The sequence below is a fragment of the Actinomycetospora succinea genome (assembly GCF_004363095.1).
GTDB lineage: Bacteria > Actinomycetota > Actinomycetes > Mycobacteriales > Pseudonocardiaceae > Actinomycetospora > Actinomycetospora succinea.
On the sequence record NZ_SNYO01000017.1, the window covers coordinates 1 to 57,671 of the forward strand.

The window sequence follows — 57,671 nt, forward strand, 5'->3', positions numbered from 1 at the left end:
CAGCTCCACAGCACTCCCGAGAGGTCCTCCCCTCAAGATCATTCAGACCGTGTCGTCACACGCGCTCAACCAACGTGTCCGGTCAGTACACCTAGAACGGCCAGCCGAAGGCCGGCCAGCCGAAGGCCGAGTCGATCGCCACCGCCACGAACAGGCCCGTCAGGTAGGTGTTCGAGAGATGGAACAGGCGCATGGACTGCACGACCTCGTCGCGCTTCACCGCGGCGTCGAGGCGGTGCGCCGCGATCAGGAACCAGATGCCGCCGAGGGCCGCGACGCCGAGGTAGATCCAGGAGGTCGCGGGGATCAGGAGCGCCGACCAGGCCACCATCGCCCACGAGTAGGCGACGATCTGGCGGCTCACCCGACGGGGTGAGGCGACGACCGGGAGCATCGGGATGCCGGCGGCCGCGTAGTCGTCGCGGTAGCGCATCGCGAGCGCCCAGAAGTGCGGCGGCGTCCAGAAGAAGATGATCGCGAAGAGGACCCAGGCGGGCCAGCCCACGGTGCCCGTCACGGCCGCCCAGCCGATCACCACGGGCATGCATCCCGCGGCGCCGCCCCAGACGATGTTCTGGGCGGTCCGGCGCTTGAGCAGCAGCGTGTAGACGAGGATGTAGAAGGCGATCGCGGCGACCGAGAGGCCCGCGGCCACCCAGTTCGCGGTGAACCCGAGCCACACCGCCGACAGGGCGCCCAGCACGAGCCCGAACACCAGGGCGTGCGAGCGGGGGACGGCCTCGCGGGCCAGCGGGCGCTTGCGGGTCCGCGCCATCTTCGCGTCGATGTCGGCGTCGACGACGCAGTTCAGCGCGTGCGCGCTGGCCGCGGCGCCGGCTCCGCCGACGAGGACGGAGAGCACGAGCCACAGGGACGGCACCGACCGCTCGGCGAGCATCATCGCCGGCACCGTGACCACGAGCAGCTGCTCGATGATCCGAGCCTTCGTCAGCGCCAGATAGGCCCGCACGGTGGTGAGCAGGCCGCCCCGCCGCGTCGCGGGGACCGGGCCGACCGCCGTGCTCACTCGGTGGCACCTCGCTGTGGTGGACGTACTTGCTTCGGGCACGACCGGCGTCTCCTACACGCTGTCGTCGGTGAAGTCTGCACCCCCGCGGCCCCGCCCGCTCGCGGGGGGCGTCCTCCGACCGGTGCGGTGTCCGCCACGTCACGACCCGACGACGCCAGGATGATAGGTGGACGGTGTCCGCACCGGGGCGCGAGGGTATCTCCGGGACGGTCCCACGACTGGGAATCGACGCAGGTCCGTACGGACTTGAATCGATCCCGTGGGAGCATCGCCCGCACCCGGACCGACATGCAGGAAGGCACCTCGTGACCGCCACCGATGTGAGCAACACGCAGCCCGCGAGCGAGGACCCCGACGAGATCCAGGCACTGCTGACGCCCCATCGCCCCGACGACTGGTCGGAGCTGGACCAGAAGGCCGTCGACACCATCCGCGTGCTCGCCGCCGACGCCGTGCAGAAGGTCGGCAACGGTCACCCGGGCACCGCGATGTCGCTGGCGCCGCTGGCCTACGAGCTGTTCCAGCACACCATGCGCCACGACCCGTCCGACCCGGGCTGGCAGGGCCGCGACCGCTTCGTCCTGTCCTGCGGGCACTCGAGCCTGACGCTGTACCTGCAGCTGTTCCTCGCCGGCTACGGCCTGGAGATGCGAGACCTCGAGGAGCTGCGCACCTGGGACTCGGCCACGCCGGGGCACCCCGAGTACAGCCACACGCCCGGCGTCGAGATCACCACCGGCCCGCTGGGCCAGGGCCTCGCCTCCGCGGTCGGCATGGCGATGGCGGCCCGCCGTGAGCGCGGCCTCTTCGACCCGGACGCGCCGCAGGGCGAGAGCCCGTTCGACCACTTCGTGTACGTCATCTGCTCCGACGGCGACATCGAGGAGGGCGTGACGGCCGAGGCGAGCTCGATCGCCGGCCGCCAGCAGCTCGGCAACCTCGTCGTGATCTACGACGACAACCACATCTCGATCGAGGACGACACCACCGTCGCCCTCTCCGAGGACGTCGTCGAGCGTTACGACGCCTACGGCTGGCACACCCAGGTGGTGCGCGGCGGCGAGAACGTCGTCGGCATCCGCGAGGCGCTGGCCAACGCGAAGGCCGAGACCGGGCGCCCCAGCTTCATCGCGCTGCGCACGATCATCGGCTATCCCGCGCCGGAGAAGATGAACACCGGTGCCGCGCACGGTGCCGCGCTCGGCGAGCCCGAGGTCCGTTCGGTCAAGGAGATCCTGGGCTTCGACCCGGACAAGCACTTCGCGATCGACGACGACGTGCTCGCCCACGCCCGCTCGGTCGGCCAGCGCGGCAAGGCCGAGCACGAGGCCTGGGACAAGCAGTTCGCCGACTGGGCGGCCGCCAACCCGGAGCGCCGCGCGCTGCTCGAGCGCATGGCGCGCCGGCAGCTGCCCGACGGCTGGCACGACAAGCTCCCGAGCTGGGAGGTCGGCGGGGACCCCGTCGCCACCCGCAAGGCGCTGCAGAAGATCCTCGGCGAGATCGGGCCGGAGCTTCCCGAGCTCTGGGGCGGGTCGGCCGACCTCGCGGAGAGCAACAACACGACGATCAAGGGCGCCGACTCGTTCGGGCCGTCGACGGTCTCCACGAACATGTGGGGCCAGATGAGCCCGTACGGCCGCACGCTGCACTTCGGCGTCCGCGAGCACGCGATGGGCTCGATCCTCAACGGGATCGCGCTGCACGGCGGCACGCGGGTCTACGGCGGCACGTTCCTGATCTTCTCGGACTACATGCGGCCCGCGGTCCGGCTCGCGGCGCTGATGAAGCTGCCGACCACCTACATCTGGACCCACGACTCGATCGGTCTGGGCGAGGACGGCCCGACCCACCAGCCGATCGAGCAGCTCGCCTCGCTGCGCGCGGTGCCGGGCCTGTCGATCGTGCGTCCCGCCGACGCCAACGAGACCTCGGCGGCGGTCCGCGCGGTGCTCGACAACCCGACCGGCCCGGCCGGCCTCGCGCTCACCCGGCAGAACCTGCCGATCCTCGAGGGCACCGACGCCGACGGCGTCGCCCGCGGCGGCTACACGCTCGCCGACGCCAGCACCGGACAGCCGCAGCTGATCCTCATCGCGACCGGCTCCGAGGTGCAGCTGGCCGTCGAGGCCCGGAAGGTCTTCGAGGACGAGGGCGTTCCCACCAGGGTGGTGAGCATGCCCTGCGTCGAGTGGTTCCAGGCGCAGGACCGTTCGTACACCCGCCACGTCATCCCGCCCGAGGTCAAGGCCCGCGTGTCCGTCGAGGCCGCCGTGTCCCTGACCTGGCACCAGTTCGTCGGCGACGACGGCGAGTGCGTCTCGATCGAGCACTTCGGCGCCAGCGCCGACTACAAGACGCTGTTCCAGCAGTTCGGCTTCACGACGCAGCACGTGGTCGAGGCCGGGCGACGCACGCTCGCCCGGGCCGCCGAGCACAACGCCTGATCGCCCGCCTGGCAGCGAGTCCGAGGAGGACCCCCTGATGGCCACCAACACCCCCCTCGCCGACCTCTCCGCGGCCGGCGTCTCCGTCTGGCTGGACGACCTGTCCCGCCAGCGCATCGAATCCGGCAACCTCACCTCGCTGATCGAGGACGATGAGGTCGTCGGCGTCACCAGCAACCCGACGATCTTCGCGAGCGCCTTCGCGGACGCCGACCACTACGCCGAGGACCTCGACGGGCTCGCCGCCCGCGGCGCCTCGGTCGAGGACGCGATCCGCGAGCTCACCACCGAGGACGTGCGCCGCGCCTGCGACGTGTTCCGCGGCGTGTGGCAGCGCACCGGCGGCGTCGACGGGCGCGTGTCGCTCGAGGTCGACCCGGGCAAGGCGCACGACACCGAGGCCACGGTCGCCGAGGCCGCCGACCTCTGGAAGACGGTCGACCGGCCCAACCTGATGATCAAGATCCCGGCGACCCGCGAGGGCATCCCGGCGATCACGCGCACGCTCGCCGAGGGCATCAGCGTCAACGTCACGCTGATCTTCTCGGTGGCGCGCTACCGCGAGGTCATGGAGGCCTACCTCTCCGGCATGGAGCAGGCCCGCGCCAACGGCCACGACCTCACCGGCATGGCCTCGGTCGCCTCGTTCTTCGTCTCGCGCGTCGACTCCGAGGTCGACAAGCGCCTCGACGCCATCGGCACCGACGCCGCGCTGAACCTGCGCGGCACCGCGGCCATCGCCAACGCCCGCCTCGCCTACGCCGCGTTCCTCGAGGTGTTCGGCACCGAGCGGTGGGCGGCGCTCAAGGGCGCCGGCGCCAAGCCGCAGCGCCCGCTCTGGGCCTCGACCGGCGTGAAGAACAAGGCCTACCCGGACACGCTCTACGTGACCGAGCTGGCCGCGCCGAACACGGTGAACACGATGCCCGAGGCCACGCTCAAGGCCTTCGCGGACCACGGCGAGCTCCACGGCGACGCCGTCACCGGCACCGAGGACGCCGCCCGCGAGGTCTTCGCGGGCCTCGCCCACGTCGGCATCGACGTCGACGACGTCTACCAGGTGCTCGAGGACGAGGGCGTCAAGAAGTTCGACGACTCGTGGGCCGAGCTCACCGCGACGGTGTCCGACCAGCTGACCCGCCGCAGCCCGGAGCAGGACAAGTGAGCAGCGGAGCCGAGGTCCGCATCGTCGACCAGACCCTCGCCGACGCGGCGAACGCGCTGGTCGAGAAGCTCGTCGGCGACGCGGCCGCGTCGAAGCTCTCGGCCGGGGACGCCACCCTCTGGGGCCCCGACGCCGAGCCCGAGGCGAGCAAGCGCCTGAGCTGGGTGAGCCTGCACGAGTCGTCCCGCCCGCTCGTCGACGAGCTCGCGGCCCTGCGCCGCGAGCTGCACGACGACGGCGTCGACCGCGTGGTGCTCGCCGGCATGGGCGGCTCGTCGCTCGCGCCCGAGGTCATCTGCGCGACGCGCTCGGGCGGGCCGGTCGGCGGCGAGTTCCCGCTGGTCGTGCTCGACACCACCGACCCGATGCAGGTCTCGGACGCCCTCGCCGGCGACCTGACCCGCACGGTGCTCGTCGTGTCCTCGAAGTCGGGCGGCACGGTCGAGACCGACAGCCAGCGCCGCGTGTTCGCCGAGGTCTTCGAGGCCAACGGCATCGACGCCGCGTCGCGGATGGTCGTCGTCACCGACCCGGGTACCAAGCTCGGCGACTTGGCGCGCGACCAGGGCTACCGCAAGCTGATCGAGGCCGACCCCGGCGTCGGCGGGCGCTACTCGGCGCTCACCGCGTTCGGTCTGGTGCCCTCGGCGCTCACGGGCGTCGACATCGGCGCGCTGCTCGACGAGGCCGCCGCGGCCGCCCCGGAGCTGGCGCGCGACAGCGCCGACAACCCGGCGGTCGTGCTGGCGGCCGCCATGGCCGCAGCCCACAACGCCGGCGCCGAGAAGCTCGTCCTCGCCGACACCGGCTCCGGGCTCGTCGGCTTCGGCAACTGGGCCGAGCAGCTCATCGCGGAGTCCACGGGCAAGCAGGGCACCGGCCTGCTCCCCGTGGTCGTCGAGGGCCCGGACGCGCCGGGCTACGCCGACCACAAGGCGGACGCGACCGCGGTGTCGATCGGGCCGGCGGACTCCGGCGCGCAGGTGTCGGTCACCGGCACACTCGGCGGGCAGTTCCTGCTCTGGGAGCACGCCGTCGCGCTGGCCGGCCGCCTCATCGGCATCAACCCGTTCGACCAGCCCGACGTCGAGTCGGCGAAGCAGGCCACGCGCGACCTGCTCGCCTCGGCGGAGGGCGGCTCGGGGGACGCCGGCGCCGACGACGCGCCGATCGTCACCGACGGGGTCATCGAGATCCGCGCCGCGGGCGACGCCAGCTGGCTCGGGCAGCCGGCCACCGTGATCGACGCGCTGCAGGCGCTCGTGAACGCGGCGCCGGACGCGGGCTACATCGCGGTGCAGGCCTACCTGGACCGGCTGGACGACGCGTCGTTCGCGACGCTGCGCCCGGAGCTCGCCAAGGCGACGGGCCTGCAGACCACGTTCGGCTGGGGCCCGCGGTTCCTGCACTCCACCGGGCAGTACCACAAGGGCGGCCACCAGAACGGCGTGTTCCTGCAGATCACGGGCTCGGTCGCCGACGACCTGGCCATCCCGGGGCAGTCGTTCTCGTTCGGCACGCTCGAGCACGCGCAGGCCCGCGGCGACGCCGGGGTGCTCGCGGCGGCCAAGAACGGCGGCTCGCCGCGCCCGGTGCTGCGGCTGCACCTCGCCGACCGGGCCGCGGGGCTGGTGGCGCTGGCGAACGCGGTGCAGGCGGTGAGTCGGTGACCCGCGCGGGGCACCCACATCCCGACACCCGAGCCGAGACCTGGACCAACCCGCTGCGGGACGCCCGTGACAAGCGGCTCCCGCGGATCGCCGGGCCCTCGGGCCTGGTGCTGTTCGGCGTGACGGGGGACCTCGCGCGCAAGAAGCTGATGCCGGCCATCTACGACCTGGCCAACCGCGGCCTGCTGCCGCCGGGCTTCGCGCTCGTCGGGTTCGCGCGCCGCGACTGGGCCGACCAGGACTTCGCCGAGGTCGTGCACGACGCCGTGCGCGAGCACTCCCGCACCCCGTTCCGCCAGGAGGTGTGGGACCGCCTGTCCGAGGGCCTGCGCTTCGTGCAGGGCACCTTCGACGACGACGACGCGTTCGACCGGCTCGCCGCCTGCGTCGCCGAGCTCGACTCCGAGCGCGGCACCAACGGCAACCACGCGTTCTACCTGTCGATCCCGCCGTCGGCGTTCCCCACCGTGTGCAAGCAGCTCTCGCGCTCGGGGCTCGCCGACGACGAGGGCGACGTGTGGCGCCGCGTCGTCATCGAGAAGCCGTTCGGCCACGACCTGCGCTCGGCGCAGGAGCTCAACGGGATCGTCAACGACGTCTTCCCCGAGGACTCGGTCTTCCGCATCGACCACTACCTCGGCAAGGAGACCGTCCAGAACCTGCTGGCGCTGCGGTTCGCCAACGAGCTGTTCGAGCCGATCTGGAACGCCCACCACGTCGACCACGTGCAGATCACGATGGCCGAGGACATCGGGGTGGGCGGGCGCGCCGGCTACTACGACGGCATCGGCGCGGCCCGCGACGTCATCCAGAACCACCTGCTGCAGCTGCTCGCGCTGACCGCGATGGAGGAGCCGGTCTCCTTCTCGCCGCACGACCTGCGCGAGGAGAAGATCAAGGTCCTGTCGGCCACGACGTTGGCCGAGCCCCTCGACGAGACCACCGCCCGCGGCCAGTACGCCGCCGGGTGGCAGGGCTCCTCGGAGGTCAAGGGCCTGCAGCAGGAGGAGGGCTTCCCGACCGACTCGGTCACCGAGACCTACGCGGCGATCACGTGCTCGGTGAACACCCGCCGGTGGGCTGGCGTGCCGTTCTACCTGCGCACGGGCAAGCGCCTGGGCCGGCGGGTCACCGAGATCGCCGTGGTGTTCAAGCGCGCCCCGCACCTGCCGTTCGACCAGACCATGACCGAGGAGCTCGGCCAGAACGCGCTGGTCGTGCGGGTGCAGCCGGACGAGGGCGTCACCCTGCGGTTCGGCTCGAAGGTGCCGGGCTCGGGCATGGAGGTCCGCGACGTCACGATGGACTTCGGCTACGGCACGGCGTTCACCGAGGCCTCCCCCGAGGCCTACGAGCGCCTGCTGCTCGACGTCCTGCTCGGCGAGCCGTCGCTGTTCCCGACCAACACCGAGGTCGAGCTGTCCTGGCGGATCCTCGACCCGGTGATCGACAAGTGGCACCGCGAGGGGTCGCCCGACAGCTACGCGGCCGGCACGTGGGGCCCGCCGTCGGCCGACACGCTGCTCGAGCGCACCGGGCGGACCTGGAGGAGACCGTGATCGTCGATCTCCCGTCGACGGACACGTCGGCGGTCAACCGCACGATGGTCGACCTGCGCGAGAGCGCGGGCGCGGTGGCGCTCGGGCGCGTCCTGACGCTGATCATCATCACCGAGGACGGTCCCGAGGCCGAGGCCGCCATCCAGGCCGCCAACGACGCGAGCCGCGAGCACCCGTGCCGCGTGCTCGTCCTGGCCCGCGGGGTGCGGCGGGCGGCGTCGCGCCTCGACGCCCAGATCCGTATCGGCGGCGACGCCGGCGCGAGCGAGGTCATCGTGCTGCGCATGTACGGCCCGCTGGCCGACCAGGGCGGGGCCATCGTCGTCCCGCTGCTGCTGCCCGACGCGCCGATCGTGGCGTGGTGGCCGGGCGAGGCGCCCGCCGTGCCGGCGGAGGACCCGGTGGGCGGCGTCGCCGGGCGCCGGATCACCGACGTCTCCGGGGCGAAGTCGCCGTCGAAGGCGCTGGGCAAGCTGCGCCAGCGCTACCACCCGGGCGACACCGACCTCGCGTGGAGCCGCATCACGAGCTGGCGCGCGCTGCTCACCGCGGCGCTCGACCAGCCCCCGCACGAGCGCATCACCGGGGCGACGGTGTCCGGCGCGCCCGACTCCGCGTCCACCGATCTCCTGGCGGGCTGGCTCTCGTCACGCCTGCACTGCCCCGTGGCCCGCAAGAACGAGGACGTCCCGGGCGGGCAGGGCGGCCAGATCGCGGCCGTGCGCCTCGAGCGCGCGAGCGGACCGGTGGAGCTGCGCCGCCTCGACGCCAAGAGCGCCGTCCTCTCGCAGCCCGGTCAGCCCGACCGCCGCGTGGCGCTGTCCCGGCGCACCATCCGCGAGTGCCTCGCCGAGGAGCTGCGCCGCCTCGACCCCGACGACATCTTCGCCGAGGCGCTCGAGGCCTCGCAGAACAAGCCGGCGGGACGCACGCGGTCGTCGGCGAGGAAGGTGACCGCATGAGCACGGTCGAGGTCGTCGTCCACGCCGACGAGGACACCGCCGCCCGCGACGCCGCCGAGCGCCTGCTCACGGCGCTCGCGGCGGCCCAGGCCGCGCGGGGTCTCGCCTCCGTCGTGCTGACCGGCGGCGGGATCGGGATCGCCATGCTGCGCGAGGTCGCCGCCTCCGCACGGCGCGACGCCGTGGACTGGTCGGCGGTCGAGGTGTTCTGGGGCGACGAGCGCTTCGTCCCGGCCGGCGACGCCGAGCGCAACGACGCCCAGGCCCGCGAGGCACTGCTCGACGCGCTGCCGCTCGACCCGGCGCGCGTGCACCCGATGGCCGCCTCCGACGCGCCCGAGGACGCCGGCGGCGGCGACCCGGACCTCGCCGCGGACGTCTACGCGAAGACCCTGTCGTCGGCGGCGGTGCGCCTCGGCGGGGAGGGCGCCATCCCCGCGTTCGACGTGCTGCTCGCGGGCTGCGGCCCCGAGGGCCACGTCCTGTCGGTCTTCCCCGACTCCCCCGCGGTGCACGCCGCCGCGGCCGGCGTGGTGGCCGTGCGCGACTGCCCCAAGCCGCCGCCGACCCGCGTGAGCCTCACGCTGTCGGCGGCCCGCCACGCCCGCGAGATCTGGCTCGTGGCCGCGGGCAGCGGCAAGGCCGAGGCGCTCGCGCGGGCGCAGGGCGGCGCGTCCGAGGTCGACGTCCCCCTGGCGGGGCTGCGCGGGACCGAGCGGACGCTGTGGTTGCTCGACCAGGAGGCTGCCGCGCAGCTCTGACGCGCGGCAGGATCGCCCCCGGGGTGAGAGGGCGCCGATGAACCTGCGGACACGCTGGCGGGCCGGGGAGACGACCTACGGGATCGGGGTCACGATCCCCGGCACCGCCGCGATGCAGCTGCTGGCGCGCGCCGGCTTCGACTGGCTGATGATCGACATGGAGCACGGCCCGATCTCGATCGAGGCGGCCCACGCCATGGTGGCGGCCAGCGCGGGCACCGACGTGGCACCCATCGTCCGGGTGCCCGAGAACCTGCCGTGGCTGGCCAAGCCGGTGCTCGACGCCGGCGCCTCGGGGATCGTGTACCCGCAGGTCCGCACCGGTGCCGACGCGGCCGCCGCGGCGCGGTCCGGGCGCTACCCGCCGGCCGGCGAGCGCCAGTGGGGCCCGTTCTACGCCCCGGCCCGCTTCGGGATGACGATGCCCGAGTACCTGAGCGCCGCCGACGACGAGGTCGTGACGATGGTGCTCGTCGAGCACCCGGAGGCGATCGACCGCATCGACGAGATCGTCGCGGTCCCGGGCGTCGACGCCGCGGTGATCGGCACGCACGACCTCGCGGTCAGCATGGGGTACCGCGGACGCCCCGACCACCCGGAGGTGCAGGCGGCCGTCGCACGGGCCGAGGCCGTCGTCCTCGACAGCCCCGTCGTCCTCGGCGGGAACGCGTTCTCCCCGCCGGAGGCCCGGGCGATGGCCGACCGCGGCTACCAGGTGATCGCGCTGGGCTTCGACTGGGTGCTGCTCCAGCGGGGCGCCGCCGCGGTGCTCGACGGCGTGCGCTGATCGCTCTCCCAGGGGCGCAGGGTCCGCTCGAAGAGGTCCCAGCAGCGGCGGTGGGCGTCGAACCGGGCGAGCCAGGCGCGGACGATCCGGAGGTCCGAGGCGGGCGTGTGCTCGCGCGTCGGGGCGGACGGCCACATCGGGTCGCGGCCGGTCGGGTCGCCGGTGGCGCGGGAGTCGGCGCCGTAGCGCGCGACGAGCAGGAGCCCGGCGACGACGACGACGCCGAGCACGGTGACGGTCAGGACCATCGGGAGCTCCTCGGGGAGAAGTGGCTGGACGTCATCCAGAGTGGCTGCCATTGGCAGGCGCCGCCACGGCCAATCAGGAGCAAGTGGCACCCACAGTGGCAGAAGTGGCAGACTGCGTGGCATGGACGACCACCTCGGTGCCGGGAGCCTCGCCCGCCTGCTCCGCGGCTGGCGCGAGGGCGCCGGTCCGGCGGTGAGCGCGCAGGCCGCCCTCGCCGGCCGGATCGCCACGCTGCTCTCCGACGGGCGCCTCGCGGTGGGGACGCGGGTGCCGAGCGAGCGCGAGCTCGCCGTCGCCCTCGGGGTCGGGCGCGGGACGGTCGCGGCGGCCTACCAGGAGCTGCGCGAGGACGGCTACCTCGTGCGGCGCCGCGGGTCGGGGACGTGGACGGCCTCGCCCGCGACGCCGCCGGCCGGGTCGGGCCCGCCGAACGGGGCCCCGCTCGACGGCACGCTGCACGTCGGCCCCACCGGCTACAGCCCCTTCGCCCCGATGGGCGCGCCGCAGACCCAGGACGGCGGCCGCGCGGTCATCGACCTCGCCCACGCCGCCCCCTGGGCGCCCATGGAGGCCATGAGTGAGGCGGCGGCACGCGCCCTCGCCGAGCTGCCGACGCACCTCACCTCCACCGGCTACGACGTCCTCGGCCTGCCCGCGCTGCGCGAGGCCGTCGCCGCCCGCCTGACCGCGCAGGGCCTGCGGACCTCGGCGGACGAGGTGATGATCACCGCCGGCGCCCAGCACGCCCACTCCCTCGTCACCCGCACGCTGGTGCGCCCCGGCGACCGGGTGCTCATCGAGCAGCCCACCTATCCCGGCGCGATCGACCTGTGCCGGCACGCCTCGGCGCGGGCGGTGCCCGTGGCGATGGTCGAGGACCCGGCGAGCGGGCGTCCGGGCTGGGACCTCGACGCGCTGTCCGCCGCGATGCGGGCCGCGACGCCCACGCTCGGCTACCTCGTCGTCGACCACCAGAACCCGACGGGCGCGGTGATGAGCCCGGAGACCCGCGCCGCGGTCGTCGCCGCCGCCGGCCGCCACGGCGTCGCGCTGGTCGTCGACGACTGCCTGCGCGAGATGTGGCTCGACACCCCCGTGCCCCCGCCGCTGGGTGCCTGGGCCGGGGCGGGCGGCACGCCCGTGATCACCACCGGCGGGCTCTCCAAGACGGTGTGGGGCGGGCTGCGCATCGGCTGGCTGCGCGCCCCGCGGACCCTGCTGCGCCGGATCGCCGCGGCCCGGGCCTCGGACGACATCTCGACGCCGGTCCTCGAGCAGCTGGTGGCGGTCGGTCTCGTGGAGCGCCTCGACGAGCTGGTGGAGGCCAGCCGGCAGACCCTCGCCCACCGCCGTGACCACCTGCGCGGGGCGCTCGCGCGGGCCCTGCCGGAGTGGCGGGTGCCGAACCCCTCGGGCGGCTTCAGCCTCTGGGTCGACCTCGGCGTCCCGCGCTCGAGCGCCCTGGTCGAAGCGGCGGCGCGCTTCGGTGTGCACCTCGCCGCCGGGCCCCGCTTCGCCACCGGCGGGGCGTTCGAGCAGTACCTGCGCCTGCCCTACACCCTCTCCCCCGACGCACTGGACGACGCCGTCGCCCGGCTCGCCGAGGCGTGGGACTCCCTCGGCGTCGACACCCCCACGCTCACGACCGTCGTGTGAGCTCGTTCCGCTCGCTCTGCTCGTTCTCCCAGGGCCGCAGGCTGCGCTCGTAGGCCGACCAGAGCTGCTGGTGGGCGGAGACCCGGCGGGCCAGCTCGCCGAGCAGGACCGCGTCCCCGCGCAGCGTGTGCGGGCGGCGCGTGATCGGCCAGGCCGGGTCGCGACCCGTGGGGTCCTCTCCGGTGCGACTGTCGACGCCGTAGCGCGCCACCGCGAGGAAGCCCACGACCAGGAGCACCCCGAAGAACGTGACCATCTCGATCATCCCCTCGACCCTCGTTGCTGATGGGGACAAGTATCGAAGGCTCCGGCTCTGGACTCCATGGCGTTCTCACGGGGATAGTGGCCAGATGACTGCAGTTTCCGAAGTGCGGGGCGCACCGCGCCTGGAGAACGACAAGCTGCTCGACGAGACCAACCGGCGCATCCTCGCGGAGCTCGAGGAGGACCCCCGCCAGAGCATGTCGGCGCTGGGCCGGCGGGTCGGGATGTCGGCCCCGGCGGTCACCGAGCGGGTCCAGCGCCTCGAGCGCACGGGCGTGATCCGCGGCTACCGCCTGGACATCGACCCGGCGGCGCTCGGCTACCCCATCGCCGCGTGGGTGCGCGTGCGCCCCGCACTGGGCCAGGGGAAGATCTCCGAGCAGCTCGCGGCCCGGCAGCCCGAGGTCGTCGAGTGCCACAAGATCACCGGCGAGGACTGCCTGCTCATGCGCGTCCAGGTCCGCGACGTCGCCGACCTCGACCGCGTCCTCGAGATCTGGCAGGACCACGCGGCCACGGTGACGGCGGTCGTGAAGTCCAGCCCGGTCGAGCTGCGGAACATGCCGACCGACGTCTGAGCGGCCTCAGGCCACGATCACGTCGAGCACCACCGGCGCGGGCGAGGCCAGGGCGTCGGCGAGGGCGGGCTCGAGCTCGTCGGGGTGCTCGACGCGCACGCCCGCGACGCCCTGACCGGCGGCGAGGGCGACGAAGTCCAGCCCCGGCAGCGCGGTGCCGACGGGCTTGGTGATGCCGAAGTGCTCGGCGAACTGGTCGAGGGCGCGGTAGCGGGCGTTGTGCACCACGACGATCGTCAGCGGGACGCCCAGCTGCGCGGCCGACCACAGCGCCTGGATCCCGTACATCGCCGACCCGTCACCGATGAGGGCCACGACCCGCTCGGCACGGGCCAGCGCCATCCCCACCGCCGCCGGCAGCCCGTGGCCCAGGCCCCCGCTCGCGCACGTGTAGAAGCTCCCCGCCCGGTCGAACGGCAGGTGCGCGTGCATCGGCCCGCGCGTGGCCGGCGCCTCCTCGACGACGACGGAGTCCGCGGGCCGGAGGTCGGCGAGGGTCTGCAGCAGCAGCTCCTCGGTGATGACGCCGCCGCCGGCGGCGACGCGTTCGGCCCGTGGTCCGGGCGCCGGCAGCGGGCGCTCCGGTGGCGGCGGCCCGGCGAGCAGGGCCCGCACGCCGTGGCGCACGCCGGTGACGACGGACGTACCGACGGGCGTCCAGGCGGCGTGGGCCGGGTCTTCGGTGAGCTGCACGAGCTCGGTGGCCTCGGGCACGGCCGTGTCGCCGGGGACGGCGCCCTCGGTGTGGAACGGGAAGACCGGCGAGCCGAGCACCAGGACCAGGTCGTGGGCGTCGAGCGCGGCGCGGATGCCGTCGTGCGCGGCGGGCAGGAAGCCGCCGAAGAGCCGGTGGCGCTCGGGGAAGCCGCAGCGCGGGGACATCGGCGCGACGTAAACGCGGGCGGCGTGGCGCTCGGCGAGCGCGACGACGTCGTCGAACGCCCCGTCGCGGTCCACCTCGCCGCCGACGACGAGCGCCGGTGCGCGGGCGGCCGCGAGGCGGGCGGCGAGGTCGCCGAGCACGTCGGGGTCGCCGGCGACCGTCCCCGCCACGGTGTGGGCGGGCACCGGGGTCGCCTCCTGGTCCCAGTCGTCGACGGGCACCGAGATCAGCACCGGGCCGCACGGCGGGGTCGTGGCCACGTGGATCGCCCGCGCCAGTGTCGCGGGCACGTCGAGCGCGCGGGCGGGCTCGCGGCTGTACTTCACGTACGGCTCGGGGAACTCCGCCGGGCGCTCGGCGAACAGGAACGGCTCGCCGACGAGCAGCGAGCGGGCCTGCTGCCCGGCGACGAGCACCAGCGGCGTGCGGTTGCGGAACGCGGTGAACACGTTGCCCAGGCCGTGCCCGACGCCGGCGGCGGAGTGCAGGTTCACCAGCGCCGCCCGCCCGGTCCCCTGCGCGTACCCGTCGGCCGCGCCGACCGCCACCGACTCCTGCAGCCCGAGGACGTAGCGGAAGTCGTCGGGGAAGTCGCGGAACATCGGCAGCTCGGTCGAGCCCGGGTTGCCGAAGATCGTCGTGATGCCGTGGCTGCGCAGCACGGCCAGGGACGCCTCGCGCACGGTCGTCATGGGCGCCACCCCACCACGGCACCCGTCCCGTCGCGAGGGAGCTCCCGCTGCCCGGAAGCGCGAGGATGGCGGCATGGACACGCTGTGGACGGTCGGCCACGGCACGCTCGACGGCCCCGCGGTCGCCCGCCTGGTCGCCGACGCCGGCATCGCGGCCGTCGTCGACGTCCGCCGGTACCCGGGGAGCCGGCGCGACCCGTCGGTGGCGCGCGAGGCCCTGGGACCGGCGCTGACCCGGGTGGGCGTCGCCTACCGCTGGGACGAGCGCCTCGGCGGGCGTCGCAGCCGGCCGAACGACTCCCCCGACACCGCGCTGCGCGACCGCGCCTTCGCGGGCTACGCCGCCCACATGCGCACGCCGGTGTTCACCGACGCCGTCGACGAGCTGCTCGGCGCCCCGGAGCCGACGGCGATCCTGTGCTCGGAGTCGGTGTGGTGGCGCTGCCATCGCCGTCTCGTCGCCGACCACGTCGTGCTCGTCCGCGACACGGCCGTCCGCCACCTCATGCACGACGGCCGGACCCCGGAGCACCACCCCACCGACGGCGTGCGGCACTCCGGGGACCAGCTCGTCTACGACGCCGGACAGGAGCCGCTGCCCGGCACCGGCTGACGATCGCGGCCGAGCCGGCGAAGAGCGCCCCTCGCCGATCTATCCGACCGAAGGTGCCCCTCGCTCGGAACCACGGGCTCGCGCGCGTTCCGGCGAAGGGCGCCCCTCGCCGGTCTATCCGACCGAAGGTGCCCTTCGCTCAGGACGCCGGGCTCAGGGCTCGTCGACGAGGTCGCCGGCCAGGTACTCCTGGTAGGCGGCGAGGTCGAGCAGGCCGTGGCCGCAGTAGTTGAAGAGGATCACGCGGTCCTCGCCCTTGGCCGTCGCGTCGTTGGCCTCCTGGATCACCGACGCGATCGCGTGCCCGGCCTCCGGCGCCGGGACCTTGCCCTCGACGCGCGCGAACAGCACGTTCGCCTCGAACACGGCGCGCTGGCGATGGGCCACCGCCTCCATGCGGCCCTCGTGGACCAGCTTGGAGATGATCGGCGAGTCACCGTGGTAGCGCAGCCCGCCGGCGTGGATGCCCGGCGGCACGAAGTCGTGGCCCAGCGTGTACATGTTCATCAGGGGCGTGAAGCCCGCGGTGTCGCCGAAGTCGTACTCGTAGCGGCCCTGGGTCAGGGTCGGGCACGAGGCCGGCTCGGCGGCGAGCAGGCGCACCGAGGGGTCGGGCAGGAACGGCAGTGCGACGCCGCCGAGGTTCGACCCGCCGCCGCACGGGGCGATGACGACGTCCGGGCGGGTCTCCCCCGCGGTCGCCAGCTGCTGCTGCGCCTCGAGCCCGATGACGGTCTGGTGCAGCAGCACGTGGTTGAGCACCGAGCCCAGCGCGTAGTGCGTGTCGTCGCGGCCGACGGCGTCACGGACGGCGTCGGAGATCGCTGCACCGAGGGAACCGGGGTGACCCGGGTCGTCGATCGGCGAGGGGACGACGGTGCCGCCCCACGTCTCCATGATCACCTTGCGGTACGGCTTCTGCTCGAAGCTCTTGCGCACCATGTAGACCGCGCACTCGAGGTCGTACTGCGCGCAGGCGAACGCCAGCGCCGTGCCCCACTGGCCCGCGCCGGTCTCGGTGGACAGGCGCGTCATGCCCTCCTTGGCGTTGTAGAACGCTTGGGGCACCGCGGAGTTCGGCTTGTGCGAGCCGGCGGGCGACACCGACTCGTCCTTGAAGTAGATCCGCGCGGTGGTGCCCAGCGCCGCCTCGAGACGGCGGGCGCGCACGAGCGGCGTCGGCCTCCAGAGGCGCAGGACGTCGAGGACCTCGCCCGGGATGTCGATCCACGGGTCGGCCGACATCTCCTGGCCGATCAGCTCCTGCGCGAACAGCGGAGCCAGGTCGTCGGGACCGACGGGCTCGCGCGTCCCCGGGTGCAGCGGCGGGTCCAGCGGCGAGGCGAGGTGCGGCGCGACGTTGAACCACGCCGTCGGCAGGGCCGACTGCGGGAGGGAGAAGCGGGTGTCGGTGATTTCGGTGGGGGCCGCCATGCCCGGATGATGGCAGCGCAGGCGACCCGGGGAAAGGTCAGCTCTCGCCGCGCCGGGCGCGCAGCTTCGCCAGCGCCTCGTCGAGCAGCGCCTCGCCGTCGGCGTCGGAGCGGCGCTCCTTCACGTAGGCCAGGTGGGTCTTGTACGGCTCGGTGCGCTTGGCCGGCGGCGGGTTCTTCTCGTCGGTGTTGGCCGGCAGGCCGCAGCGCGGGCAGTCCCACGACGTGGGGATCTCCGCGTCCACCGCGAAGGAGGGGTGGGTCTCGTGCCCGTTGGAGCACCAGAAGGAGACCACGGTGCGGGCCGCGCTCTCCCCGCGCTCGGACTCACCCATGGGGCCCGAACCCACCCGGGTGCCTCGGATCGCGTTGCCAGTCGCCATCGCCGGAGTACCTCCGCGTCCAGGGGCGGCCCGCGCGCTCCAGGCCCGGGCCGCCCGTCAGCCTTCGATCTTGACGAGCAGCCCGGTGCCGACGATGGAGATCAGCCAGATGGCACCCACGAACAGGGTCAGACGGTCGAGGTTCTTCTCGACGACGCTCGACCCGGCGAGGCTCGACTGGACCCCGCCGCCGAACAGCGACGACAGCCCGCCGCCCCGCCCGCGGTGCAGCAGCACCAGCAGCACCAGCAGCACGCTGGACGCGATGAGCAGGATGTCGAGGAACAGTCGCATGTCGGTGTCCGTGACCTCCGGGTGCCGACCCCGCCCGGTGTGAGCGGGGTTCTGGCCGTCCCGACGTGCGGGCTCGGCGCTTGTGGTGCACGATACCCCGCCCCGGTGACGGTCCCGCGACGACCCGGCGGCCGAACGGGGCATCGTGCCCGGTCCGCCTACGGCAGGGGTCCACCCGCCGCGAGCGCGCAGAGCTCCGCGAAGCCCTCGGGGTCGAGGCTGGCCCCGCCGACCAGCGCGCCGTCGACGTCGTCGGAGCGCACGAGGTCCGCGACGTTGTTCGACTTCACCGAGCCGCCGTAGAGGATCCGCATCCCGTCGGCCACCGGCCCGCCGTGCACCTCGCGGACACGCTCGCGCAGGGCGTGGCACACCTCCTGGGCGTCGGACACCCCGGCGGACTTGCCGGTGCCGATCGCCCAGACCGGCTCGTAGGCCACGACGACCTTGGCGACCTCGTCGGCCGACAGGCCCTTGAGCGCGGCGTCGAGCTGGCCGGTGCAGTGCCCGACGTGCTCGCCGGCGTCCCGGACCTCCTCGCCCTCCCCCAGGCACAGGATCGGGGTGAGGCCGTGGCGCAGGGCCGCGCGGACCTTGCGGTTGACCAGCTCGTCGTCCTCGCCGTGGATCGTGCGGCGCTCCGAGTGCCCGACGACCACCCAGGTGCAGCCGAGCTTCGCGAGCATCGCCCCCGACACGTCACCGGTGAACGCCCCGGAGTCCTCCGGCGAGAGGTCCTGGCCGCCGTAGGTGATCGGCATCGAGTCCGCGTCCACGAGCGTCTGCACGCTGCGCAGGTCGGTGAAGGGCGGGAGCACCGCGACGTCGACGACGTCGAAGTACTTGCCGGGCAGCGCGAACGCGAGCTTCTGGGTCACCCCGATGGCCTCGAGGTGGTTGAGGTTCATCTTCCAGTTGCCCGCGATGAGCGGCTTGCGCGCCATCAGGCGCCCTCCTCCAGCACGGCGATGCCGGGCAGGACCTGGCCCTCGAGGAACTCGAGCGAGGCCCCGCCGCCGGTCGAGATGTGGCCGAAGCGGCTCTCGTCGAGGCCCGCCGCGCGGATCGCCGACGCCGAGTCTCCGCCGCCGATGACGCTGAACGCCGGCGAGTCCGCGACCGCCTCGGCGACCCCGGTGGTGCCCGCCGCGAACGGCGCCATCTCGAACACGCCCATCGGGCCGTTCCAGAACACGGTCGCCGCGTCGGTCAGGTGCGAGCCGAACAGCTCGACAGTCTGCGGGCCGACGTCGAGGCCCAGCCAGCCCTCGGGCATGTCCGACACCCCGACGGTGCGCGTCTGGGCGTCCTCGGCGAACTCGGAGGCCACGACGACGTCGGTCGGCAGGACCAGGGTGTCGGCGTAGCGGCTGAGCAGGTCCTTGCAGGTGTCGATCTGGTCGGACTCGAGCTTCGAGCCGCCGACGTCGTGGCCCTGCGCCGCGAGGAACGTGAAGCACATCGCGCCGCCGACCAGCAGCTTGTCGACCTTGGGCAGCAGGTTGGAGAGCACCCCGAGCTTGTCGGAGACCTTCGAGCCGCCGAGGATCACGACGTACGGGCGGGCCGGGTCGCCGACGAGCCGGCGCAGCACCTCGGTCTCGCGGGCGACGAGGTCGCCGGCGTAGGCCGGGAGCTTGCGGGCCACGTCGACCACCGACGCCTGCTCGCGGTGCACCACGCCGAAGCCGTCGGAGACGAACGCCCCGCCGGGCACGAGCGCGGCGAGCTCGGAGGCCAGCTGCTCGCGTTCCTGGGGGCTGCCGGTCTCGCGCGGGTCGCAGCGCACGTTGGCGAGCATCGCGATCTCGCCCTTGTCGATGCGCTCGGTGTTCGCCGACGCCGAGTAGCCGACGACGTCGTCGGCGAGCCGGACCCGCTGGTCGAGCAGCTGCCCGAGGCGCCCGGCGACCGGCGTCAGCGACATCTTCGGGTCGCGGCCCCCCGGCTCGCCGCCCTTCGGGCGTCCGAGGTGGGCGGCGATGACCAGCTTGGCCCCGGCGCCGACGAGCTTGGTGATCGTCGGCAGCGCGGCCTGGATGCGCCCGTCGTCGGTGATGGTGAAGCCGTCGAGGGGGACGTTGAAGTCCGCGCGCAGCAGGACGAAGCGGTCCTGCACCCCGTCGGCGATGAGGTCGTCGAGGGTCTTCATCAGAGCTTGGAGCCCACGAGCGTGGTCAGGTCGACGACGCGGTTCGAGTAGCCCCACTCGTTGTCGTACCAGCCGACGATCTTCACGGTGCGGTTGCCGAGCACCTTCGTCATGCCCGCGTCGAACGTGCAGGACGCCGGCTCGCCGACGATGTCGGTGGAGACGATCGGGTCCTCGGTGTAGACCAGCACGTTCTTCAGCTCGCCGTCGGCGGCCTTCTTGAAGGCGGCGTTGACCTGGTCGACGGTGACGTCGGTGTTCAGCGTCGCGGTGAGGTCGGTGACCGAGCCGTCGATGACCGGCACGCGGTAGGCCAGCCCGTTGAGGCGGCCCTCGAGCTCCGGCAGCGCCAGCGCGGTGGCCTGGGCGGCGCCGGTGGTGGTCGGGATGATGTTGTCCGCGGCGGCGCGGGCCCGGCGCAGGTCCTTGTGCGGGGCGTCGTGGATCCGCTGGTCGCCGGTGTAGGCGTGGATCGTCGACATGAACCCGGTCTCGAGCCCGAACGCGTCGTGCAGCACCTTGATCATCGGCGCGACGCAGTTGGTGGTGCACGAGGCGTTGGACAGGATGCTCTGGCTGCCGTCGTAGGACGAGTCGTTGATGCCCATGACGACCGTGAGGTCCTCGCCCTTGGCCGGGGCGGAGATGACGACCTTCTTCGCGCCCGCCTTGAGGTGCTTCCCGGCCGAGTCGGCGTCGGTGAAGATCCCCGAGGACTCGATCACGACGTCCACGCCGAGGTCGCCCCACGGCAGCGAGGCCGGGTCCTTCTCGGCCAGCGCCTTGATCGACCGGCCGTTGACGACCAGCGCGTCGTCGGACACCTCGATGGTGCCGTCGAAGCGGCCGTGCACCGAGTCGTACTTGAGCAGGTGCCCGAGCGTCTTGTTGTCGGTGATGTCGTTGACCGCGAGCACCTCGATGTCGGCGGTGCCCGCCGCGCGCTGCTTCTCCAGCGCGCGGAACACATTCCGTCCGATACGACCGAACCCGTTGATCCCGATGCGGACCGTCACTGAACCTCGCCCTGCCTCTCGTGCCGCGGTCGTCTCGCCGAGGGGGGTCACCCCTCCCGGGCGCACCCTAACGAATCCGGCCGACTCGTCCGGGTCCCGCGAACGACGTCACGGGAGCCGGCTCAGGTGTCCGCCATCTCCGCCATCTCCTCGGTCACCACCGAGGACGTGTCGGGGACGCGCATGTCCTTGGCCTTCTTGTCGGCCATCGCCAGGAGACGCCGTATCCGGCCGGCCACCGCGTCCTTGGTCATGGGCGGTTCGGCGAGCTGGCCGAGCTCCTCCAGCGAGGCCTGCTCGTGCTCCACGCGCAGCCGCCCGGCCTGGATCAGGTGGTCGGGCACCTCGTCGCCGAGCAGCTCGAGCGCCCGGTTGACGCGCGCCGACGCGGTGACGGCGGCCTTCACCGAGCGCCGCAGGTTGGCGTCGTCGAAGTTCGCCAGGCGGTTGGCCGTCGCCCGCACCTCGCGGCGCATCCGGCGCTCCTCCCAGGCGAGCACCGAGGTGTGGGCGCCCAGGCGGGTCAGCAGCGCGCCGATCGCGTCGCCGTCGCGCACCACCACCCGGTCGGCGCCGCGGACCTCGCGGGCCTTGGCGACCACGCCGAGACGCCGCGCGGCGCCGACCAGCGCCATCGCCGCCTCCATGCCCGGGCAGGTGATCTCCAGCGCCGAGCTGCGGCCGGGCTCGGTGAGGGAGCCGTGGGCGAGGAACGCCCCGCGCCACGCGGCCTCGGCGTCGCACACGCCGCCGGAGACGACCTGCGGCGGCAGGCCGCGCACCGGGCGCCCGCGGGGGTCGAGCAGACCTGTCTGGCGCGCGAGGGAGTCGCCGTCGGCGGCGACCCGCACGACGTAGCGTGTGCCCTTGCGCAGCCCGCCCTGGGACAGGACGTGCACCTCGGGGTTGTGCCCGTACAGGTCGTGGATCTCGCCGCGCAGGCGACGGGCGCCGGCGCCGGTGTCGAGCTCCGCCTCGACGACGACCCGTCCGCCGACGATGTGCAGCCCGCCGCCGAAGCGGAGGAGGGCCGCGACCTCGGCGCGCCGGCAACACGTCTTCGTCACCGCGAGCCGGCTCAGTTCGTCCTTGACCGCTGCGGTCATGGCCACCTTCGGTCCTCCTCCTGGTGCGGGCGGGAGTGCTCGGCCCCGGGGACGGTGACACCACCGTGGTTGCCGTTCGCCGCCGGGTCGGGCGTGCTGTCCACCCGGTGGTGGGCGGCGTCGGCCAGGGCCGATGCGAGGGCATCGGGATCGTGCTGGGGGCTGCCGTCGGCGGCCCCGACGGTGGTGAGCAGGGTGTCCGCGCCGAAGGCCTCGGCCCCGCGGCGCAGCAGGTCCGGCTCGGGGACGGCGTCGGTGTCGGCGACGACGACGTCGAGACGCAGGCGCGGCGCGTGGGCGGCGAGCACCTCGAGGTGCTGCTCGGGCGAGAACCCCGCCGTCTCGCCGGGCTGCGGGGCCAGGTTGAGCACGAGCACCTTGCGGGCCTCGCTCTCGCACAGCGCCATGAACAGCTCCGGGACCAGCAGGTGCGGCAGCACGCTCGAGAACCACGACCCCGGCCCGAGGGTGATGACGTCGGCGGCCCGCAGCGCCTCGCAGGCCTCCGGGCACGCCTTGGGCCGGCGGGGGTCGAGGCGCACCGACTGGACGCGGCCGGGAGTCGTCGCCACCGCGACCTGACCGCGGATGCGGTGGGCGACGTCCCTGTCCTGGTCGCCGCCGCTCGGACCGCGGATCCCGGTCACGTCGGCCTCGATGTCGACCGGCTGCGTGCTCATCGGCAGCACCCGGCCGGTGACGCCGAGCAGACGGCAGGCCTGGTCGAGCGCGGCCACCGGGTCGTCGAGGACCTCCACGAGCCCGGCCAGCACGAGGTTGCCGACGGCGTGGCCGGCGAGCGCCCCGTGCCCGCCGTAGCGGTGCTCGAAGACCCGCTGCCACAGCGTGGTCTCCGGGCCGGGGTCGACCTGCCCGGACAGCGCGCCGAGGGCCATCCGCAGGTCGCCCAGCGGCAGGATGTCCAGCTCGCGGCGGATGCGGCCCGACGAGCCGCCGTCGTCGGCGACCACGACCACCGCGGTGATGTCGTCGGTCAGCCGGCGCAGCGCCGACAGCGTCGCGTGCAGCCCGTGACCGCCGCCGAGGGCCACCGCCTTCAGAGGGGCGTTGAGCGGGCTCACTCGCGCCCCACGTCGCGGTGCGACACCGTCACGCTCACGCCGTCCTCGCCGGACATGCGGCGGGCGAGCTCCTCGGCGACCGCGACGCTGCGGTGCTTGCCGCCCGTGCAGCCGACCGCGACGGTCAGGTACCGCTTGCCCTCGCGCCGGTAGCCCGCACCCACGAGGCGCAGCAGCTCGAGGTAGCGGTCGAGGAACTCCTCGGCGCCCTCCTGGGAGAGCACGTAGTCGCGGACCACGTCCTCGCGCCCGTCGTGCTCGCGCAGCTCGGGGATCCAGTGCGGGTTCGGCAGGAACCGCATGTCGACGACGAGGTCGGCGTCCGGCGGCAGGCCGTGCTTGTAGCCGAACGAGACGACGGTGACGCTGTGGCCGACGTCGACCGCGGCGTCGCCGAACGCCGCCTCGATGGCTGCGCGCAGCTGGTGCACCGAGCGGGCCGAGGTGTCGACGACCAGGTCGGCCTGGTCGTGCAGCGGGGCGAGCAGCTCGCGCTCGGCGCGGATGCCGTCGGAGAGGCGCCCGTCGCCCTGCAGCGGGTGCGAGCGGCGGTTGGCCTCGAAGCGCCGGATGAGCACCGCGTCGGAGGCGTCCAGGAACAGCACGCGCGGGCGGTGGCCGCGCGCGTCCAGCTCCTTGATGACGGCCCCGAGGTCGTGGGTGAACGCGCGGCTGCGCACGTCCATCACCACCGCGATGCGGGTGACCTGGCCCGACGAGCGGGCGCCGAGGTCGACCATGGTCTCGATGAGCTCGGGCGGCAGGTTGTCCACGACGAACCAGCCGAGGTCCTCGAGGACCTTGGCGGCCGTGCTGCGCCCGGCCCCCGAGAGCCCCGAGACGATCGCGACCTCGATCCCGCCCGGGTGCGCGGGGTGCTCCGCGCGTCCGGTCATGTGCTCCCCCCGTCGTTCAGTGCCGCCAGCACGGCCTCCGCGGTGCGCCGGCCGACGCCGGGCACCTCGGTGATGGCCTCGACCGAGGCGGCGCGCAGCTTCTTGACCGAGCCGAAGTGCTTGAGCAGGGCGGTGCGCCGGGCCTCGCCGAGCCCGGGCACCCCGTCGAGCGCGGACGCGGTCATCCGCGTCGAGCGCTTCTGGCGGTGGTAGGTGATCGCGAAGCGGTGCGCCTCGTCGCGGATGCGCTGGAGCAGGTAGAGCGCCTCGCTCTGGCGCGGCAGGATCGCCGGGTCCTCCTCGCCGGGCAGCCAGACCTCCTCGAGGCGCTTGGCCAGCCCGACCACGGCGACGTCGGTGACCCCGAGCTCGCCGAGCACCTCGGCGGCCGCCGCCACCTGCGGCGCACCGCCGTCGACGACCAGCAGGTTCGGCGGGTAGGCGAACTTCCGCGGGCGCCCGGTGGTCGGGTCGATGCCCGGCAGCGGTCCGTCGTCGGCGGGGTCGATCTCGCCCGACGCCGGGGCACCGTCGCTGGTCTCCCCCGCGCACGCCGTGTCGGTGTGGTCGGGCGCGTCCTCGGCGGTCTCCTTGAGGTAGCGGGAGAACCGGCGGCGCACCACCTCGGCGATCGCCGCGACGTCGCCGCCCTCCGCGCCGCCGCGGATCGAGTAGCGCCGGTAGTCGGCCTTCTTCGCCAACCCGTCCTCGAACACCACGAGGCTCGCGACGACGTCGGAGCCCTGGACGTGCGAGACGTCGGTGCACTCGATGCGCAGGGGCGCGGTGTCGAGGCCCAGCTGCTCCTGGAGCTCCTCGAGCGCCGCGCTGCGGGCGGTGAGGTCGCCGGCGCGGCGCAGCTTGTGCCGGGTGAGCTCCTCGGCGGCGTTGCGCTCGACGGTCTCGGCGAGCGTGCGCTTGTCGCCGCGCTGGGCGACGCGCAGCGACACCCGTGAGCCCCGCAGCTCCGAGAGCCACTGGGAGATCGCGGCGGAGTCGGGCGGCATGGCGGGGACGAGCACCTCGCGCGGCACGGGCTGCACCGCGTCGTCGGCCGAGCCCGCGAGCGCGGCCTGCTCGCCGTAGAACTGCGAGAGGAACTGGCCGACCAGGTCGGCGACGTCGCTGTCCGCCTCGGTCTCGACGACCCAGCCGCGCTGGCCCCGCACGCGCCCGCCGCGGACGTGGAACACCTGGACCGCGGCCTCGAGCTCGTCCGTGGCGAACGCGACGACGTCGGCGTCGGTGCCGTCGCCGAGGACCACCGCCTGCTTCTCGACGACCCGCTTGAGCGCGCCGGCGTCGTCGCGCAGCCGCGCGGCCTTCTCGAAGTCCATGTCGGCCGCGGCGACCTGCATGTCCTTCTCGATGCGGCCGATCAGCTGGTCGGTGTGCCCGGCGAGGAAGTCGCAGAAGTCGTTGACGATCTGGCGGTGCTCGTCCGCGTCGACCCGGCCGACGCAGGGCGCCGCGCACTTGTCGATGTAGCCGAGCATGCACGGGCGCCCGATCTGGCCGTGGCGCTTGAACACCCCGCCGGAGCACTGGCGGGCCGGGAACACCCGGGTGAGGAGCTTGACCGTCTCGCGGATCGCCCAGGCGTGGGCGTACGGGCCGAAGTAGCGCACGCCCTTGCGGCGCGGGCCCCGGTAGACCCGCAGCTGCGGGTACTCCTCGTTCAGCGTCACCGCGAGGACCGGATAGGTCTTGTCGTCGCGGTAGCGGACGTTGAACCGCGGGTCGTACTCCTTGATCCAGTTGTACTCGAGCTGGAGGGCCTCGACCTCGGTGTGGACCACGGTCCACTGCACCGCCGCCGCGGACGTCACCATCCGGCGCGTGCGGGGGTGCAGCCCGGCGATGTCGGCGAAGTAGGAGTTGAGCCTGCTGCGCAGGCTCTTGGCCTTGCCCACGTAGATGACGCGCCCGTTCTCGTCGGAGAACCGGTACACGCCGGGCGCCTCCGGGATGGTCCCCGGCGCGGGTCGGTACGTCTGCGGGTCGGCCATGATGACCCCCAGCGTAGGCGCGTCCGTCCGGCTGTTCGGCGTGCACCCGGATGGGTGGAATCGGCGTGTCGCCCGGCGTGTCTCCGGCGCGTCGCGGCGTGTCGCCGTGGTGACACCCTGTTCGCCGAGGGGGCGCCACCACGGCCCGTGACCGCCGTCAGACGCTGACCAGCGCCGCGCCCTCCGCCATCGCCCGCAGCTTCATCTCCGCGACCTGCGCGCCGACCCGGCCGAAGCCCACGAAGGTCCCGAACCCGCAGTCGGTGCTCGCGATCACCCGCTCCGGCCCGACGATCCCCGCGTAGCGCTCGAGGCGCTGGGCGATCAGCCGCGGGTGCTCGACGATGTTGTTGAGCGTGTCGACGACACCGGGCAGGAGCACCTTGTCGTCGGGGATCGCGAGCGCCGCGACGTCGGCCCACTCGTGCTCGTGGCGCGGGTTGGCGCCCTCGAACGAGATCATCCGGGGCGAGCCGGCGAGGACCGGCGGGAGCAGCTCGGCGAGCGGGGCGTCGAGGTGGTGCGGGCCCTCGTAGTTGCCCCAGCACAGGTGCAGCCGGACCCGCGAGGGGTCGATGCCCTCGAGCGCCCGGTCGATCGCCGCCACGTGCCGCTCGGCGAAGCCCACGAGCCCGCGGCGCTGGACCTCGTCCCGGCACCAGAACTGGGTGTGGCCCGCCATCGGGATGTCCGGGCAGTCGAGCTGCAGGATCAGGCCGGCGTCGACGATCGCGCGGTACTCCTCGGCCATCGCATCGGCGAGGGCGTCGAGGTAGCTGTCGTAGTCGGCGTAGTGCAGGTTCGGGCTGCAGGTCGCGATGCAGCCGGGCGACGCCGACGGCATGAACGCGCCGCCCGAGCCCGTGTGGCCGACCTTGTCCAGCGCGAGCTTGAGGGTGTCGACGTCGCGCTGCACGGCCGCGGCGCCGACGTAGCGCACCGGGCCCTCGCAGTTCGCCGGCATGATGTGCGCCCCGGCCTCCCCGCCGTACTGCGCGATCGCCAGCTCGGGCGTGCCCTCGAGGTCGTCGATGCTCCAGGCGCCGGCCTGTCCGCCGAAGCCCTCGAGCCGCTCGCGGACGTAGTTGACGAAGCCCGGTTTGCCCATCTCGCCGTCGGTGACGACGTCGATGCCCGCGCCGTGCTGCATGGCGACGACATCGTGCACGGCGTCGGTGATCGCGGCCTCGAGCTCGGCCTCGTCCCCCGTGCCCTCCTGGTGGAGGTACATCAGCCGCGTCAGCGCGTCGGGCCGGGGCAGGCTGCCCACGTGGGTGGTGCGAACGGTCATGGTCGGGTCCTTGTCGGTGTCAGGAGGTCGCTGTGCTGAAGGTGTCGGGCGCGAAGCCCTCGAGCGCGGCGATCTTGGTGAGCACGGTGAGCCGGTCCGGGCGCGGGATCGTCGGGTCCAGCTGCTGGTAGACGTTGAGCACGTTCTGGGCGAGGCGCCCGTGCTCCGGGAGCTCCGCGAACTTCCCGAGCTCGATCGTGTCGATCGCCGCGTCGACGTCGAGCCCGTCCTCGTAACGCTGCCGGGCCTGGGTCTGGACCGTCACGAGGTACTCGCGCATCAGCGAGACCTCGGCCTTCCCGCTGACCGGCCCGTGTCCGGGAACGATCACCGTCACGTCGAGGTCGAGGATGAGGTCGAGGGCCGCGATCCAGCGGTCGATCGGCCCGGCCCAGGCGATCGGGGTGCCGCCGACGAACAGGATGTCGCCGGCGTAGAGCAGGCGGGCGTCGGGCACGTGGACGATCGCGTCGCCGGGGGTGTGGGCGGGGCCGACCTGGATCAGCCGGACCTCGCGCCCGCCGACGTCGACGCTCTCCTCGCCGGTGAAGGTGCGGTCGGGGCCGGTCGCGGTGATCCCGTCCAGCGCGAACGGGCCGAAGATGTGCCGCGCGAAGTCGCCGAGGGTCCCGTCGAGCTTCTTCACGAGCGCGACCGCGTCGACGGTCTCCTGCGTGATCAGCTCGGCGGCCGCGGCGGACGCGAGGATCTCGACGTCCCGCGAGGCGACGAGCTCGTTGCCGTTGATGTGGTCGGGGTCGGAGTGCGTGTTGACCAGCGTCCCCAGCGGGTGCGCGTCGGTGACCGGGCGCAGGCCGTCCAGCATCTCCCGGGTGAGCGGGAGGTCGAACAGCGTGTCGACGAGCAGCGAGGTCCCCGAGCCCGTGATCAGCCCGGCGTTGCTCCAGCCCCAGCTCCCGTCGGGCTGCAGCCAGGCATGACATCCCTGGCCGAGGTCGTGGAGTCCTTTGCGGTAGTCCGGGGCGCTCATCGCCGTCCTCTCCCAGGGTCCTCGAACCCGTACTCGGGTACGGATTCGAGTCCGGAACCTAGGACAGCCCGTGATCCGAATCAACACTGGAGTACAGGTTCGTACGCGCCGTGGTGGGACGGTCACGGCGCGCGAGACGGTCGCGGGCGTCGGTGAGGCCGGCAGCGCGCACGTGCAGCTCGTCGCCCATCGCCACGATCCACCGCGCGACGACCCGCAGCTCGTCGTCCGTGAACCCGTCCTGGCGGGCGGCGAGCTGCTCGGTGAGCCGCCGCCACGGCGCCGTCTCCCCCGGCGGCGCGACCGCCGCGACGACGGTCCGGCGCCGGTCCTCCTCGTCCTGCCACCGCACGGCCCGCCCGAGGGCCACCAGCCGGTCGACCACCGCCGTCGTCGCCGCCCGGCTGAGCCCCAGCCGCTCGGCGAGCGCCGTCATCGAGATCGCCCGCGGGCGGTCGACGAGCTGGAGGCAGGCGAGCTCGACCTCCCGCAGCCCGAGGAGCCGCGCCTGCTCGTGCTGATGGCGTCGGAGGACGACCGCGAGCCTGCCGACGAGCGCCTCGGTGGGCCACCGGCGGGCCTCGAGACGGTCCCGCTCGAGCCAAGCCCGCAGCTCCGCCTCGTCCACCGGCGCCTCCCCTGGTCCGTCGCTGACGCTACGGGCGAGACGCCGCGGTCGGGGCGGCTTTCGGAGAAGGTCGGAGGACGTCTTCTCTTCGGTGGAAACGCTTCGGAAACCGAAGCATCTCCCTCAGAAAGTAGACGCCCTCCCCGGCGCGCCGCGTTGGTCTGGCCGGGGCCGCCGACGGGCCGGGCCGGTCGCGACGAGGACGTCTTCTCTTCGGAGGAAATGCTTCGGAAACCGAAGCATCTCCACGAAGGAGTCGGCGCCCTCATGCCGAGCGGAGACGACGACGGCCCGCGAGCCGACGGGCTCGCGGGCCGCTGGTGAGTCCCGTGGGTCGGACTCGGGGGTCAGGCGGAGGGCGTGGCGTCCACCGGCGCGGGCTCGCCCGGCGTGCGGCCGAGCACCTCCGCGAAGAAGGCCTCGAGGTCGGTGGGCTGGCCGGCGGCGTCGAGACGGGGGTGGTCGCGACGGCCGTCGGTCGCCTCCTCCACCGCGGACTCGACGAGCGCGCGCTCCTCGGAGCTGACGACGAGGTAGCCGCGCAGGGAGCCGTGCCACGGCCGGCGCCACTGGAGGTAGGTGAGGTCCGTGTCGTCGATGTCCTGCATCTGGACCCGGTTGCCGAGCCACTGGAGGTCGCTCATGGGGTTCTCCTCTACGGCCGGGGAGCGGTGCCGACGTCCTCTGGTGGGAACGACGTCGGCCCCTCGCGGCACCTCCCAGGCTGACCGCTCGCGCACCGTCCGTAAACCGCGATTGACGTTGCGTAGCTCACCTCGTCGGGTAGATCACCCGTTCGGTGGCGGCCTAGCGGGTGTCGAGGACGATATAGCCCTCGGCGGTCCGCTCCGGGCCGAACTCCGCCGACTTGGCCTGCGAGCGGCCCCAGCCCCACATCCGGCCGCGCAGGTCGTCCATGTGCGCCGTCTGGCTCTTGTGCGCCCGCAGGGCCTCGACCTTGCGCTCGAAGGCGTCGGTGGTGTCGACGTAGAGGTCGGCGCCCTCGCCCATGTGGCTGATCCAGACCTCGGAGACCGTGTGGGCGTCGAGGCCCTCCTCGGCGAGCAGCTCGGGGTGGGCGAACGGGTTGCGGGCGTCGGGGTAGACCGCGCACATCACGGCCTCGCCGGCCGCGGTGTGGTCCGGGTGGCTGCCGTACATGGAGCGCAGGTTGCGCGTCGGGGACTGGGTGACCACGCGGTCGGGGCGCACCTGGCGGATGACGCGGGCGAGGTCGCGGCGCAGCTCGTGGGTGACGTACAGCCGGCCGTCGGGCCAGCCGAGGAAGTGGAACTCCTCCACCCCGAGGATCGCGCCGGCGGCCCGCTGCTCGTCGCGGCGGATGGTCGCCATGTCGGTGCGGCTGACGTCCTCGTCGAAGCCGCCCGCGTCGCCGTCGGTGATCAGGCAGTACACGACCCGGTGGCCCTCGCCCGTCCAGGTGGCGACCGAGCCGCCGTTGCCGAAGTCGATGTCGTCGGGGTGCGCGACCATCATCAGGATCGTCAGCGGCTCGGTGGCGTGATCGGGCTGCACCCGTCCAGTCCTACCCCACCTCACCGACACCCGGCTCGCCGAGCCGCCGGTACAGCGGGCGCAGCACGTCGCGGGCGTCGGTCCCGTCGTCGAGGGCGAGGCGCGGCAGCTCGTCGAGCAGGGCGTCCGGCGGCGGCGCGGGGGCCGACGCGGGCCGCTCGGGCGGTCCGGGCACCGGCACCCCCGGGCGGTGGAAGCGGTCGAGCAGGTCCTCGAGGGCGGTCGGTGCACCGGCGCCCGCGTCACGGCGGTCGCGCAGCGCGGCGAGCAGGGTCGCGCGGTCGCGGCCCCGCCAGCGCAGCAGCGCGAACGGGTCGACGTCGAACTCCTCGGCGGCGAGGTAGGCGACCGCGGCGAGGTGCTTGCAGGGCACCGACCAGTCGGGGCACGAGCAGTCCATCGGCAGCTCGGACGAGCCCTGTGGGAAGAGCGAGAGGCCGACGCGGGCGAGGACGTCCTCGAGGTCGTCGGGGACCTCGCCCGCGAGCAGGGCGGCCGCGTACCAGGAGTCGGCGGCCAGCGCGTCGAGCACCGCGTCCCACGCCTCGTCGGCGAACGGCCGCAGCCCGAGGCGGGCGCGGTAGGGCTCGTCGCGGCTGCCCTGGACGGTGGCGGTGATCGCGCCGGGCTCGATGGCGAGGTCGACGACCTGCCCGGCCCGCGCGTAGGTCTTCCCGCGCGACAGGCGCCCGCCGACGCCGAGCTCGGTGAGCACCGCGAGGAAGCGCCCCGACCACCAGGACTCGCCGATGTCGCCGCGGCGGCTGCGGGCGACGATGCCGTCCTCGACGGGCTTGCGCTTGCCGAACTCGGTGAACTTCTCGGGGAAGCGTTCGGAGAAGCGGGGCCCGGAGCGCGTCTCACGCACCATCGTCGTCGTCCACCTCCTCCAGGTCCTCGGCCTCCGCGTCCAGCGTCAGCACCTTCGCGAGCTCGTCGGTGGACAGGTCGGTGAGCCAGTCCTCGCCGTCGCGCACCGCGAGGTCGGCGAGCGCGCGCTTGTTCGCGACGAGCTCGTCGATCCGCTCCTCCAGCGTGCCCGCGCACACGAGCTTGCGGACCCCCACGGTGCGCTTCTGGCCGATGCGGAACGCGCGGTCGGTGGCCTGGTCCTCGACGGCGGGGTTCCACCAGCGGTCGAGGTGCACGACGTGCTGGGCGGCCGTGAGCGTGATCCCCGTGCCCCCGGCGCGTAGCGAGAGCAGGAAGAGCGAGGGCCCGTCCCCGGACTGGAACCGCTCGACCATCGTGTCCCGGGCCTTGCGCGAGACCCCGCCGTGCAGCCAGGCGACCTCGGTGTCGAAGCGGGCGGCGAGGTGCGGGGCGAGCATGTCGCCGAACGCCGCGAACTGGGTGAACAGCAGCGCCCTGTCCCCCGCCGCCAGCACCTCGGCGAGGATCTCCTCGAGCCGCGCGATCTTCCCGGAGCGCCGGCCCATCGGGGACCCGTCGTGCAGCAGCAGGGCGGGGTGGTCGCAGACCTGCTTGAGCTTGGTCATCGCGGCGAGCACGCGACCCCGGCGCTCGATGCCGGGCTCGACATCGTCGAGCTTCTCGAGCATCTCGTCGACGACGACCCGGTACAGCGACGCCTGCTCCCCGGTCAGGCCGCAGCGCTCGACCGTCTCGATCTTCTCGGGGAGGTCGTCGACGACGGTGGGGTCGGTCTTGAGCCGTCGCAGCAGGAACGGGCGGGTGCGCTTGCGGAGGTCCTCGGCGACGTCGACCCGGCCGTGGCGCTCGACGGGCACGGCGTAGCGCTCGCGGAAGGCGGTGGCGCTCCCGAGCATGCCCGGGTTCACCGCGTCCATGATCGACCAGAGCTCGGCGAGGCGGTTCTCGACGGGTGTCCCGGTCAGGGCGAGGCGGTGCTCGGCGTCGAGGCGCCGGACGGCCTTCGCGCCGCGCGAGCGGTTGTTCTTGACCATCTGGGCCTCGTCGAGCACCACGCGGTGCCAGGCGATGTCGCCGAGGTCGTCGGTGTCGCGGACGAGCGTGCCGTAGGACGTCACGACGAGGTCGGCGTCGGCGGCCTTCGCGGCGGGGTCGGCGCGCCCGGCGCCGTGGTGCACCGCGACCCGCAGTTCCGGCACGAACCGCGCGGCCTCGCGGGCCCACGTGGAGACGACGGAGGTGGGGCAGACGAGAAGGGTGGGGCCCGGGTCCTCGCCGGCGCGCTCGTGGGCCTCCAGCGCCAGCACCTGCAGCGTCTTGCCCAGACCCATGTCGTCGGCGAGCACCCCGCCCAGCCGCAGACCCGCGAGGAACGCGAGCCACGACAGCCCGCGGCGCTGGTAGGGGCGCAGGGTCGCGCGCACCCCGGGCGGGGTGTCGAGGGGCTCGAGCGTGGTGCCGCCGGCGAGGAGGTCGCCGAGCTCGCCGTCGAGGCGCAGCGACTCGACGGGCAGGGGCGCGGGGACGTCGTCGGGGTGCGTCGTCGCGAGGTGCAGCACGTCGCCGACGGTCGGGCGGTCGCGCCGCTCGGCGAGGAAGGCGAGGCCGTCGCGCAGGCGGTCGGGGTCGAGGGCCACCCAGCGCCCGCGCAGGCGCACCAGCGGCGCCTTGGCCCGCACCAGGGCGTCCATCTCCTCGTTGGTGAGCTCCTCGCCGTCGACCGCGAGGCGCCAGGAGAAGTCGACGAGGTCGTCCTTGCCGATCTTCGCGCCGGTGTCGACGACGCCGTCCGGGCGCTCGGCGTGCCCGCCCGCCGCCGCGAGGCCCAGCCGCGCGGGACCGGCCCGCCAGCCCGCCGGGAGCAGGACGCCGAACCCGGCGCGGTCGAGGTCGGCGGCGACGTGGGCGAGGAAGTGGTGCGCGCCGGCGAGGTCGAGGTCCATGCCGCCGGGACGCGGGACGCGCAGGGCCTCGGCGAGCTCGGGGTAGACGCGGGCGGCGCGTCCGAGCTCGCCGAGCAGCACCTCGGCGGGGTCGTCGAGCCAGCGCCGCAGGGCCGTCGGGTCGCGCCACACGGTGTCGGCGTCGACGGTGAGGCTCGGGTCCTGCGCCGACTGCAGCGCGAACGTCAGCCGGAAGACCGGCTCGGGGTCGTCGAGCGCGTGGTGGAACTCGTCCGCGACCACCTCGTCCAGCCGGAACGACGCCCGTGCCGGGCCGGCGTGCGGGGCGCCGACGACGGCCCAGCGGCGCAGCCCGGCGGCGAGCGCGTCGGGCGGCGCGGGGTCGCCGAGCACGGGCTCGTCGCCGAGGGCGTGCACCCAGTCCGGGGCGGCGGCGAGCTCCTCGGTCCCGGTGATGCGGTGGCGCGCGTGGGCGTCGACGGCGGCGGCGAGCGCGGCCTCCACGACCGCCGACGCGCTCGGCGGCTCCTCCCCCGGCACGCGCTCGCAGCGGCACACCGGCGGCAGCGCCGCGGCGAGGGTGTCGGCGGCGACGAGGTCGGGGCCCTGGAGGACCGGGCGCCAGACCAGGGAGCCCTCGTCGGGCTCCGGCAGCAGGCGGCCCCGGGTGACGAGGTCGTCGGCGAGGGCGTCGACGGCGCGCAGCGCGGCCACCGAGGGGCTCGTCCGCGCCCCGTCCGGCGGGACCGGGGGCGCGGCGCCGGGCGGGAGCTCGAGCACCGGGACGGTCCAGTCGGCGAGCACCGGGGCGCCGGCGTCGGGGCCGGTCTCGCCGCGGTCGAGATCGTCGGAGTCTCGCGGGGCGTCCGGGTCCGAGGGCAGGGCGAGGACGGCGACGCCCGCCGTGGCGCTCGCGGTGCCCCACACGGCGGCGAGGCGCTCGGCCGGCACCGCGAACGGGTGCGGGCGGGCGCCCCGGCGGGCGCGGCTGGTGCTGCGGGCGGGGAGCTCGGGGTCCTCGGCCCAGAGGCAGACGCCGCGCCCCGGGGACCACAGGGCGTGCAGGGCGAGTGCGCCGGTCAGGACACCTGCACCGTCCCGTCCACGACGGTGACGGGCACCTCGGTCAGCCCGGTGTCTGCGGGCCCCTTGCGCAGCGCGCCGGTGGCGGCGTCGAACTGGCTGAAGTGGTTGGGGCAGGTGATGACGCCGTTCTCGGGCGGGTCGACCGTGGTGCCCTGGTGCGGGCACGACGCGTCGAAGCCCTTGAACTGCCCGGCGGTGGGCTGCACGAGGAGGATCTCCCGGTCGCCGACCGTGGCGATCGTGCCGCCGCCGACCGGGATCTGCGCGACGGGCGTGCCGCCGGCCGTCGGTGCGGCGCCGGGCGAGGTGCCCGGGGCGGGCGCCGGGGCCGCCGTCCCGCCGCTCGGCGCCTCCCCGGACGAGCAGGCGGCGAGCGCACCCGGCGCGGCGAGCGCGACGGCGAGCCCGCAGAGGACCGTGCGGCGGTCGGGACCGGTGGTGGTGGACACCGAGGAACCTCCGTGATCAGTGACGTGATCGTGGTGGAGCCCCAGTCTGCCCGCGCCCCCCGTCACCGCCGGGTGAGGGTGGCTCAGGGGGTCGGTTCGGAGGGCAGGGCGAGGAGGCCCTCGACGACGTCGTCGAGCGCCGGGCCGGTGACGTGGGGGAGGGCGACGGCGTCGGGGATCCGGCCCTCGAGGCGCTCGCAGAACGCCCCGACCATCCCCGCCGAGACCGCGCCGTGCACGTCCCAGGAGTGCACGGCGACCAGGGCGGTGCGCGCCGGCGGCGTGGCGATCCGGTCGCACGCCCAGTGGTAGACCGCGGGCGGCGGCTTGAACATCGCGAGCTCGGCGCACGACATGACGTCGGTGAGCAGGTCCCGCACCCCGCCGGCGGTCAGGGCCGCGCCCGCGACCTCCGCCGAGCCGTGCGTGAACCCGTACGCCGGCACCCCGGCCTCGGCGAGACGGCGCAGCGCCGGCGCCACGTCCGGGTGCACGGGCAGCTCGCGGAAGCCGTCGAGCACCGAGGCGACCTGCTCGTCGGTGAGGTCGCGCCCGCTGGTGCGCCGCAGCATGTCGGCGGCGACCACCGCGAACGGCGGCGCCCCGCCCGCGAGCGTCATCGCCATGCCCTGGTGCAGCAGCCGCGCGAAGAACAGCTCCCACTCGTCGCCCGGGCGCCCGAGCGCCTCGAACCGGGGCCGCAGGGCCTCGAGCTGCAGGCACGTCTCGAAGAGGTCGAAGAGCACGACCTGGGGCCGGCGGGCGGGGGCGCGCAACGGGGCGGTCACGTCGTCCAGGGTGCCCGTCAGGCGCCGAGTTCGCGCAGCACCCGCCGCGGCCACGCCGGGCCGCCGTAGACGAACCCGGTGTAGGCCTGGACGAGCGTCGCGCCGGCCTCGAGGCGGGCGCGCGCCTCCCCCGCGGTGTCGATGCCGCCGACCGAGACGAGCGTCAGCCGGTCGCCCACGCGCTCGCGCAGCCTGGCGAGCACGGCGCGGGCCGGACCGACCAGCGGGGCGCCCGACAGCCCGCCCGAGCCCGCCGCGGCGACCACGTCGGCCGGCGTGGCCAGGCCCGTGCGCGCCACCGTCGTGTTCGTGGCGACGATCCCGTCCAGACCCTGCGCGAGCGCCAGGTCGGCGACGGCGTCGACGCCCTCGTCGTCGAGGTCCGCGGTGATCTTCACCAGCAGCGGCGTCGCGCCCACCTCGGCGCGCACCGCGGCGAGCAGCGGCTCGAGCGCGTCGACGCCCTGCAGGTCGCGCAGCCCGGGCGTGTTCGGCGAGCTGACGTTGACGACGACGTAGTCGGCGTGCGGGCCGAGGATCCGCGCCGAGTACCGGTAGTCGGCGACGGCGTCGGTGGCGGTCTTGGAGCGCCCGATGTTGACCCCGACGACGGTCCCGGCGCCCTTCTCGCGCAGGGTCGCGAGCCGCGCGGCGACGACGTCGGCGCCGGCGTTGTTGAAGCCCATCCGGTTGACCAGCGCCCGGTCGGCGGGCAGGCGGAAGAGCCGCGGGCGCGGGTTGCCCGGCTGCGGGCGCGCGGTGACGGTGCCGACCTCGACCGCGCCGAAGCCCAGGCGCGCGAGCCCGCGCACGCCCTCGGCGTCCTTGTCGTAGCCCGCGGCGACGCCCAGCGGGTTGGCGAAGCGCAGGCCCATCGCCTCGATGGGCGCTGCCTCCGCGGAGGAAGCCGGCAGCACCGGCGTCGCCGCCCGCAGCGCGGTGACGCCGACGCGGTGGGTCAGCTCGGCGGGCACCCGCGTCGCGACGTGGCGGAAGAGCGCGTCGTACACGGCCATCAGTGGTACTGCGCGTGCAGTTTCCGCAGCGCGCTGACCCCGCGCGCCGCGTGCCCCCGGTCGACGGCCTGCAGCGCCGAGATCGTCAGGTACTCGTCGTCCGGGAGGTCGAGCCGGGCGAACTGGGCGCCGTCGGGGAAGCTCACGGCCACGACCTCCGACCACGGCACCCGGCGGGTGAGGATCGTGGCGCGCACCTCGACGCCGCCGGGCCCCGCGCGCAGCCGGGGACGCGTGAACAGCAGCGCGCCGCCGGCGAGGATCGTGCCGAGCACGACCATGGCGACCTGGTCGGCGGGGCGGAACGTGAAGCCCGACGACTCGACGAACACCAGCAGCGCGCCGGTGCCGAAGAACGCGAACAGGAAGATCGCGAGCACCCAGGCGACCCAGCGGATGCGCACCGGGCGGACCTCGAGCTCGACCTCGCCGAGGTCGAGGGCCTCGGGCGGGACGACGGGCCCGGTCATCGCGCCAACTTCCGCAACGACAGCGCCGCGTCCAGCGCCGCGACGACGGCCTCGAAGCCCTTGTCCTCGCTCGACTGCGGCGTGCCGGCGCGCGCCCAGGCCTGCGGCTCCTCGTTGACGGTCAGCACCCCGTTGCCCACGGGCGTGCGGGCGTCGAGGCCGACGCGCAGGAGGCCCGCGGTGACGGCGTCGCAGACGTAGTCGAAGTGCGGGGTCTCGCCGCGGATGACGACGCCGAGCCCGACGACCGCGTCGTGGCCGTCCGCGAGCCCCTGGCAGACCACCGGCAGCTCCATGGCCCCGGCGACGCGCACCACCGTCGGCTCGGCGACGCCGGCCTTCGCCGCCGCGTCGCGGGCGCGCTCGAGGAGCACGTCGGTGATCGCCGAGTTCCAGCGCGTCACGGCGATGCCGAGCGTCAGACCCGCCGCGTCGGGGACCTCCGGCTCCGGGCGGCCCTCGCCGCTCACGCCCGGGTCCCGCCGACGGCCGGCCGGTCGGTGCCGTCGGCCGGCGGCTGGGCGACGACGCCGTCGTCCTCGGAGTCGAGGCCCTCGAGGTCGTGGCCCATGCGGTCGCGCTTGGTGCGCAGGTAGCGCAGGTTCTCCGGGGTCGCGCGGGCCGGGAGCGAGACGCGCCCGAGGATCTCGAGCCCGTAGCCCTCGAGCCCGGCGCGCTTCTCCGGGTTGTTGGTGAGCAGGCGCATCGACTTGATGCCGAGGTCGGCGAGGATCTGCGCGCCGGTGCCGTAGTCGCGGGCGTCGGCGGGCATGCCGAGCGCGAGGTTGGCGTCGACGGTGTCCGCGCCGGCGTCCTGCAGCTGGTAGGCCTGCAGCTTGTGGATCAGGCCGATCCCGCGGCCCTCGTGACCCCGCACGTAGAGCACGACGCCGCGGCCCTCGGCGACGACCGCCGCCATCGCCGCGTCGAGCTGGGGCCCGCAGTCGCAGCGCCGCGAGCGCAGGACGTCGCCGGTGAGGCACTCGGAGTGGACGCGCACGAGCACGTCCTCGCCGTCGCCGATCTCCCCGTGCACGAGCGCGACGTGCTCGATGCCGTCGAGCAGCGAGTCGTAGCCGTAGGCGACGAACGTGCCGTGGTCGGTCGGGATGTTGGCGTGCGCGACCTGGACGACCTGCTTCTCCGAGCGGCGCCGGTAGGCGATCAGGTCCTTGATCGTGATGAGCGAGAGCTCGTGCTCGTCGGCGAAGACCTGCAGCTCGTCGAAGCGCGCCATGTCGCCGTCGTCCTTCTGCGAGACGATCTCGCAGATCGCGCCGGCGGGCTCGAGCCCGGCCAGGCGCGCGAGGTCGACCGCGGCCTCGGTGTGCCCGGGGCGGCGCAGCACGCCGCCGTCGCGGGCGCGCAGCGGCACGACGTGGCCGGGGCGCGAGAGGTCGGTGGGGCCGGACTCCGGGTTCGCGAGCACGCGGATGGTGTGCGCCCGGTCGGTGCCCGAGATGCCGGTGCCGATGCCCTCGCGGGCGTCGACCGACACCGTGTACGCGGTGCCGTGGCGGTCCTGGTTGATCGAGTGCGCGGGCGGCAGGTCGAGCCGGTCGCACGACTCGCCCGTCAGCGGCACGCAGATGTACCCCGACGTGTAGCGCACCATGAACGACACGAGCTCCGGCGTCGCGCACTCCGCGGCGAACACGAGGTCGCCCTCGTTCTCGCGGTCCTCGTCGTCGACGACGACCACGGCCTTGCCCGCCGCGATGTCCGCGATCGCGCGCTCGATGTGCTCGAAGCCCTCCACCTGCTCCTACTTCCCCTGTGACGTGCCCGCGGTGTGGGCTCCCACGAGGCGCTCGACGTACTTGGCGACCACGTCGACCTCGAGGTTGACCGTGGATCCCACGGTCCGCTCCCCCAGGGTCGTCTCGCGCAGTGTGGTCGGGATGAGACCGACGGCGAAGGAGTCGTCGTCGACCTCGGTGACCGTGAGGCTGACCCCGTCGACGGCGATCGAGCCCTTCTCGACGACGTACCGGGTCAGGCCGCTCTCGACCCGGAAGCGGACGGTGGTCCACTGCTCGTGCTCGACGCGCTCGGCGACGGTGGCGGTGCCGTCGACGTGACCCTGGACGATGTGGCCGCCCAGCCGGTCGCCGGCGGCCACGGCCCGTTCGAGGTTGACCCGGGTGCCCGCGGTGGCGCCCGCCAGGGAGGAGCGCCGCAGCGTCTCGCCCATGACGTCGACGCCGAACTCGCCGGTCTCGGGGTCGACGACCGTCAGGCAGACGCCGTTGACCGAGATCGAGTCACCGGGGCGGGCGTCGGAGGTGACCAGGGGGCCGCGCACGCGCAGCCGCGCCGCGTCCTCCGTCGTGACGACGTCGACGATCTCGCCGACCTCCTCGACGATCCCCGTGAACACTGCGGTCTCCTCAGCTCGTCTGGGCCCCGGTGCCCGCCCCGCCATCATCCTCACGACGCGCCCCGGCGGCAGTACCACCGTGGTGATGCCGCTCTCACCCCTGCCCGAGGTGCGCGGACGCCCGCACGGCCTGGTCGCGCAGGGCCTCGACCGCCCGCTCGGGGTCGTCGGCGCCGTACACCGCCGAGCCCGCCACGAAGCAGTCGACGCCCGCCTCGGCGGCCTGCTCGATGGTGTCGCGGCTGATCCCGCCGTCGATCTCGACGATGACGTTGAGGTGGCCGGTGTCGACGAGCCGCCGCGCGGTGCGCACCTTGTCGAGCACCTCGGGCATGAACTTCTGCCCGCCGAAGCCCGGCTCGACGCTCATCACGAGCAGCGTGTCGTAGTCGCGCAGCACCTCGACCCAGTCCTCGAGCGGGGTGCGCGGCTTGACCGAGAGGCCGGCGAGCGCCCCGGCGGCGCGGATGTCGCGGGAGAGCTTGCGCGGGTCGTGCGCCGCCTCGGCGTGCACGGTGACGTTGCGCGACCCGGCCTCGGCGTAGCCGGGGGCCCAGCGGTCCGGGTCGTTGATCATGAGGTGGCAGTCGAGCGGGATGTCCGTCGCCCGCTCCAGCGCCTCGACGACGGGCAGCCCCAGCGTGAGGTTGGGGACGAAGTGCCCGTCCATGACGTCGACGTGCAGCCAGTCCGCCCCGGGCACCGCGTCCGCCTCCTCCTTGAGGCGTGCGAAGTCCGCGGACAGGATGCTCGGAGCGATCATGGGGGGACGCGCCACGTGACGGATGGTAGTCGCCCGGTTGGTCCGTGCGGTCAGACCCTGCGCAGGACGGCGGCGTACATGGCGTCGGTGCCGTGGCGGTGCGGCCACAGCTGGACGCCGGGACCGTCACCCGGGACGGCGGTGTCGGGCACCTCGGGCAGCAGCGCGGCGGTGTCGAGCAGCTCCGCGCCGGTCTCGGCCGCGACGGCGGTGACGACAGCGGTGGTCTCCTCGGGGTGCGGGGAGCACGTCGCGTAGGTGACGACGCCGCCGGGGCGCGTGCGCTCGAGGGCGGCGCGCAGCAGGCTGCGCTGGAGCTCGGTGAGCTCGGCGACGTCCTCGGGCTGCCGGCGCCAGCGCGCCTCGGGGCGGCGGCGCAGCGCGCCCAGCCCGGTGCACGGGGCGTCGACCAGCACGCGGTCGTACGCCTCCTCGGGCAGCACGATCTCGCGGGCGTCGCCGGCGTGGACCCGCACCGGCAGGCCCTCGGTGGCCTGCTCGACGAGCCGCGCGCGGTGGGGCGCGCGGTCCACGGCGTCGAGCGTGGCGCCCTCGATCGCGGCGAGCGCGCCGAGCATCACGGCCTTGCCGCCCGGGCCCGCGCAGAGGTCGAGCCAGCGGGTGTCGTCGCCGGCGACCGGCGCGCGGGAGGCCACCAGCGCCACCAGCTGGCTGCCCTCGTCCTGGACGACGGCGAGGCCCTCGCGGACCGGGGCGAGCTCGCCCGGGTCGCCGCCCTCGGTGAGCAGGACGCCGTACGGCGAGTAGGGGGACTCGTCGCCGCCGGTGATCGCGGCGAGCTCCTCGGCGGAGATCTCACCGGGGCGGGCGGCGAGGTGCACGGCGGGGCGGGCGTCGTCGGCGGCGAGCGCCGCCGCGAGCTCCTCGTCGCTGCCCAGCGCCTGCGCGAACACCTCGGCGATCCAGCGCGGGTGGGCGTGGGTGAGCGCGAGGCGCCCGAGGGCGTCCGGCGGGGCGAGCCGCTCGACCCAGGCGGCCTCGTCGTGCTCGGCCACCCGGCGCAGGACGGCGTTGACGAACCCCGTGGGCCGCGACCCGGCCCGCGAGCGCACCAGCTCGACCACCGCGCTGACCGCGGCGTGCGGGGGGATCCGGGTGCGCAGCAGCTGCTGGGCGCCGAGGCGCAGCGCGTCCAGGACGACGCCGTCCAGCTCGTCGAGGGGGCGGTCGCAGCAGGCACCGAGGACGGCGTCGAGCAGGCCCTGCGCGCGACAGGTGCCGTAGGCGAGGTCGGTGGCGAGCGCCGCGTCGCGCCCGGAGATCCGGCGCTCGCGCAGCAGGCGGGGCAGGGTCAGGTTGGCGTACGCGGCGTCCTCGCGGACCGCGCGCAGCGTGTCGAGCGCGGCCTCGCGCGCCGGGTCGCCGCTGGGCGGGCGGCCGGGGCCCTGACGGCCGCGCGGGGGTCCGCTGCGGCCCTTGCGGTCGCCGTGCTTCTTGCGCGGGCCGCGCCCGGAGCGGTGCCCGCCGGGCGGGACGGAGCTGTCAGCCATCAGTACCCCGTCGCCTCGCTCGCCCCGGTCACGACAGCCGCTCCCCGGCCTCGGGGCGCACGCCCCGGGCCCAGTCGACCGCGGGCATGACCTTCTTCCCCTGGGGCTGGACGTCGCCGAGCGCGACGGCGGCGCCGGCGGTGCCGACGAGCACCCGGGTGCGCTCGACCCGGATCGAGCCGGGCTCCAGGCCGCCCTCGCCGGTGGTGAGCACGGGCCCCAGTTTGAGGCGGGCGTCCCGGAACGTCGTCCACGCCCCCGGCGCGGGCGTCACGGCGCGGATCAGGCGGTCCACGGCGGGTGCGGGGTGGGACCACGGCACGCGGGCGTCGTCGACGGTGATCTTCGGCGCGTACGAGACGCCGTCGGCGGGCTGGGGCACGGGGGTGAGCTCGCCGTCCTCGATGCCGTCGAGCGTGCTCGCCAGCAGGACCGCGCCCGACGTCGCCAGCCGCTCGAGCAGGACGCCCGCGGTGTCGTGGCGGCCGATCTCCTCGGTGACCGTGCCGTAGACCGGCCCCGTGTCCATGCCCTCCTCCAGGGCGAAGGTGCTCGCGCCCGTGATCTCGTCGCCCGCGCGGATCGCCGCCTGCACGGGCGCCGCCCCCCGCCAGGCCGGGAGCAGCGAGAAGTGCAGGTTCACCCAGCCGTGGCGCGGGACGTCGAGGGCCTCGCGGCGCAGCAGGTTGCCGTAGGCGACGACCGGGCAGCAGTCGGGGGCGAGGCCCGTCAACCGCTCGAGGAAGTCCGGCTCGTTCGCCTTCGCCGGCGTGAGCACCGGGACGCCGGCCTCGTCGGCCAGGGCACCGACCGGACTGCGCCGGGGCGTGCGCGAGCGCCCGACCGGGGCGTCGGGCCGGGTCACGACCGCGACGACCTCGTGGCGCGGGCTGTCCAGCAGGCGCTTCAGAGCGGGCAGGGCGGGCTCGGGCGTACCCGCGAAGACGACGCGCACCGGGCTACAGGGCTCGCCCGAAGAGCGGGTGCGGGCTCGTCTTGACGGTCGGCGGCGCCCCCGCGTCGAACCACGGCGCCTCGCGGATCGCCTTCATGGCCTCGCGCCGCGTCGCCGGGTCGAGCTTGTCGAGGAAGAGCACGCCGTCGAGGTGGTCGGTCTCGTGCTGGATCGCCCGGGCGACCAGCGCCGTGCCCTCGACGGTCTGCGGCTCGCCGTACATGTCCCATCCGGTGGCGACGACGTGCTCGAAGCGGCGGCAGTCGAAGCGCAGGCCGGGGATGGACAGGCAGCCCTCCGGACCGAACTGCTCGGTGTCGTCGGCGGCGTTCCACGTCGGGTTGATCATGTGACCGACGACGTCGTCCGCGCGGAACGTGAACACCCGCAGCCCGACGCCGATCTGCGGCGCCGCGAGGCCGGCCCCGCCCTGGTCACGCATCGTCTCGTGGAGGTCGGCGACGAGGGTGCGCAGCTCCCGGTCGAAGTCGACGACGGGGTCGGCCTTCGTCCGCAGGACGGGGTCGCCGAACAGGCGGAGGGGCTGGACGGTCATGGGTCCTTCTCTGGACGGGAAGCGCGACCGACGTCTGCGGATCGCTCGACCGTCCAGTCTAGGAGCCTCCGGGGATCACGGCTTCCAGTCGGGGTCCCGGCCGATGAAGCCCAGCAGGCGGGTCTGCGCGTCGGCGTCGTCGGGCACCGGCACGCGCGGCCCGTACTGGCCGGAGCCCCGGATCAGCTCCTCCATCGGCTCCATGCCCTCGACGAGCACGGCGCACTCGTCGGGGTCGAGGCGGTCGTCCTGGCCGGTGGCGCGGGCGAGGTCCCAGGTGTGCATGAAGACGTCGGTCGTGTAGATCATGTTCGTCGCGGCCGCGAGGGTCATGGCGCCGAGGTGGGGGTTCTCGATCGTCCGGTCGGCCTCGGCCGGGTCGTCGAGCAGCGCCTGCACCGCGTCGGTCTGGTGGGTCCAGGAGCCGACCGGGTCGCTCGCCGCCTCCGGTCCCGCGGGGAGCGTGACGCCGGAGCCGGCCAGGAAGCCGGGGAACCACGACGTCAGGTGCCCGACCACGTCCCGCGCGGTCCAGCCCTCCACGGGCGCCGGGACGTCCCAGTCGGTGGTGCCGCGCACCCGCTGGGTGAACGCGGCCGCGACCCGGCGGTGGCGGTCGGCGGCGGTCTCGTCGGACATGACACCCTCCCCTGCTATTCAACCTAACAGTTGAATACTGGCACAGGTGCTCACAGCGGGTCCAGGGGGTCGAGCAGGACGCGCACGCTCTCGCGCTCCTTGCGCGCCGACCGGACGGCCTGGGCGGCGTGGAGCTCCTTCGCCAGGGCGCGTCCCTCGGTGCGCGGCACCCGCACCAGGCAGCGCTCGGCGCCCTCGGTGCGCTCCTCGGCGCCGGGCAGCTTCGTGCCGGGCGGGAGCTCGACCGGGCCGAGCACCTCGACGGTCGTGGGCAGCGCGGCGAGGAGGTCCGCGACGGCGGGCGGCGGACCGTCGACGGCGGCCATGCGCATCGCGGGCGGCAGGGCGAGCTCGTCGCGGGCGGCGAGCTCCGTCGCCGCGGACCCGGCCGGGTCCCAGCGCACGAGGGCCTGCACCGCCGGGGTCGACGAGTCGGCGACCACCACCACCCGGCCCCCCTCGCCCGCCGGCCGGACGAGCGCGGCGGCCGCGAACCACCGGCGCAGCGTCTCCTCCCCCGCCCGCAGCTCGGGGCGGGCGAGCAGCACGGCGCCGTCGAGCAGCAGGGCCGCCCCGTAGCCCCCCGCGGCGACGGGTTCGGCGCCCGGCGTGGCGACGACCAGCGCCGGGTCGCCGGGCACGTGGTCGAGCACCGTGGCGCCGCCGCCGGAGCTGCGCACCACCGTCTGCGGGAACGCGCGGCCCAGCTCCTCCGCGGTGCGGGCGGACCCGACGGCCAGCGCGCGCAGCTTCGGCGACCCGCAGGCGCCGCAGCGGTACGCGGCGTCGGGGTGGCCGCACCAGCGGCAGACGGGGGCGGCGTCGCCGTGACTGCTCGGCAGCGCGAGCGGGCCGGCACACCGGCGGCAGCGGGCGGGCTCGCGGCAGTTCCCGCAGGCCACGGCGGGCAGGTAGCCCTTGCGGGGCACCTGCACGAGCACCGGGGCACCGGCGGTCAGTGCGGCGCGTGCGGCCTCGAAGGCCACCGACGGCATGCGGGCGGCGCGCGCGGCGGGGTCGCGCAGGAGCTGGCGGTCGTCCTCGCCGATCGCGGTGACGCGGGGGCCGCGGGCGCGGACGGTCGCGCGGTCGGCGACGACGTCGTGGGCCCAGCCGCTGGACACGAGCAGGGCAGCCTCGGCCGTGCGCGCGAACCCGCCGACGAGCAGGGCGGCGCCGTCGCGGTGGGCGCGGGTCATCGCGACGTCGCGGGCGTGGGGGTAGGGCGCGCGGGGCTCGGCGTGCGAGTCGTCGCCGTCGTCCCACACCACGATCAGCCCGGGGTCGGTGACCGGGGCGAAGGCGGTGGCGCGGGTGCCGACGACGATCCGGGCCTGCCCGCGGGCGACCGCGAGCCAGCGGCGGTAGCGCTCGGCGGGGCCGAGATCGGCGGCGAGCGCCACGACGGCCTGCTCGCCGGCGACCGCCGCGCAGGCGGCCTGGACGCGGTCGAGGTCGCGGCGGTCGGGCACCACGATCACCGCGCTGCGCCCGCCGACGGCCGTCGTCGCGGCGGCCTCGGCGAGGCGGGCGGGCCAGTCCTCGCCGGGCAGGGCCTGCCAGACGGCGTGGGCCGGTCTCTCGTGCTCGAGCGCCTCGAGGAGCGCCGGGCCGCGGGGGTAGGCGCCCCAGCCGTGGGTCGCGGGCGCGCAGGGTTCCGGGCGCTCCGGGGGCGTCTCGGCCTCGACGCGCGCGTGGCGCGGGGGCACGGCGAGGCGCAGGACGTCGGCGAGGGTGCCGGCGTAGCGGTCGGCGACGGCGCGGCAGAGGCCGGCGAGCTCCTCTCCGAGCACCGGTTCCGGCGAGACGACCTTCTCGAGCCAGCCCAGGCGCCCGGTGTGCTCGCTGGTGTCCTCGCGGGCGAGGACGAAGCCGTCGACGAGCCGCCCGGCGAAGCGGACCCGCACCCGCGCGCCGGGGACGGCGTCGGCGGAGAGCAGCTCGGGGACCTGGTAGTCGAAGGCACGGTCGAGGTGGGCGAGGTTCACGTCGACGGCCACCCGTGCCACCGGGCGCTCCACGGCGGGCACGCGCTCGTTGCGGTGGGGCTTGCGCGGCTTCTCGGAGGGCTTCTGCGTGGGCTTCTCGACCGGCTTCGCGACCGGTGGCGGCGCCGCGAACAGCGCGTCGCTCCCCTCACCGGCCGTCACGGACCCCGGTCTACCAGAGCCGGCCGACGATCATCGCGCCCTCCACGAACCTCGCACCGCCGCCAGTGATCAAGGGCGTCGCCATGCACCTCGAACGGCCTGGCAGGTCGATGGTGGCGCCCCTGATCTCCGCGGGTCGGACCGGGCCGCGCCGCGCTCCCGTGCATCGAGCTGGCGGCTTTCCTGACGTTGAACGTCAGCGTGGCCGCCAGGCTGCACCACCCCGGACACGCCACCGGCCCGGCCGCCCCGCGAACGGGGTGGCCGGGCCGGCGTGTCGTGCTGGCGAGGATGTGGCGATCCTGGCCATCAGGTGCCAGCGATGCCGCATCGCTCGTACCGGGACGGACCTCAGCTGGCGATCGACTTCAGCGCGTCGGCTCGGTCGGTGCGCTCCCAGGGGAGGTCGAGGTCGTCACGGCCGAAGTGGCCGTACGCCGCGGTCGGCTGGTAGATCGGGCGCAGCAGCTGCAGGTCGCGCACGATCGCGCCGGGGCGCAGGTCGAAGACCTCGTGGATGGCCTTCTCGATCTTCGCCGGGTCGACGTTGGCGGTGCCGAACGTCTCCAGGAAGACACCGACGGGCTCGGCCTTGCCGATCGCGTAGGCGACCTGGACCTCGGCGCGCTTGGCCAGGCCGGCGGCGACGACGTTCTTCGCCACCCAGCGCATCGCGTAGCAGGCGGAGCGGTCGACCTTCGACGGGTCCTTGCCCGAGAAGGCGCCGCCGCCGTGGCGGGCGTAGCCGCCGTAGGTGTCCACGATGATCTTGCGGCCGGTCAGGCCCGCGTCACCCATGGGACCGCCGGTCACGAAGCGGCCGGTCGGGTTGACCAGGACGCGGGTGTTCGACGAGTCCAGGTCGATGCCGGCGAGCACCGGCTCGATGACCTTGGACTTGATGTCCGGGGTGAGCAGGTTGTCCAGGTCGATGTCGGCGGCGTGCTGCGTCGACAGGACCACGGTCTCGACGCCGACGGGCTTGTCGTCGTCGTAGGCGATGGTGACCTGGGTCTTACCGTCCGGACGCAGGTACGGCAGCGTGCCGTCCCGGCGGACCGCGGTGAGCTTGCGGGCCATGCGGTGCGCCAGCCCGATGGGCAGCGGCATGAGCTCGGGGGTGTCGGCGTCGGCGTAGCCGAACATGAGGCCCTGGTCGCCGGCACCCTGGCGGGCGATCTCGTCCTCGGAGCCCTCGACGCGGGTCTCGTAGCCCTCGTCGACGCCCTGCGCGATGTCCTTGGACTGCGCACCGATGGAGATCGAGACACCGCAGCTCTCGCCGTCGAAGCCCTTGGCCGACGAGTCGTAGCCGATGTCCAGGATGGTCTTGCGGACGATGTCCACGTAGTTGACCTGGGCGTTGGTGGTCACCTCGCCGGCGACGTGCACCTGCCCCGTCGTGACCATCGTCTCGACCGCGACGCGCGACTTCGGGTCCTGCGCCAGCAGGGCGTCCAGGATGCCGTCGCTGACTGCGTCACAGATCTTGTCTGGGTGGCCCTCGGTGACGGATTCACTGGTGAACAAACGCCTAGCGGGCACAATCACTCCCTGCCTCGACAATGGGACCCGTCCACACTAACGGCATCCCGTGGTGTCGCGAGTGAGCTGACCTGGCTGAATGCCATGCCTGTCACAGAGCGGTTGTGTTCATCGCCGAATCGTGGGAATGCGCCGATCAGCCCAGCGATTCAGGGCAGATCAGGGCAGCCGCTCCGCGACGGCGTCCCACACACGCGCAGCCAGCGCGGCTTTCGAGCCCATCGGCAGGCTCATCGAGGACCCGTCGGCGCCGAGGAGCCACCCCTCGTTGTCCTCCATCTCGAACGCCTTCCCCGCTCCCACGGCGTTGACGACGAGTAGGTCACATCCCTTGCGCTCGAGCTTCGCGCGCCCGTAGTCGAGGACGCTGCCGTGCTCGTCGCCGGTCTCCGCCGCGAAGCCCACGACCAGGCGTCGCGGGACGTCCTCGGTGACCAGCTCGCGCAGGATGTCGGGGTTGAACTCCAGCGGGATCGAGGGCGGCTCCTCGCCCTTCTTGATCTTGCCGGCGGACAGCGCCGTCGGGCGGAAGTCCGACACCGCGGCGGCCATCACGACGACGTCCGCGGCCTTGGACGCGTCCAGCACGGCGTCGCGCATCTCGCGGGTGGTCTGCACACGCCGGAGGTCGACGGCGGCGGGCGGGTCGAGGTCGGCGATCGTGCCCGCGACGAGCGTCACGTCGGCCCCGCGCTGGGCCGCGACGCGGGCGAGCGCGTAGCCCTGGCGCCCCGAGGAGCGGTTGCCCAGTGTCCGGACCGGGTCGAGCGGCTCGGCCGTCCCGCCGGCGGAGACGACGACGCGGCGGCCCTCGAGGTCGCGCGGCAGCGGGAACGGCTCGGTGCCGCCGGCGCTGGTCGACGCCCCCCACTCCAGGAGCAGCCGGGCGAACTCCGCGATCTCGGGCGGCTCGGGCAGGCGCCCCGGGCCGGTGTCGGCGCCCGTGAGCCGCCCGGAGGCCGGCTCGAGCACCACCGTGCCGCGGCGGCGCAGCGTCGCGACGTTGTCGACCGTCGCGGGGTGCTCCCACATCTCGGTGTGCATCGCGGGGACGGCCAGCACCGGGCACCGCGCGGTGAGCAGCGTCGAGGTCAGCAGGTCGTCGGCGCGCCCCTGGGTCATCCGCGCCAGCAGGTCGGCCGTCGCGGGCACGAGGAGCACGAGCTCGGCGCGCCGCCCGAGGGCGACGTGCTCGACGTCGTGGACGTTCTCGAAGACCCCGGTCATCACCGGGCGCCCGGACAGTGCCTCGAACGTGGCGGCGCCGATGAACTCCAGCGCCGACCGTGTGGCCACCACCTGGACGTGGTGGCCGGCCTCGCGCAGGCGCCGCAGCACCTCGCAGGACTTGTAGGCGGCGATGCCGCCGGAGACCCCGAGAACGATCTCCCGGGGGCGGTCGCTCTCGATCACGTCGGGGAGGTCACTCGCCCTCGGTGTGCTCGAGCAGGCCGGAGTGGATCTCGCGCATGGCGACCGAGAGCGGCTTCTCGCGCGGGCCCGGCTCGACGAGCGGGCCGACGTACTCGAGCAGCCCCTCGCCCAGCTGGGCGTAGTAGTCGTTGATCTGGCGGGCGCGCTTGGCCGCGTAGATGACCAGCGCGTACTTGGAGCTCACCGTCTCCAGCAGCTCGTCGATCGGGGGGTTGGTGATGCCCTCGGGCCCCTCGAGGATGCTGCCGGTCCGCCCGGTGGGAATGCTCACTCGCTCGCTCCTGCAGAGGTCGCGCCGGACGCCGAACGGTCCGACGATGTGGGAACGGCCGCCCGACCGTCGTGCTCGTCGAGGGGACCGACGCTCAACTCTACCAACCGGCGTGCGGTCTCCCCGACGTCGTGGTTCACCACGGTCACGTCGAACTCGCTGGCCGCGGCCAGTTCCTCGCGCGCCGTGGCCAGCCGGCGGTCGACGACCTCGGTGGCCTCGGTGCCCCGGCCGATCAGCCGGTCGACCAGGACCTCCCACGACGGGGGCTCGAGGAACACGAACAGGGCGTCCGGCCGCTGGCTGCGCACCGCCCGCGCGCCGGCCAGGTCGAGCTCGAGCAGCACCGCCTCGCCGGCGGCCAGGTGCTCGTCCACCGGGGCGCGCGGCGTGCCGGACCGGTGCATGCCGCGGTGGATCTCCGCCCACTCGAGCAGCTCACCCTCGGCGATCATGCGGTTGAACTCGGCGGCCGAGACGAAGTGGTAGTCGCGCCCGTCGACCTCCCCGGGCCGCTCGGCCCGGGTGGTCGCCGAGACGGAGAACCACAGGGGTGCGCGGATGCGCCGGAGCTCGGCGACCACCGTGCTCTTCCCGACCCCCGAGGGCCCGGCCAGCACCATCAGCCGGCCGGGCCCTCGGGCAGGGGAAGGACTCACGGGCTCACTCGCCGGAGAACTCGTCGAGCAGAGCCTTGCGCTGGCGCTCGCCCAGGCCGCGCAGGCGGCGGCTCGGGGCGATCTCGAGGCGCTCCATGATCTGCTGGGCGCGGACCTTGCCCACGCCCGGCATGGCCTCGAGCAGAGCCGAGACCTTCATCTTGCCCAGCACCTCGTCCGAGTCGGCCTGCTCGAGCACCTCGGAGAGGCTGGTGCCTCCCCGCTTGAGCCGCTCCTTGAGCTCGGCCCGGGCACGGCGAGCGGCGGCGGCCTTCTCGAGCGCCGCGGCCCGCTGCTCCTCGGTCAGCTCGGGTAATGCCACGTTCTCCTCCGGGGGTCGTGACGGCGGGTCGGTCCAGGGGAGACCGGCCCGTGGTGGTGAATGGGCTTCCGACCAGTGGTGCGAACGTACCGCGCGACGCCGACACCGACAGTCCGTGGGGCGGGAATGTCCGCAGGTCGGGGCCCCGTGGCGTGGGCACCACACGACGCCGTGACCGGACGGAGGTCGCGCCCACCGGAGCGTGTTCCCCGATCATCGGCAGTCACCGCACCGGGCTACCCCGTCAAGGTCCCGTTCAGCGCATCGACCGCTGCTCTCAGCGCTCGGTGGGAGGGGCCGGAGGTCAGGACCTCGCGTGCGCTCACCGGTACGACCGGTCCCCCGTCAGCGCCCAACGCGCCCGACGGCCCGGGCGCGCCGAAGGCGGCGGCCACGTCCGCGGGCGTGCCGCCCTGCGCGCCGAGCCCCGGGACGAGGATCGGCCCGCCGAGCGCGGAGAGGTCGAGGCCGTGGTCGCGGCCCGTGGTGCCCCGGGTCAGCCCGACGACGGCGCCCGCCGTGCCCTCCCCCGGGCCGCCGGCGTGGGCCGCGTTGTGGTCGGCCAGCGCGTCGATCACCGACTGCGCGACCTCTCTCATGCCCCGCGGCGACCCGCCCGGGCCCGCCACCCACGCCTGCGCCGACTGCACGCCCGCGGCCTCCGGGTTGGAGGTGCGCGTGAGCACGAAGACCCCGCGCCCGGTGGCCACGGCCAGGTCGAGGGCCGGCGCGAGCGCGCCCACGCCCAGGTACGGCGAGAGCGTCACCGCGTCGGCGGCCAGCGGGGCGTCGTCGGCGAGCCAGGCGTGCGCGTAGGCCGCCATCGTCGACCCGATGTCGCCGCGCTTGGCGTCGGCGAGCGTGAGCACGCCCGCCTCCCGCGCGTGGGCGAGCGCCCGCTCGAGGACGCCGAGCCCCGCCGACCCGAACGTCTCGTACAGCGCCACCTGCGGCTTGAGCAGCGCCACGTGCCCGGCGAGCGCGTCGATGACCCGGTGCGTGAACGACTCGAGCCCGGCGACGTCGACGTCCAGGTCCCAGGCCTTCAGCAGGCCCGGGTGCGGGTCGATCCCGACGCACAGGGGCCCGTGCTCGGCGACGGCGTCGGCCAGCCGGGCGCGGAACGGGGCGCGGCTCATGACCCCGCCACGAGCTCCGCGCGCGCCTTGGCCAGCCGCTCGTGGAACACCTGCAGGGGCGTCACGGCGACCTCGCCGCGGATCGCGGCCTCGACGGCCTGCACCGCGGCCGCCGCACCCTGCACCGTCGTCACGCAGGGCACGCCGACGTCCAGGCACGCCGCCCGGATCTCGTACCCGTCGACGCGGGGGCCCGCGTGCCCGACCGGGGTGTTGACGACGAGGGCGACCTCGCCCGCCGCGATCCGGTCGACGATGTTGTCCGGGCCCTCGAAGTGCTTGCGCACGACCTCGCACACGATGCCGTTGCGCTCGAGCACGCTGGCCGTGCCCGCCGTCGCGAGGATGCTGAAGCCCAGGTCGGCGAGGCGCTTCACCGGGAAGATCAGCGAGCGCTTGTCGCGGTTGGCCACCGAGACGAAGATCTTGCCGGTCACCGGCAGGGGCCCCGACGCCGCGGCCTGCGCCTTCGAGAACGCCGTCGAGAAGGCGTGGTCGATGCCCATGACCTCGCCCGTCGACTTCATCTCCGGGCCCAGCAGGGAGTCGACGCCGCGGCCGTCGGGGCGGCGGAACCGGTGGAACGGCAGCACGGCCTCCTTGACCGCGACGGGGTGCTCGCGGGGCAGATCGGCCCCGTCCCCCGTGGCGGGCAGGACGCCCTCGGCGCGCAGCTCGGCGACCGTGGCGCCGAGCATGACCCGCGACGCGGCGCCGGCGAGCGGGATCCCCGTCGCCTTCGAGACGAACGGGACGGTGCGCGACGCCCGCGGGTTGGCCTCGAGGACGAAGAGCACGTCGTCCTTGAGCGCGTACTGGACGTTCATGAGCCCCCGCACGCCCAGGCGGCGGGCCAGCGCGACCGTCGACTCGCGCACGGTCTCGAGCTCGGCGACCCCGAGCGTGATCGGCGGCAGCGCGCACGACGAGTCGCCGGAGTGCACCCCGGCCTCCTCGATGTGCTCCATGACGCCGCCGAGGTAGACGTCGCCCTCGGCGTCGCACAGCGCGTCGACGTCGATCTCGATCGCGTCGTCGAGGAAGCGGTCGACGAGCACCGGGTGGTCGGGGGTGACCTCGGTGGCGCGGGCGATGTAGTCCGCCAGCGTCGCGTCGTCGTAGACGATCTCCATGCCGCGGCCGCCGAGCACGTACGACGGACGCACGAGCACCGGGTAGCCGACCGAGGCGGCGATGTCGCGGGCGCCGTCGAAGCTGGTGGCCATGCCGTAGGGCGGCGCCGGCAGCCCGGCGTCGTCGAGCACCCGGCCGAACGCACCGCGGGACTCGGCGAGGTCGATCGCGGCGGGCGGCGTCCCGACCACCGGCACTCCGGCGGCCTCGAGCCCGGCCGCGAGCTTGAGCGGCGTCTGCCCACCGAGCTGCACGACCACGCCCACCAGGCCCGGTCCCCCGGCGCCCGACACCTGCTCGGCGTGCACGACCTCGAGCACGTCCTCCTCGGTCAGCGGCTCGAAGTACAGGCGGTCGGACGTGTCGTAGTCGGTGGAGACCGTCTCGGGGTTGCAGTTGAGCATCACGGTCTCGAACCCTGCGGCGCGCAGGCTGAACGCCGCGTGCACGCACGAGTAGTCGAACTCGATGCCCTGCCCGATCCGGTTCGGCCCGGAGCCCAGGATGATCACCTTGGGCCGCTCGGTCTGCGGTTCGACCTCGGTCTCGGCCGCGGGGTCGGACTCGTAGGCCGAGTAGTGGTACGGCGTGCGGGCCGCGAACTCGGCCGCGCAGGTGTCGACCGTCTTGTAGACGGGGCGGACGTCGAGGCGGTGGCGCAGCGCCCGCACGCCCGCCTCGCCGGCGAGCTCGGGGCGCACGGCCGCGATCTGGGCGTCCGACAGGCCGGAGCGCTTGGCCCGGCGCAGGAGCGCCTGGTCGAGCACCGGCGCGTCGGCGAGCTCGGCGCGCAGCGCGACCAGGCCCTCGATCTGCTCGACGAACCACGCGTCGATCCCCGAGGTCTCGCTGACCTGCTCGACGCTCGCCCCGAGCCGCAGCGCGCGCTCGACGGCGTAGAGCCGGCCGTCGCGCGGCAGCGAGGCCTGGTGCAGCGCTGCCTCCATGGTCGAGCTCCGCTCCCCTATCGGCGTGCTCCCCTCGATGTCTCCCGCCTCGGGGGTCTGCTCGGGATCCGGCTGCGTCCAGAAGCCCAGCGCCTTCGTCTCGGCCGAGCGCAGCGCCTTGTTCAGCGCCTCCGGGAAGCTGCGGCCCAGCGCCATGGCCTCGCCGACCGACTTCATCGTCGTGGTCAGCGTGGGGTCGGCGCCGGGGAACTTCTCGAACGCGAACCGCGGCACCTTGACCACGACGTAGTCGAGCGTCGGCTCGAAGCTCGCCGGGGTCTCGCCGGTGATGTCGTTGGTGATCTCGTCGAGGGTGTAGCCGACGGCGAGCCGGGCGGCGATCTTGGCGATCGGGAAGCCGGTGGCCTTCGACGCCAGGGCCGACGAGCGCGAGACGCGCGGGTTCATCTCGATGACGACGAGGCGCCCGGTCTGCGGGTGGATCGCGAACTGGATGTTGCAGCCGCCCGTCTCGACCCCGACCTCGCGCAGCACGGCGATGCCCGTGTCGCGCATGACCTGGTACTCGCGGTCGGTCAGCGTCATCGCCGGCGCGACGGTCACCGAGTCACCGGTGTGCACGCCCATCGGGTCGACGTTCTCGATCGAGCACACGACGACGACATTGTCCTTGCCGTCGCGCATGAGCTCGAGCTCGAACTCCTTCCACCCGAGCACCGACTCCTCGATGAGCACCTCGTGCACCGGGCTCGCCGACAGGCCGGTGCCGGCGAGGCGCTCGAGCTCGTCGTGGGTGTAGGCGAGACCGGAGCCGAGCCCGCCCATGGTGAAGCTGGGGCGGATGACGACGGGCAGCCCGACCTCGGCGACGGTCGCGCGCACCTCGTCCATCGAGTGGCAGACCTCGCTGCGCGGGACGTCGCCGCCGATCGAGCGGACGATCTCCTTGAACTTCAGCCGGTCCTCGCCGCGCTGGATCGCGTCGATGTCCGCGCCGATCAGCTCGACGCCGTACTGCTCGAGCACGCCCGCGTCGTGCAGGGCGATCGCGGTGTTCAGCGCCGTCTGGCCGCCGAGGGTGGCGAGCAGCGCGTCGGGGCGCTCGGCCTCGATGACCTTGGTGACGTGCTCGACCGTGATCGGCTCGACGTAGGTCGCGTCGGCGATCTCGGGGTCGGTCATGATCGTCGCCGGGTTGGAGTTGACCAGCGAGACGCGCAGGCCCTCCTCGCGCAGCACGCGGCAGGCCTGGGTGCCGGAGTAGTCGAACTCGGCGGCCTGCCCGATGACGATCGGGCCGGAGCCGATGACCAGGACGTGGCGGATGTCCTCGCGGCGCGGCATCAGCGACTTCCCATCAGGTCCGCGAAACGGTCGAAGAGATCGGCGGCATCGTGCGGACCGGCCGCCGCCTCCGGGTGGTACTGCACGCTGAACGCGGGCACGTCCTCGCAGGTCACGCCCTCGACCGTGCCGTCGTTCGGGCAGGAGTGGCTCAGGTGGACCGTGCCGGCGGGCGAGCTGACGCGCGCGCCCGGCTCGCCCGCGACCGCGAAGCCGTGGTTCTGGCTCGTGATCGCCACCGTGCCGGTGGTGTGGTCGACGACCGGGATGTTGATCCCCCGGTGGCCGTAGCGCATCTTGTACGTCTCGAGCCCGAGGGCGCGGGAGAGGATCTGGTTGCCGAAGCAGATGCCGAACAGCGGCACCTCGCGGCGCAGCACCTCGCCCGTCAGCGCCACCGCGTGCGACGCCGTCGCCGGGTCGCCCGGGCCGTTGGAGAGGAACACGCCGTCCGGGCCGCCCTCGAGCAGCTCCTCGATCGACGCCGTGGCGGGCACGACCCGGGTCTCGATGCCGCGCTCGGCGAGCATCCGGGGGGTGTTCGCCTTGATGCCGAGGTCGAGCGCGGCCACGCGGAAGCGCGTCGTGCCGACGGCCGGGACCGTGTAGGGCTCGCCGGTGGTGACGGCGCCGGCGAGGTCCGCGCCCGCCATCTCCGGGCTGTCGAGCACCGCGGCGCGCATCGACGTGGCGTCGCTCAGCGCGTCGCCGGAGAAGATGCCGGCGCGCATCGAGCCGGCCTCGCGCAGGCGCCGGGTGATCGCGCGGGTGTCGACGCCGGCGAGACCGACCACGCCCTGGCGGGCGAGCTCGTCGGTCAGGTCGCGCTGCGAGCGCCAGTTGGACGGGCGGCGGGCGGGGTCGCGCACGACGTAGCCGGCGACGTGGATGCGCGAGGACTCGTCGTCCTCGTCGTTCCAGCCGGTGTTGCCGATGTGCGGCGCCGTCGCGACCACGATCTGGCGGTGGTAGCTGGGGTCGGTCAGGGTCTCCTGGTAGCCGGTCATGCCGGTGGCGAAGACCGCCTCCCCCAGCGTGCGGCCGCGGGCGCCGAAGGCCTCGCCGCGGTGCACGCTGCCGTCCTCGAGCACGAGGACGGCCTCTTCAGGCCTACTCACCGGGTCCAGCTCCGCTCCCCTATCGGCGTGCTCCCCTTGATGTGTCCCGCCTCAGTCACGCATTCACCTTTCCGTCCCGCACCGTCCACCGGCCCCGCAGCATGGTGTGCACCACGGAGGCCGGCATCTCCATCCCCTCGTACGGGGTGTTCTCCGCCCGGCTGGCCAGCGCCGCGCCCCGCACGGTCCAGGCCGCCTCGGGGTCGACGAGCGTCAGCGTCGCCGGCTCGCCCGGGACCAGCGGCCGTCCCTGGTCGGTCAGGCCGGCGATCCGGGCAGGGGCCTCGCTGCACACCCGCGCGACGCCGCGCCAGTCGAGGAGGCCGGTGGCGACCATCGTCGTCACCACGACCGGCAGCGCCGTCTGAAGACCCAGCATGCCGGGCCGCGCCGCCGACCACTCGCAGTCCTTCGCCTCCACGGCGTGCGGGGCGTGGTCCGTGGCGACGCAGTCGAGCGTCCCGTCGGCCAGCGCGCGGCGCAGCGCCTCGGTGTCGGCGGCCGGCCGCAGGGGCGGGTTGACCTTGTGCACGGGGTCGTAGTCCTCGGCCGCCGTGTCCGTGAGCAGGAGATGGTGTGGCGTGACCTCCGCGGAGACCCGCACGTCCAGCGTCTCGCGGGCCCAGCGGAGGATCTCCGTCGAGCGGGCCGTCGACAGGTGGCACACGTGCAGGCGCGCGCCCGCGGCTGCGGCGAGCATCACGTCGCGCGCGATGATCGACTCCTCGGCCGTGGGGTCCCAGCCGGCCAGACCGAGCCGCGCCGCGACCGGGCCCTCGTGGGCCTGGGCGCCGACGGTGAGGCGGTGGTCCTCGGCGTGCTGGGCGACGACGGCGTCGAGGGCGCGGGCGTACTCGAGCGCCCGGCGCATGATCAACGGGTCGTTCACGCAGCGGCCGTCGTCGGAGAACATCCGCACGCCGGCGGGCGAGGCGGCCATCATGCCCATCTCGGCCAGCTTGGCGCCCTCGAGCCCGACCGTGACCGCCCCGACCGGGTGGACGTCGACCAGCCCGACCTCGCGCCCGCGCCGCCACACGTGCTCGACGACCACCGGGGAGTCGGCCACCGGGTCGGTGTTGGGCATCGCGAACACCGCGGTGTACCCGCCCAGTGCGGCCGCGGCCGACCCGGTCTCGACGGTCTCGGCCTCCTCGCCGCCCGGCTCGCGCAGGTGGGTGTGCAGGTCGACGAGGCCTGGGAGCGCCACGAGGCCGTCGGCGTCGACGGTCTCGTCGGCGTCGGTGGCCTCGACGAGCTCGCCGTCGCGGACGTACAGGTCGGTCGGGGCCTCGCCGTAGGGGCGGACGCCCTTCAGCTTGATCGTGCTCGTCACGCGACGTCCTCTCCGGCGAGCAGGTGGTAGAGCACGGCCATCCGCACGTGCACCCCGGCGGTGACCTGCTCGGCGATGGCGGCGCGGCTCGAGTCGGCGACCGAGCTCGCGATCTCCATGCCGCGCACCGCGGGGCCCGGGTGCAGGACGACCGCGTGGTCGGGCAGGCGGTCGGCGCGCAGCTGGGAGAGCCCGAAGCGGATCGCGTACTCGCGCGCCGAGGGGAAGAAGCCGCCGTGCATCCGCTCGGCCTGCACGCGCAGCATCATCACGGCGTCCGGTCCCTGCCCGATCACCGCGTCCAGGTCGTGGGAGACGGTCACCGGCCAGTCGCCGACGCCGATCGGCAGCAGGGTCGGCGGCGCCACGAGCGTCACGCGGGCGCCGAGCGTGGCCAGCAGATGGGCGTTGGAGCGGGCGACGCGGCTGTGCAGGATGTCGCCGACGATCGCGACGTGCGCGTCCTCGACCCTTCCGAGCCGCGCCCTGATGGTGGCCGCGTCGAGGAGGGCCTGGGTGGGGTGCTCGTGGGTGCCGTCGCCGGCGTTGACCACGGCGACGTGCCCGTCGCGGCCCAGGTGGGAGTGCCCGACGCGGTCGAGCCAGGCGGCGATGCGGTGCGGGGCGCCCGACGCCGGGTGGCGCACGATCAGGCAGTCGGCGCCGGCGGCGCCCAGGGTCGCCGCGGTGTCACGCAGGGACTCGCCCTTGCTCACCGAGCTGGCGGAGGCGCTGACGTTGATCGTGTCGGCGCTCATCCACTTGCC

General features: G+C 74.3%; 54 protein-coding genes (1 of these 54 running past the window's edge). 10 read left to right on the plus strand and 44 right to left on the minus strand.

The genetic code is table 11. The features are described from left to right. Positions 1-91: 91 nt before the first annotated feature. Positions 92-1,027 (minus strand): heme o synthase, encoded by a 936-nt coding sequence (locus EV188_RS30950; protein WP_208114444.1) that lies wholly within the window; start codon positions 1,025-1,027, stop codon positions 92-94. 362 nt (positions 1,028-1,389) lie between these two features. Here EV188_RS30950 and tkt point away from each other — a divergent pair, with 362 nt between their 5' ends. From tkt to EV188_RS30985, 7 genes are read left to right on the plus strand one after another with little or no spacing between them, the layout of a single operon-like run. Beyond that, a complete protein-coding gene (gene tkt / locus EV188_RS30955) occupies positions 1,390-3,477 on the plus strand; it encodes a transketolase (protein WP_243742134.1) in 2,088 nt (695 codons plus the stop codon). Positions 3,478-3,514: 37 nt separating this feature from the next. After that, on the plus strand, positions 3,515-4,642 hold the full coding sequence (gene tal / locus EV188_RS30960; protein WP_133830203.1) for a transaldolase: 1,128 nt from the start codon (positions 3,515-3,517) through the stop codon (positions 4,640-4,642). After that, the gene (locus EV188_RS30965) at positions 4,639-6,312 is read left to right on the plus strand and encodes a glucose-6-phosphate isomerase (protein WP_133830204.1); all 1,674 of its coding nucleotides are present in this window, start codon (positions 4,639-4,641) and stop codon (positions 6,310-6,312) included. Before tal ends, EV188_RS30965 begins: the two co-directional genes overlap by 4 nt. Beyond that, a complete protein-coding gene (gene zwf, locus EV188_RS30970; protein ID WP_133830205.1) occupies positions 6,309-7,871 on the plus strand; it encodes a glucose-6-phosphate dehydrogenase in 1,563 nt (520 codons plus the stop codon). The genes EV188_RS30965 and zwf overlap by 4 nt, the downstream gene beginning before the upstream one ends. After that, the gene (locus tag EV188_RS30975) at positions 7,868-8,833 is read left to right on the plus strand and encodes a glucose-6-phosphate dehydrogenase assembly protein OpcA (protein WP_133830206.1); all 966 of its coding nucleotides are present in this window, start codon (positions 7,868-7,870) and stop codon (positions 8,831-8,833) included. The genes zwf and EV188_RS30975 overlap by 4 nt, the downstream gene beginning before the upstream one ends. Continuing rightward, complete coding sequence (pgl, locus tag EV188_RS30980) at positions 8,830-9,594, plus strand: 6-phosphogluconolactonase (protein ID WP_133830207.1); 765 nt, start codon at positions 8,830-8,832, stop codon at positions 9,592-9,594. Before EV188_RS30975 ends, pgl begins: the two co-directional genes overlap by 4 nt. 37 nt (positions 9,595-9,631) lie before the next feature. Further along, positions 9,632-10,381, plus strand: coding sequence for an HpcH/HpaI aldolase family protein (locus EV188_RS30985; RefSeq protein ID WP_133830208.1), 750 nt, complete (start codon positions 9,632-9,634; stop codon positions 10,379-10,381). Here EV188_RS30985 and EV188_RS30990 read toward each other — a convergent pair. Next, positions 10,303-10,629 carry a hypothetical protein gene (locus tag EV188_RS30990; RefSeq protein WP_133830209.1) on the minus strand — a complete coding sequence of 109 codons (327 nt, stop codon included), beginning with the start codon at positions 10,627-10,629 and terminating at the stop codon, positions 10,303-10,305. The two genes, EV188_RS30985 and EV188_RS30990, sit on opposite strands and share 79 nt — an antisense overlap. A gap of 121 nt (positions 10,630-10,750) precedes the next feature. Here EV188_RS30990 and yczR point away from each other — a divergent pair, with 121 nt between their 5' ends. After that, complete coding sequence (gene yczR / locus EV188_RS30995) at positions 10,751-12,286, plus strand: MocR-like transcription factor YczR (protein ID WP_133830210.1); 1,536 nt, start codon at positions 10,751-10,753, stop codon at positions 12,284-12,286. Here yczR and EV188_RS31000 read toward each other — a convergent pair. Further along, positions 12,270-12,551, minus strand: a complete 282-nt coding sequence (locus tag EV188_RS31000; RefSeq protein WP_133830211.1) for a hypothetical protein — start codon at positions 12,549-12,551, stop codon at positions 12,270-12,272. The genes yczR and EV188_RS31000 overlap by 17 nt on opposite strands. Before the next feature lie 85 nt (positions 12,552-12,636). On the opposite strand from EV188_RS31000, the gene EV188_RS31005 reads away from it, so the two are divergent. Next, positions 12,637-13,128 (plus strand): Lrp/AsnC family transcriptional regulator, encoded by a 492-nt coding sequence (locus tag EV188_RS31005; RefSeq protein ID WP_133830212.1) that lies wholly within the window; start codon positions 12,637-12,639, stop codon positions 13,126-13,128. Positions 13,129-13,134: 6 nt separating this feature from the next. Here the strand turns inward: EV188_RS31005 and mdlC are convergent, their stop codons facing one another. Beyond that, positions 13,135-14,703: a benzoylformate decarboxylase gene (mdlC, locus tag EV188_RS31010; RefSeq protein ID WP_208114445.1), complete on the minus strand. Its 1,569-nt coding sequence runs from the start codon at positions 14,701-14,703 to the stop codon at positions 13,135-13,137. Positions 14,704-14,776: 73 nt separating this feature from the next. Between mdlC and EV188_RS31015 the strand changes: the two genes are divergently transcribed. Beyond that, complete coding sequence (locus EV188_RS31015; protein WP_133830213.1) at positions 14,777-15,316, plus strand: DUF488 domain-containing protein; 540 nt, start codon at positions 14,777-14,779, stop codon at positions 15,314-15,316. A 153-nt stretch (positions 15,317-15,469) separates the two neighbouring features. On the opposite strand, the gene EV188_RS31020 is transcribed toward EV188_RS31015, so the two are convergent. From EV188_RS31020 to EV188_RS31215, 40 genes are all read right to left on the minus strand, one after another. Next, entirely contained in the window at positions 15,470-16,750 is a 1,281-nt protein-coding gene (locus tag EV188_RS31020; RefSeq protein WP_133830214.1) for a TrpB-like pyridoxal phosphate-dependent enzyme, read from the minus strand. 37 nt (positions 16,751-16,787) lie between these two features. Beyond that, entirely contained in the window at positions 16,788-17,132 is a 345-nt protein-coding gene (locus EV188_RS31025; RefSeq protein ID WP_133830215.1) for an RNA polymerase-binding protein RbpA, read from the minus strand. A 57-nt stretch (positions 17,133-17,189) separates the two neighbouring features. Then, the gene (secG, locus tag EV188_RS31030) at positions 17,190-17,426 is read right to left on the minus strand and encodes a preprotein translocase subunit SecG (RefSeq protein ID WP_116707491.1); all 237 of its coding nucleotides are present in this window, start codon (positions 17,424-17,426) and stop codon (positions 17,190-17,192) included. A 158-nt stretch (positions 17,427-17,584) separates the two neighbouring features. Then, a complete protein-coding gene (gene tpiA / locus EV188_RS31035; protein ID WP_133830216.1) occupies positions 17,585-18,370 on the minus strand; it encodes a triose-phosphate isomerase in 786 nt (261 codons plus the stop codon). Beyond that, entirely contained in the window at positions 18,370-19,578 is a 1,209-nt protein-coding gene (locus EV188_RS31040; protein ID WP_133830217.1) for a phosphoglycerate kinase, read from the minus strand. Before EV188_RS31040 ends, tpiA begins: the two co-directional genes overlap by 1 nt. Next, positions 19,578-20,594, minus strand: coding sequence for a type I glyceraldehyde-3-phosphate dehydrogenase (gap, locus tag EV188_RS31045; RefSeq protein WP_133830218.1), 1,017 nt, complete (start codon positions 20,592-20,594; stop codon positions 19,578-19,580). The genes EV188_RS31040 and gap overlap by 1 nt, the downstream gene beginning before the upstream one ends. Before the next feature lie 122 nt (positions 20,595-20,716). Next, on the minus strand, positions 20,717-21,706 hold the full coding sequence (gene whiA, locus EV188_RS31050) for a DNA-binding protein WhiA (RefSeq protein ID WP_133830219.1): 990 nt from the start codon (positions 21,704-21,706) through the stop codon (positions 20,717-20,719). Beyond that, positions 21,697-22,761 (minus strand): gluconeogenesis factor YvcK family protein, encoded by a 1,065-nt coding sequence (locus EV188_RS31055; RefSeq protein WP_133830253.1) that lies wholly within the window; start codon positions 22,759-22,761, stop codon positions 21,697-21,699. Before EV188_RS31055 ends, whiA begins: the two co-directional genes overlap by 10 nt. 17 nt (positions 22,762-22,778) lie before the next feature. Next, complete coding sequence (gene rapZ / locus EV188_RS31060) at positions 22,779-23,678, minus strand: RNase adapter RapZ (RefSeq protein ID WP_166660187.1); 900 nt, start codon at positions 23,676-23,678, stop codon at positions 22,779-22,781. Beyond that, positions 23,675-25,687 (minus strand): excinuclease ABC subunit UvrC, encoded by a 2,013-nt coding sequence (gene uvrC, locus EV188_RS31065; RefSeq protein ID WP_133830220.1) that lies wholly within the window; start codon positions 25,685-25,687, stop codon positions 23,675-23,677. The genes rapZ and uvrC overlap by 4 nt, the downstream gene beginning before the upstream one ends. A gap of 157 nt (positions 25,688-25,844) precedes the next feature. After that, the gene (locus EV188_RS31070) at positions 25,845-26,978 is read right to left on the minus strand and encodes a cobalamin-independent methionine synthase II family protein (RefSeq protein WP_133830221.1); all 1,134 of its coding nucleotides are present in this window, start codon (positions 26,976-26,978) and stop codon (positions 25,845-25,847) included. Between the two features lie 19 nt (positions 26,979-26,997). After that, positions 26,998-27,969, minus strand: a complete 972-nt coding sequence (locus EV188_RS31075) for an MBL fold metallo-hydrolase (protein WP_133830222.1) — start codon at positions 27,967-27,969, stop codon at positions 26,998-27,000. A gap of 58 nt (positions 27,970-28,027) precedes the next feature. Beyond that, entirely contained in the window at positions 28,028-28,597 is a 570-nt protein-coding gene (locus EV188_RS31080) for a MarR family winged helix-turn-helix transcriptional regulator (protein WP_133830223.1), read from the minus strand. A gap of 347 nt (positions 28,598-28,944) precedes the next feature. Beyond that, on the minus strand, positions 28,945-29,241 hold the full coding sequence (locus EV188_RS31085) for a hypothetical protein (RefSeq protein WP_133830224.1): 297 nt from the start codon (positions 29,239-29,241) through the stop codon (positions 28,945-28,947). A 163-nt stretch (positions 29,242-29,404) separates the two neighbouring features. Then, positions 29,405-30,133 carry a PIG-L deacetylase family protein gene (locus tag EV188_RS31090; RefSeq protein WP_243742131.1) on the minus strand — a complete coding sequence of 243 codons (729 nt, stop codon included), beginning with the start codon at positions 30,131-30,133 and terminating at the stop codon, positions 29,405-29,407. A gap of 10 nt (positions 30,134-30,143) precedes the next feature. Further along, positions 30,144-31,004, minus strand: a complete 861-nt coding sequence (locus EV188_RS31095) for an SWIM zinc finger family protein (protein WP_133830225.1) — start codon at positions 31,002-31,004, stop codon at positions 30,144-30,146. After that, entirely contained in the window at positions 30,994-33,882 is a 2,889-nt protein-coding gene (locus tag EV188_RS31100) for a DEAD/DEAH box helicase (protein ID WP_243742132.1), read from the minus strand. The genes EV188_RS31095 and EV188_RS31100 overlap by 11 nt, the downstream gene beginning before the upstream one ends. A 128-nt stretch (positions 33,883-34,010) precedes the next feature. Then, positions 34,011-34,466 carry a Rieske (2Fe-2S) protein gene (locus tag EV188_RS31105; protein ID WP_133830226.1) on the minus strand — a complete coding sequence of 152 codons (456 nt, stop codon included), beginning with the start codon at positions 34,464-34,466 and terminating at the stop codon, positions 34,011-34,013. 83 nt (positions 34,467-34,549) lie between these two features. Next, entirely contained in the window at positions 34,550-35,254 is a 705-nt protein-coding gene (locus EV188_RS31110; protein ID WP_133830227.1) for an HAD family hydrolase, read from the minus strand. Positions 35,255-35,271: 17 nt separating this feature from the next. Continuing rightward, positions 35,272-36,270: a quinone-dependent dihydroorotate dehydrogenase gene (locus EV188_RS31115; RefSeq protein WP_133830228.1), complete on the minus strand. Its 999-nt coding sequence runs from the start codon at positions 36,268-36,270 to the stop codon at positions 35,272-35,274. Beyond that, a complete protein-coding gene (locus EV188_RS31120) occupies positions 36,270-36,740 on the minus strand; it encodes a PH domain-containing protein (protein WP_133830229.1) in 471 nt (156 codons plus the stop codon). Before EV188_RS31120 ends, EV188_RS31115 begins: the two co-directional genes overlap by 1 nt. After that, positions 36,737-37,210: a 6,7-dimethyl-8-ribityllumazine synthase gene (ribH, locus tag EV188_RS31125; RefSeq protein ID WP_133830230.1), complete on the minus strand. Its 474-nt coding sequence runs from the start codon at positions 37,208-37,210 to the stop codon at positions 36,737-36,739. The genes EV188_RS31120 and ribH overlap by 4 nt, the downstream gene beginning before the upstream one ends. Continuing rightward, entirely contained in the window at positions 37,207-38,499 is a 1,293-nt protein-coding gene (locus EV188_RS31130; protein ID WP_133830231.1) for a bifunctional 3,4-dihydroxy-2-butanone-4-phosphate synthase/GTP cyclohydrolase II, read from the minus strand. Before EV188_RS31130 ends, ribH begins: the two co-directional genes overlap by 4 nt. A 6-nt stretch (positions 38,500-38,505) precedes the next feature. Continuing rightward, entirely contained in the window at positions 38,506-39,120 is a 615-nt protein-coding gene (locus EV188_RS31135; protein ID WP_133830232.1) for a riboflavin synthase, read from the minus strand. Positions 39,121-39,214: 94 nt separating this feature from the next. Continuing rightward, positions 39,215-39,898 carry a ribulose-phosphate 3-epimerase gene (rpe, locus tag EV188_RS31140; protein WP_243742133.1) on the minus strand — a complete coding sequence of 228 codons (684 nt, stop codon included), beginning with the start codon at positions 39,896-39,898 and terminating at the stop codon, positions 39,215-39,217. 35 nt (positions 39,899-39,933) lie between these two features. Next, on the minus strand, positions 39,934-41,394 hold the full coding sequence (locus EV188_RS31145) for an RsmB/NOP family class I SAM-dependent RNA methyltransferase (RefSeq protein WP_133830233.1): 1,461 nt from the start codon (positions 41,392-41,394) through the stop codon (positions 39,934-39,936). 28 nt (positions 41,395-41,422) lie between these two features. Then, positions 41,423-42,349 carry a methionyl-tRNA formyltransferase gene (gene fmt / locus EV188_RS31150; RefSeq protein ID WP_133830234.1) on the minus strand — a complete coding sequence of 309 codons (927 nt, stop codon included), beginning with the start codon at positions 42,347-42,349 and terminating at the stop codon, positions 41,423-41,425. Between the two features lie 4 nt (positions 42,350-42,353). Continuing rightward, positions 42,354-42,905: a peptide deformylase gene (def, locus tag EV188_RS31155; RefSeq protein ID WP_133830235.1), complete on the minus strand. Its 552-nt coding sequence runs from the start codon at positions 42,903-42,905 to the stop codon at positions 42,354-42,356. A gap of 75 nt (positions 42,906-42,980) precedes the next feature. After that, a complete protein-coding gene (locus EV188_RS31160; RefSeq protein ID WP_133830236.1) occupies positions 42,981-43,544 on the minus strand; it encodes a TIGR03086 family metal-binding protein in 564 nt (187 codons plus the stop codon). A gap of 50 nt (positions 43,545-43,594) precedes the next feature. Beyond that, a complete protein-coding gene (locus tag EV188_RS31165; RefSeq protein ID WP_133830237.1) occupies positions 43,595-45,694 on the minus strand; it encodes a primosomal protein N' in 2,100 nt (699 codons plus the stop codon). Between the two features lie 351 nt (positions 45,695-46,045). Beyond that, complete coding sequence (gene metK / locus EV188_RS31170) at positions 46,046-47,242, minus strand: methionine adenosyltransferase (protein ID WP_133830257.1); 1,197 nt, start codon at positions 47,240-47,242, stop codon at positions 46,046-46,048. A gap of 156 nt (positions 47,243-47,398) precedes the next feature. Beyond that, on the minus strand, positions 47,399-48,652 hold the full coding sequence (coaBC, locus tag EV188_RS31175; protein WP_133830238.1) for a bifunctional phosphopantothenoylcysteine decarboxylase/phosphopantothenate--cysteine ligase CoaBC: 1,254 nt from the start codon (positions 48,650-48,652) through the stop codon (positions 47,399-47,401). Between the two features lie 10 nt (positions 48,653-48,662). Further along, complete coding sequence (gene rpoZ / locus EV188_RS31180; protein WP_208114446.1) at positions 48,663-48,944, minus strand: DNA-directed RNA polymerase subunit omega; 282 nt, start codon at positions 48,942-48,944, stop codon at positions 48,663-48,665. Then, positions 48,941-49,567 (minus strand): guanylate kinase, encoded by a 627-nt coding sequence (gene gmk, locus EV188_RS31185; protein ID WP_133830259.1) that lies wholly within the window; start codon positions 49,565-49,567, stop codon positions 48,941-48,943. The genes rpoZ and gmk overlap by 4 nt, the downstream gene beginning before the upstream one ends. 40 nt (positions 49,568-49,607) lie before the next feature. Then, positions 49,608-49,925, minus strand: a complete 318-nt coding sequence (gene mihF, locus EV188_RS31190; protein ID WP_133830239.1) for an integration host factor, actinobacterial type — start codon at positions 49,923-49,925, stop codon at positions 49,608-49,610. Positions 49,926-50,161: 236 nt separating this feature from the next. Next, positions 50,162-51,064, minus strand: coding sequence for an orotidine-5'-phosphate decarboxylase (gene pyrF / locus EV188_RS31195; protein WP_133830240.1), 903 nt, complete (start codon positions 51,062-51,064; stop codon positions 50,162-50,164). After that, positions 51,061-54,450 (minus strand): carbamoyl-phosphate synthase large subunit, encoded by a 3,390-nt coding sequence (gene carB / locus EV188_RS31200; protein WP_133830241.1) that lies wholly within the window; start codon positions 54,448-54,450, stop codon positions 51,061-51,063. The genes pyrF and carB overlap by 4 nt, the downstream gene beginning before the upstream one ends. Next, entirely contained in the window at positions 54,450-55,568 is a 1,119-nt protein-coding gene (gene carA / locus EV188_RS31205; RefSeq protein WP_133830242.1) for a glutamine-hydrolyzing carbamoyl-phosphate synthase small subunit, read from the minus strand. Before carA ends, carB begins: the two co-directional genes overlap by 1 nt. 55 nt (positions 55,569-55,623) lie before the next feature. Continuing rightward, positions 55,624-56,904 carry a dihydroorotase gene (locus EV188_RS31210; RefSeq protein ID WP_133830243.1) on the minus strand — a complete coding sequence of 427 codons (1,281 nt, stop codon included), beginning with the start codon at positions 56,902-56,904 and terminating at the stop codon, positions 55,624-55,626. After that, positions 56,901-57,671, minus strand: partial view of an aspartate carbamoyltransferase catalytic subunit gene (locus tag EV188_RS31215; RefSeq protein WP_133830260.1) — the 3' portion only. It continues 189 nt past the right edge of the window; the window shows 771 of its 960 coding nt (coding positions 190-960); the start codon falls outside the window, past its right edge; its stop codon occupies positions 56,901-56,903. Before EV188_RS31215 ends, EV188_RS31210 begins: the two co-directional genes overlap by 4 nt.

Bases quoted from the DNA above. Each gene is read 5' to 3' on its own strand.
- tal (WP_133830203.1), top strand. From the start codon at position 3,515: ATGGCCACCAACACCCCCCTCGCCGACCTCTCCGCGGCCGGCGTCTCC.
- pgl (WP_133830207.1), top strand. From the start codon at position 8,830: ATGAGCACGGTCGAGGTCGTCGTCCACGCCGACGAGGACACCGCCGCC.
- EV188_RS30985 (WP_133830208.1), top strand. From the start codon at position 9,632: ATGAACCTGCGGACACGCTGGCGGGCCGGGGAGACGACCTACGGGATC.
- EV188_RS30990 (WP_133830209.1), bottom strand. From the start codon at position 10,629: ATGGTCCTGACCGTCACCGTGCTCGGCGTCGTCGTCGTCGCCGGGCTC.
- yczR (WP_133830210.1), top strand. From the start codon at position 10,751: ATGGACGACCACCTCGGTGCCGGGAGCCTCGCCCGCCTGCTCCGCGGC.
- EV188_RS31000 (WP_133830211.1), bottom strand. From the start codon at position 12,551: ATGATCGAGATGGTCACGTTCTTCGGGGTGCTCCTGGTCGTGGGCTTC.
- EV188_RS31005 (WP_133830212.1), top strand. From the start codon at position 12,637: ATGACTGCAGTTTCCGAAGTGCGGGGCGCACCGCGCCTGGAGAACGAC.
- mdlC (WP_208114445.1), bottom strand. From the start codon at position 14,703: ATGACGACCGTGCGCGAGGCGTCCCTGGCCGTGCTGCGCAGCCACGGC.
- EV188_RS31015 (WP_133830213.1), top strand. From the start codon at position 14,777: ATGGACACGCTGTGGACGGTCGGCCACGGCACGCTCGACGGCCCCGCG.
- EV188_RS31020 (WP_133830214.1), bottom strand. From the start codon at position 16,750: ATGGCGGCCCCCACCGAAATCACCGACACCCGCTTCTCCCTCCCGCAG.
- EV188_RS31025 (WP_133830215.1), bottom strand. From the start codon at position 17,132: ATGGCGACTGGCAACGCGATCCGAGGCACCCGGGTGGGTTCGGGCCCC.
- secG (WP_116707491.1), bottom strand. From the start codon at position 17,426: ATGCGACTGTTCCTCGACATCCTGCTCATCGCGTCCAGCGTGCTGCTG.
- tpiA (WP_133830216.1), bottom strand. From the start codon at position 18,370: ATGGCGCGCAAGCCGCTCATCGCGGGCAACTGGAAGATGAACCTCAAC.
- EV188_RS31040 (WP_133830217.1), bottom strand. From the start codon at position 19,578: ATGAAGACCCTCGACGACCTCATCGCCGACGGGGTGCAGGACCGCTTC.
- rapZ (WP_166660187.1), bottom strand. From the start codon at position 23,678: ATGACCGGACGCGCGGAGCACCCCGCGCACCCGGGCGGGATCGAGGTC.
- uvrC (WP_133830220.1), bottom strand. From the start codon at position 25,687: ATGGCCGACCCGCAGACGTACCGACCCGCGCCGGGGACCATCCCGGAG.
- EV188_RS31070 (WP_133830221.1), bottom strand. From the start codon at position 26,978: ATGACCGTTCGCACCACCCACGTGGGCAGCCTGCCCCGGCCCGACGCG.
- EV188_RS31075 (WP_133830222.1), bottom strand. From the start codon at position 27,969: ATGAGCGCCCCGGACTACCGCAAAGGACTCCACGACCTCGGCCAGGGA.
- EV188_RS31085 (WP_133830224.1), bottom strand. From the start codon at position 29,241: ATGAGCGACCTCCAGTGGCTCGGCAACCGGGTCCAGATGCAGGACATC.
- EV188_RS31095 (WP_133830225.1), bottom strand. From the start codon at position 31,004: ATGGTGCGTGAGACGCGCTCCGGGCCCCGCTTCTCCGAACGCTTCCCC.
- EV188_RS31115 (WP_133830228.1), bottom strand. From the start codon at position 36,270: ATGGCCGTGTACGACGCGCTCTTCCGCCACGTCGCGACGCGGGTGCCC.
- EV188_RS31120 (WP_133830229.1), bottom strand. From the start codon at position 36,740: ATGACCGGGCCCGTCGTCCCGCCCGAGGCCCTCGACCTCGGCGAGGTC.
- EV188_RS31145 (WP_133830233.1), bottom strand. From the start codon at position 41,394: ATGGCTGACAGCTCCGTCCCGCCCGGCGGGCACCGCTCCGGGCGCGGC.
- def (WP_133830235.1), bottom strand. From the start codon at position 42,905: ATGACCGTCCAGCCCCTCCGCCTGTTCGGCGACCCCGTCCTGCGGACG.
- EV188_RS31160 (WP_133830236.1), bottom strand. From the start codon at position 43,544: ATGTCCGACGAGACCGCCGCCGACCGCCACCGCCGGGTCGCGGCCGCG.
- gmk (WP_133830259.1), bottom strand. From the start codon at position 49,567: ATGGTGCTGGCCGGGCCCTCGGGGGTCGGGAAGAGCACGGTGGTCGCC.
- pyrF (WP_133830240.1), bottom strand. From the start codon at position 51,064: ATGAGCCGCGCCCCGTTCCGCGCCCGGCTGGCCGACGCCGTCGCCGAG.
- carB (WP_133830241.1), bottom strand. From the start codon at position 54,450: ATGCCGCGCCGCGAGGACATCCGCCACGTCCTGGTCATCGGCTCCGGC.